Source organism: Lacinutrix salivirga, assembly GCF_053604675.1.
In genome coordinates, this window is the sequence record NZ_JBSHNP010000096.1 from 57,672 (window position 1) to 115,342 (window position 57,671).

General features: G+C 31.9%; 50 protein-coding genes (2 of these 50 cut by a window edge). 36 read left to right on the plus strand and 14 right to left on the minus strand.

Going from position 1 to position 57,671, the window contains the following annotated elements:
• Positions 1-232: the 5' portion of a lytic transglycosylase domain-containing protein gene (locus ACVC5O_RS05450; RefSeq protein ID WP_452220459.1), read on the minus strand. It extends 698 nt beyond the left edge of the window; 232 of the gene's 930 nt are visible here — the first part of the coding sequence; its start codon is at positions 230-232; the stop codon falls past the left edge of the window.
• Between the two features lie 47 nt (positions 233-279).
• Positions 280-945: an alpha/beta hydrolase gene (locus ACVC5O_RS05455; RefSeq protein ID WP_452220460.1), complete on the minus strand. Its 666-nt coding sequence runs from the start codon at positions 943-945 to the stop codon at positions 280-282.
• Between the two features lie 118 nt (positions 946-1,063).
• On the opposite strand from ACVC5O_RS05455, the gene ACVC5O_RS05460 reads away from it, so the two are divergent.
• Positions 1,064-1,360 (plus strand): N-acetyltransferase, encoded by a 297-nt coding sequence (locus ACVC5O_RS05460; RefSeq protein ID WP_452220461.1) that lies wholly within the window; start codon positions 1,064-1,066, stop codon positions 1,358-1,360.
• A gap of 82 nt (positions 1,361-1,442) precedes the next feature.
• Here the strand turns inward: ACVC5O_RS05460 and ACVC5O_RS05465 are convergent, their stop codons facing one another.
• Positions 1,443-1,919 carry a hypothetical protein gene (locus ACVC5O_RS05465; RefSeq protein ID WP_452220462.1) on the minus strand — a complete coding sequence of 159 codons (477 nt, stop codon included), beginning with the start codon at positions 1,917-1,919 and terminating at the stop codon, positions 1,443-1,445.
• Between the two features lie 53 nt (positions 1,920-1,972).
• Positions 1,973-3,298, minus strand: a complete 1,326-nt coding sequence (gene mtaB, locus ACVC5O_RS05470; RefSeq protein WP_452220463.1) for a tRNA (N(6)-L-threonylcarbamoyladenosine(37)-C(2))-methylthiotransferase MtaB — start codon at positions 3,296-3,298, stop codon at positions 1,973-1,975.
• A gap of 142 nt (positions 3,299-3,440) precedes the next feature.
• Between mtaB and ACVC5O_RS05475 the strand changes: the two genes are divergently transcribed.
• From ACVC5O_RS05475 to ACVC5O_RS05485, 3 genes are read left to right on the plus strand one after another with little or no spacing between them, the layout of a single operon-like run.
• Entirely contained in the window at positions 3,441-4,595 is a 1,155-nt protein-coding gene (locus tag ACVC5O_RS05475) for an ABC transporter ATP-binding protein (protein WP_452220464.1), read from the plus strand.
• Between the two features lie 14 nt (positions 4,596-4,609).
• Positions 4,610-6,385: a hypothetical protein gene (locus ACVC5O_RS05480; protein WP_452220465.1), complete on the plus strand. Its 1,776-nt coding sequence runs from the start codon at positions 4,610-4,612 to the stop codon at positions 6,383-6,385.
• Between the two features lie 8 nt (positions 6,386-6,393).
• Positions 6,394-8,007 carry an ABC transporter substrate-binding protein gene (locus ACVC5O_RS05485; RefSeq protein WP_452220466.1) on the plus strand — a complete coding sequence of 538 codons (1,614 nt, stop codon included), beginning with the start codon at positions 6,394-6,396 and terminating at the stop codon, positions 8,005-8,007.
• Here ACVC5O_RS05485 and ACVC5O_RS05490 read toward each other — a convergent pair whose 3' ends face one another.
• The 3 genes from ACVC5O_RS05490 to ACVC5O_RS05500 form a co-directional block, all read right to left on the minus strand.
• Positions 8,008-8,724: a lysoplasmalogenase family protein gene (locus tag ACVC5O_RS05490; protein ID WP_452220467.1), complete on the minus strand. Its 717-nt coding sequence runs from the start codon at positions 8,722-8,724 to the stop codon at positions 8,008-8,010.
• 126 nt (positions 8,725-8,850) lie between these two features.
• The gene (locus ACVC5O_RS05495) at positions 8,851-10,026 is read right to left on the minus strand and encodes a GlmU family protein (protein ID WP_452220468.1); all 1,176 of its coding nucleotides are present in this window, start codon (positions 10,024-10,026) and stop codon (positions 8,851-8,853) included.
• Between the two features lie 171 nt (positions 10,027-10,197).
• Entirely contained in the window at positions 10,198-10,449 is a 252-nt protein-coding gene (locus ACVC5O_RS05500) for a type B 50S ribosomal protein L31 (protein WP_452220469.1), read from the minus strand.
• A gap of 159 nt (positions 10,450-10,608) precedes the next feature.
• On the opposite strand from ACVC5O_RS05500, the gene ACVC5O_RS05505 reads away from it, so the two are divergent.
• The 7 genes from ACVC5O_RS05505 (at position 10,609) to ACVC5O_RS05535 (ending at position 17,644) form a co-directional block, all read left to right on the plus strand.
• On the plus strand, positions 10,609-11,142 hold the full coding sequence (locus ACVC5O_RS05505) for a DUF4199 domain-containing protein (protein WP_452220470.1): 534 nt from the start codon (positions 10,609-10,611) through the stop codon (positions 11,140-11,142).
• A gap of 36 nt (positions 11,143-11,178) precedes the next feature.
• Positions 11,179-12,126, plus strand: coding sequence for a glycosyltransferase family 2 protein (locus ACVC5O_RS05510; RefSeq protein WP_452220471.1), 948 nt, complete (start codon positions 11,179-11,181; stop codon positions 12,124-12,126).
• Between the two features lie 78 nt (positions 12,127-12,204).
• Entirely contained in the window at positions 12,205-13,935 is a 1,731-nt protein-coding gene (locus ACVC5O_RS05515; protein ID WP_452220472.1) for a phospho-sugar mutase, read from the plus strand.
• Positions 13,936-15,765 carry an ABC transporter ATP-binding protein gene (locus ACVC5O_RS05520; protein ID WP_452220473.1) on the plus strand — a complete coding sequence of 610 codons (1,830 nt, stop codon included), beginning with the start codon at positions 13,936-13,938 and terminating at the stop codon, positions 15,763-15,765.
• 300 nt (positions 15,766-16,065) lie between these two features.
• A complete protein-coding gene (locus ACVC5O_RS05525) occupies positions 16,066-16,605 on the plus strand; it encodes an RNA polymerase sigma factor (RefSeq protein WP_452220532.1) in 540 nt (179 codons plus the stop codon).
• A 66-nt stretch (positions 16,606-16,671) separates the two neighbouring features.
• The gene (locus tag ACVC5O_RS05530; RefSeq protein ID WP_452220474.1) at positions 16,672-17,169 is read left to right on the plus strand and encodes a hypothetical protein; all 498 of its coding nucleotides are present in this window, start codon (positions 16,672-16,674) and stop codon (positions 17,167-17,169) included.
• Positions 17,170-17,176: 7 nt separating this feature from the next.
• Positions 17,177-17,644: a sensor of ECF-type sigma factor gene (locus ACVC5O_RS05535; RefSeq protein ID WP_452220475.1), complete on the plus strand. Its 468-nt coding sequence runs from the start codon at positions 17,177-17,179 to the stop codon at positions 17,642-17,644.
• Positions 17,645-18,498: 854 nt separating this feature from the next.
• On the opposite strand, the gene ACVC5O_RS05540 is transcribed toward ACVC5O_RS05535, so the two are convergent.
• Positions 18,499-19,617 carry an oxidoreductase gene (locus ACVC5O_RS05540; protein ID WP_452220476.1) on the minus strand — a complete coding sequence of 373 codons (1,119 nt, stop codon included), beginning with the start codon at positions 19,615-19,617 and terminating at the stop codon, positions 18,499-18,501.
• A 182-nt stretch (positions 19,618-19,799) separates the two neighbouring features.
• Here ACVC5O_RS05540 and ACVC5O_RS05545 point away from each other — a divergent pair, with 182 nt between their 5' ends.
• The 12 genes from ACVC5O_RS05545 (at position 19,800) to ACVC5O_RS05600 (ending at position 39,445) form a co-directional block, all read left to right on the plus strand.
• The gene (locus ACVC5O_RS05545; RefSeq protein ID WP_452220477.1) at positions 19,800-21,020 is read left to right on the plus strand and encodes an RsmB/NOP family class I SAM-dependent RNA methyltransferase; all 1,221 of its coding nucleotides are present in this window, start codon (positions 19,800-19,802) and stop codon (positions 21,018-21,020) included.
• A 7-nt stretch (positions 21,021-21,027) separates the two neighbouring features.
• The gene (locus ACVC5O_RS05550; protein WP_452220478.1) at positions 21,028-22,848 is read left to right on the plus strand and encodes an endonuclease; all 1,821 of its coding nucleotides are present in this window, start codon (positions 21,028-21,030) and stop codon (positions 22,846-22,848) included.
• A gap of 145 nt (positions 22,849-22,993) precedes the next feature.
• On the plus strand, positions 22,994-26,656 hold the full coding sequence (purL, locus tag ACVC5O_RS05555; RefSeq protein WP_452220479.1) for a phosphoribosylformylglycinamidine synthase: 3,663 nt from the start codon (positions 22,994-22,996) through the stop codon (positions 26,654-26,656).
• A 99-nt stretch (positions 26,657-26,755) separates the two neighbouring features.
• Positions 26,756-28,528, plus strand: a complete 1,773-nt coding sequence (locus ACVC5O_RS05560; protein WP_452220480.1) for an AMP-dependent synthetase/ligase — start codon at positions 26,756-26,758, stop codon at positions 28,526-28,528.
• A 92-nt stretch (positions 28,529-28,620) separates the two neighbouring features.
• Entirely contained in the window at positions 28,621-29,076 is a 456-nt protein-coding gene (locus ACVC5O_RS05565) for a MarR family winged helix-turn-helix transcriptional regulator (RefSeq protein WP_452220481.1), read from the plus strand.
• 1 nt (position 29,077) lies between these two features.
• Entirely contained in the window at positions 29,078-31,486 is a 2,409-nt protein-coding gene (locus tag ACVC5O_RS05570) for a 3-hydroxyacyl-CoA dehydrogenase NAD-binding domain-containing protein (RefSeq protein ID WP_452220482.1), read from the plus strand.
• A 118-nt stretch (positions 31,487-31,604) separates the two neighbouring features.
• Positions 31,605-32,795: an acetyl-CoA C-acyltransferase gene (locus tag ACVC5O_RS05575; protein ID WP_452220483.1), complete on the plus strand. Its 1,191-nt coding sequence runs from the start codon at positions 31,605-31,607 to the stop codon at positions 32,793-32,795.
• A 120-nt stretch (positions 32,796-32,915) separates the two neighbouring features.
• Positions 32,916-34,724 (plus strand): acyl-CoA dehydrogenase family protein, encoded by a 1,809-nt coding sequence (locus ACVC5O_RS05580; RefSeq protein WP_452220484.1) that lies wholly within the window; start codon positions 32,916-32,918, stop codon positions 34,722-34,724.
• 134 nt (positions 34,725-34,858) lie between these two features.
• The gene (locus ACVC5O_RS05585; protein ID WP_452220485.1) at positions 34,859-35,803 is read left to right on the plus strand and encodes a mechanosensitive ion channel family protein; all 945 of its coding nucleotides are present in this window, start codon (positions 34,859-34,861) and stop codon (positions 35,801-35,803) included.
• A gap of 80 nt (positions 35,804-35,883) precedes the next feature.
• Positions 35,884-37,212: a M28 family peptidase gene (locus tag ACVC5O_RS05590; RefSeq protein ID WP_452220486.1), complete on the plus strand. Its 1,329-nt coding sequence runs from the start codon at positions 35,884-35,886 to the stop codon at positions 37,210-37,212.
• A gap of 9 nt (positions 37,213-37,221) precedes the next feature.
• Complete coding sequence (locus tag ACVC5O_RS05595) at positions 37,222-38,874, plus strand: M1 family metallopeptidase (protein WP_452220487.1); 1,653 nt, start codon at positions 37,222-37,224, stop codon at positions 38,872-38,874.
• 1 nt (position 38,875) lies between these two features.
• Positions 38,876-39,445, plus strand: a complete 570-nt coding sequence (locus ACVC5O_RS05600) for a YdeI/OmpD-associated family protein (RefSeq protein ID WP_452220488.1) — start codon at positions 38,876-38,878, stop codon at positions 39,443-39,445.
• Here the strand turns inward: ACVC5O_RS05600 and ACVC5O_RS05605 are convergent, their stop codons facing one another.
• The 3 genes from ACVC5O_RS05605 to ACVC5O_RS05615 form a co-directional block, all read right to left on the minus strand.
• Entirely contained in the window at positions 39,446-40,912 is a 1,467-nt protein-coding gene (locus ACVC5O_RS05605; RefSeq protein ID WP_452220489.1) for a sigma 54-interacting transcriptional regulator, read from the minus strand.
• A gap of 92 nt (positions 40,913-41,004) precedes the next feature.
• On the minus strand, positions 41,005-42,132 hold the full coding sequence (locus ACVC5O_RS05610; RefSeq protein WP_452220490.1) for a vWA domain-containing protein: 1,128 nt from the start codon (positions 42,130-42,132) through the stop codon (positions 41,005-41,007).
• A 54-nt stretch (positions 42,133-42,186) separates the two neighbouring features.
• Complete coding sequence (locus tag ACVC5O_RS05615) at positions 42,187-42,822, minus strand: Crp/Fnr family transcriptional regulator (RefSeq protein WP_452220491.1); 636 nt, start codon at positions 42,820-42,822, stop codon at positions 42,187-42,189.
• Between the two features lie 148 nt (positions 42,823-42,970).
• Here ACVC5O_RS05615 and ACVC5O_RS05620 point away from each other — a divergent pair, with 148 nt between their 5' ends.
• The 13 genes from ACVC5O_RS05620 (at position 42,971) to ACVC5O_RS05680 (ending at position 55,970) form a co-directional block, all read left to right on the plus strand.
• A complete protein-coding gene (locus ACVC5O_RS05620; protein WP_452220492.1) occupies positions 42,971-45,355 on the plus strand; it encodes a heavy metal translocating P-type ATPase in 2,385 nt (794 codons plus the stop codon).
• A gap of 204 nt (positions 45,356-45,559) precedes the next feature.
• Entirely contained in the window at positions 45,560-45,748 is a 189-nt protein-coding gene (ccoS, locus tag ACVC5O_RS05625; RefSeq protein ID WP_452220493.1) for a cbb3-type cytochrome oxidase assembly protein CcoS, read from the plus strand.
• A gap of 5 nt (positions 45,749-45,753) precedes the next feature.
• On the plus strand, positions 45,754-47,946 hold the full coding sequence (gene ccoN / locus ACVC5O_RS05630) for a cytochrome-c oxidase, cbb3-type subunit I (RefSeq protein WP_452220494.1): 2,193 nt from the start codon (positions 45,754-45,756) through the stop codon (positions 47,944-47,946).
• Between the two features lie 13 nt (positions 47,947-47,959).
• Positions 47,960-48,145, plus strand: coding sequence for a CcoQ/FixQ family Cbb3-type cytochrome c oxidase assembly chaperone (locus ACVC5O_RS05635; protein WP_452220495.1), 186 nt, complete (start codon positions 47,960-47,962; stop codon positions 48,143-48,145).
• A complete protein-coding gene (locus tag ACVC5O_RS05640) occupies positions 48,142-49,092 on the plus strand; it encodes a cbb3-type cytochrome c oxidase N-terminal domain-containing protein (protein WP_452220496.1) in 951 nt (316 codons plus the stop codon). Before ACVC5O_RS05635 ends, ACVC5O_RS05640 begins: the two co-directional genes overlap by 4 nt.
• A 2-nt stretch (positions 49,093-49,094) precedes the next feature.
• On the plus strand, positions 49,095-50,519 hold the full coding sequence (gene ccoG / locus ACVC5O_RS05645) for a cytochrome c oxidase accessory protein CcoG (protein WP_452220497.1): 1,425 nt from the start codon (positions 49,095-49,097) through the stop codon (positions 50,517-50,519).
• A gap of 51 nt (positions 50,520-50,570) precedes the next feature.
• Positions 50,571-51,017: a FixH family protein gene (locus ACVC5O_RS05650; RefSeq protein WP_452220498.1), complete on the plus strand. Its 447-nt coding sequence runs from the start codon at positions 50,571-50,573 to the stop codon at positions 51,015-51,017.
• Between the two features lie 147 nt (positions 51,018-51,164).
• Positions 51,165-51,866 carry a sulfite exporter TauE/SafE family protein gene (locus tag ACVC5O_RS05655; protein WP_452220499.1) on the plus strand — a complete coding sequence of 234 codons (702 nt, stop codon included), beginning with the start codon at positions 51,165-51,167 and terminating at the stop codon, positions 51,864-51,866.
• A gap of 66 nt (positions 51,867-51,932) precedes the next feature.
• Entirely contained in the window at positions 51,933-52,367 is a 435-nt protein-coding gene (locus ACVC5O_RS05660) for an RrF2 family transcriptional regulator (RefSeq protein ID WP_452220500.1), read from the plus strand.
• A gap of 213 nt (positions 52,368-52,580) precedes the next feature.
• Positions 52,581-53,312 carry an iron-sulfur cluster repair di-iron protein gene (ric, locus tag ACVC5O_RS05665; protein ID WP_452220501.1) on the plus strand — a complete coding sequence of 244 codons (732 nt, stop codon included), beginning with the start codon at positions 52,581-52,583 and terminating at the stop codon, positions 53,310-53,312.
• Positions 53,313-53,426: 114 nt separating this feature from the next.
• Positions 53,427-54,638: a hypothetical protein gene (locus ACVC5O_RS05670; RefSeq protein WP_452220502.1), complete on the plus strand. Its 1,212-nt coding sequence runs from the start codon at positions 53,427-53,429 to the stop codon at positions 54,636-54,638.
• Positions 54,610-55,071 carry a hemerythrin domain-containing protein gene (locus tag ACVC5O_RS05675; protein ID WP_452220503.1) on the plus strand — a complete coding sequence of 154 codons (462 nt, stop codon included), beginning with the start codon at positions 54,610-54,612 and terminating at the stop codon, positions 55,069-55,071. Before ACVC5O_RS05670 ends, ACVC5O_RS05675 begins: the two co-directional genes overlap by 29 nt.
• 77 nt (positions 55,072-55,148) lie before the next feature.
• Positions 55,149-55,970, plus strand: coding sequence for a universal stress protein (locus tag ACVC5O_RS05680; RefSeq protein ID WP_452220504.1), 822 nt, complete (start codon positions 55,149-55,151; stop codon positions 55,968-55,970).
• A 7-nt stretch (positions 55,971-55,977) separates the two neighbouring features.
• Here the strand turns inward: ACVC5O_RS05680 and ACVC5O_RS05685 are convergent, their stop codons facing one another.
• The 3 genes in view from ACVC5O_RS05685 to ACVC5O_RS05695 are tightly spaced (at most 1 nt apart) and all read right to left on the minus strand, a layout consistent with a single transcriptional unit that may run on beyond the window.
• Complete coding sequence (locus tag ACVC5O_RS05685) at positions 55,978-56,400, minus strand: hypothetical protein (RefSeq protein ID WP_452220505.1); 423 nt, start codon at positions 56,398-56,400, stop codon at positions 55,978-55,980.
• 1 nt (position 56,401) lies between these two features.
• Complete coding sequence (locus tag ACVC5O_RS05690) at positions 56,402-57,184, minus strand: ABC transporter permease (RefSeq protein ID WP_452220506.1); 783 nt, start codon at positions 57,182-57,184, stop codon at positions 56,402-56,404.
• A protein-coding gene (locus ACVC5O_RS05695; protein ID WP_452220507.1) for an ABC transporter ATP-binding protein crosses the window boundary here: on the minus strand, positions 57,177-57,671 show its 3' portion. Its footprint extends 213 nt past the window's final position; the window shows 495 of its 708 coding nt (coding positions 214-708); the start codon falls outside the window, past its right edge — the gene reads right to left on this strand; the stop codon is at positions 57,177-57,179. Before ACVC5O_RS05695 ends, ACVC5O_RS05690 begins: the two co-directional genes overlap by 8 nt.

Sequence of the window (57,671 nt, forward strand, 5' to 3'; positions counted from 1 at the left end):
TATTGACTAGCAATTCTTTATCCATGCGTTCTAAGATATCTGGATTACTTAAAGGGACTTGTTCTCCTGCAAAATCCAAATAACTAGGTACTTGCAAGGCATAGACGTTATAGTCGTTTATCATCTTTTTTTCTAAATTCTCATCACTTGGTGCATCTTGCAAAGCAAAGATAAATAGTGAGCATAGTGCAAATACTCCTATCATTACCAATCCATTTTTTATCATTTTCATCTTTATTTTATTTTACTTAAAAATACATAATTAATGCATACCTACAACTATTGCTCCAAAATAAGTTTTGGTAAGTTTGTATTAAACCATTTAAATTTATTGATTATCATAATATGTGTTCCGCCTTTGATTGTAATACAGTTTTTAATGTGCTGTAACGGAAACACCATATCATTATCACCATGAATATGTATAACATCTATAATAGGTTCTTCTTGCTCCCAGCATACCATTTCTTTAATGGCCCAATCTAAATAGTTTTTATCACTAATCGACAAGTATTTTTTGTACAATTCTACACGTTTTGTAATGGTTTTACCAAATGCATACTTAGCCAACAAATCTATATTCCCTAACAATTGAGTTGGTACTATTTTATAAGCTTTGGTTGTTCTTGCTAATTTTAAACGTTTTGGTAATTCGTGTTTTGTTTTTACACTAGAGACTATAATTACTTTACGCAAGGCAATATGTTTACTCATTTCTTGAACTAAAACACCACCAAAGGAAACGCCTATTAAAACGCTATTTTCGTATTTTATATTTTTAGTCATTCGGTTTGCATACTCTGATAACGATTCGTTTTTTAAAGGAATCATCCACTCTAACCAATGAATTTTAAATTGCTCTTCTGGTAATTTTATGTGCTCAAAAATAGTTGGATTTGCAGCCATTCCTGGCATTAAATAAACATGTATTATTTCCTGATTCATAAGCTTTTAACGTTTGGTATAATGGAATTAATCATATTTTTTTGTACTTTTGCATTTATAGCAAAAATAGTTAGTACTATTTTAAATTTCCTAAAAAAAACAATAAACTCTATTTATTATGATTGATGCTGCTGAACTAGTTGACAATGAATTCCTACGTCAATTTGAATTAAAAATCGACGACCATTTTGCGAAAATTGAATATTCTTTACAAGAACGTAAAATATTTTTAACAAAACTTATTATTCCTGAAGCTATTACAGATGAAAATTTTACAAGTGATTTTTTAAAACTTGTGTTTAGTAATGTACAAGAACGCAACTTAAGTGTGGTACCAACAAGCCCTGAAATTGCGAAATTTATTAGAAGAAATAGACAATATAAAAGCTTATTACCAGTAGGTGTTAGAATATAAGTTTTAATAATAATACAAAAAAAACCAAAAACATAAGTTTTTGGTTTTTTTTTAAATTATAATATTACTTTGTAACTACAACTTAGTAAGCTGCTGTTATAGATCCATTCTCTATTGTAATTGTAATTGTTTCTCCAGTATTATCGTCATATCCTGTTAAAGTTCCTGAAAACGTCATAGCGAAGTTAGAACCATCGTTAACACTAACTACTGAGTTAAAGTTTTGACTATTAAAACTACTATACTGTACACCATTATCTACATAATAAAGATAATCTAATGCATCTGCACCTAAATCTCCTACCTCTAAGTAAAAAGAAAATATTTTAGAAGTATCTGTACCAATAGTTGCAGTAACATCTAATTCTGTGTAAGTCTCTGTTCCTTCAGTATATGTCTCTTTATCTACAACTACAGTGTTAAAAGTTAATGCAGTTCCATTAATTGTTGCTTTTAATTCTGAAACCTGAGAAGAACCTCCACCATTATCATCGTCACTAGAACAAGATGTAAATACTAAGGCGAATACTGCCAATAAGCTAAATGCTAAATTTTTCATTTTTGTTTGTTTTTTTTAAATTATTAGATTGCAAATATAAAATAAGAAACCAACTACACAAGTGTTTCAACAAAATTAAAACGCACTATACCATCGTCGTCTATTTTTGTGAGTGTAACGTCGTGAAGCGTGTTTACTAACTCAGGATTCCAAGGCGCTTTTACTTTTACATAATTTTCTGTAAAACCGTGTATGTAACCTTGTTTGTTTTCGCTTTCAAACAGCACTGTTCGTGTTGTATTTATTTGGTTTTCGTAATACGCTCTTCGCTTTTTGACGGATAAGCCTCTAAGCATTTTACTTCGTTTAGTTCTTACATTTTTTGGCACAACACCATCCATAGTTGCTGCTACAGTATTATCACGCTCAGAATAAGTAAACACATGTAAATAGGAAATATCTAAAGCGTTTAAAAAGTTGTAAGTTTCTAAAAATTCGGCTTCGGTTTCGCCAGGAAAACCAACAATAACATCTACTCCAATACAAGCATGTGGCATTGTTTTTTTAATTTGGTTTACACGATCTACGTATAGCTCTTTTAAATAGCGACGACGCATTTTTTTTAATACTGAATTGCTTCCGCTTTGTAAAGGAATATGAAAGTGTGGCACAAACGTATTGCTCTTAGACACAAACTCTATCGTTTCATTTTTAAGCAAATTTGGTTCTATTGAAGAGATTCGTAAACGCTCTATACCTTCAACTTTATCTAATGCTTCTACAAGCTCATAAAAAGTATGTTCGTGTTTTTTATTGCCAAACTCGCCTTTGCCATAATCGCCAATATTTACACCTGTAAGTACTATTTCTTTTATACCTTTATTCGATATTTCCTCAGCATTTTTAAGTACATTTTCCATAGTATCACTACGCGAAATCCCTCTAGCTAAGGGTATTGTGCAATAGGTGCATTTATAGTCGCAACCGTCTTGTACTTTTAAAAACGCTCGTGTTCTGTCGCCTATAGAATAACTACCAACATAAAAATCGGCTTCTTCAATTTCGCAACTGTGTACTTCGCCAAAATCGTTTTTAGTTAAATCGTTAAGGTAGTCTGTGATTTTAAATTTTTCAGTAGCACCTAAAACCAAATCTACACCATGTACATCTGCTAATTCTTGTGGTTTTAATTGTGCATAGCAACCAACTGCTGCTACAAAAGCTTCAGGATTAGACTTTTGAGCTTGTTTTACAATTGTTTTAAAACGTTTGTCTGCATTTTCGGTTACAGAGCAGGTATTTATAACATAAATATCTGCTGGCTCAGAGAACTCTACTCTTTTAAAGCCTTCATCTTTAAAGTTTCTAGCAATGGTAGAGGTTTCAGAAAAATTTAATTTACATCCAAGAGTGTAAAATGCTACTTTTTTGTTTTCCACAGTTAAAATTAAAATTTACCCACTGGTAAATTATTATATTTACAGGATTAATAATTAGGCTCGCAAATTTAATAAATTGTTTGCAAGTATAATAACAATACTAAGGTTTAAGACGTTAGTATTGAAAACCGAAATATCATTTATGTCTAAAATAGAACAACGCTTAAAAGAAGTTTATACTTTTTTTGAAAACAAAGACACTGTACTTGGTTATAGAAAACTAATGGATTGTGCGATTGATACTCAAAATCTAGATATTTATAAAACCGTTATTGCGCTTACCGATTGGAAAGAAAGTACAAATTATAACAACGAGGAATTTATAACCAAATCGCTAACTATTTTAGAGTCTATTGCTAAGCTTCCAATAGAAGAATATAATGTAACCCAACCTATAATTGTAGCAAGAGATATTATTAAAAGCTATGGTATTAATCGTTTTGAACTTGGACCAATTTCGTTAGAAATTAGCAAAGGGAACGTTTATGGTTTGGTTGGCGAAAACGGAAATGGCAAAACAACATTATTACGTGTTTTGGCAAAAGAACTAAAACATACTAAAGGCGATTTACAGTTTAATTTCGATTCTAAAATTAGTAATGCTTTCGATTTGCGTTCTAAACTGGTTTACATTCCGCAACGCACGCAAAAATGGCATGGAAGCTTAAAGGACAACCTTAAATTTGTACTCACAAATTACGGAACACCTCCTGAAGAAAATGAAACTAGAGTATTAATGATGATTGCCAGATTAGGACTTTGGAACTACAAACACCTAAAATGGAGCGAACTCTCGTCTGGTTATAAAATGCGTTTTGAATTGGCAAGAACTTTACTTCGCCAACCAGAAGTTTTATTATTAGATGAGCCTTTAGCAAATTTAGATGTACTCGCACAACAGGTGATTTTAGAAGATTTAAAGTCTATTTGCAACTCAATTACCAATCCAATTGCACTAATTTTAAGTTCGCAACAATTATACGAAGTCGAAAAAGTATCTGACAAAGTTATATACCTAAAAAACGGAAAATATAAAGATAATCTGCAAACTAATACTACAGAAGACACAGACCAGCTTATTGTAGAAATAGATAGCACTTGCGAAAGACAACAATTATTAGACGTGTTTAAACCAATAGCACTAGAAAAACTAGTTTATAATGGTGGAATTTATGTTGCTTATTTTAAACCTACAACACCCTTTCATTCTGTTTTAGAAGTTTTAGGAACTCATAAAATAGAAGTCACCTACACTAGAGATATCTCGCGTTCTACACGAAGATTTTTTGTATCATAATCCATCACTTTTCAATGAAAAAATTTATATATAAAACCAATCAATATTTATTAGAGCGCTATCCAAATATTTGGAATACCAAAGTGGTGTGGATGCTTGCAGCTTCACTTATATTACATATTATATTCTTTTTAATAGGCTTTGTGTCGTTAACTAACAAAGCTATTCTGCAAGAAAGACGAGCAATAGATAACTTTTTCGAAAACGGAACTGTGTTTTTTGGTATTATGGTTTCCATAATACTGGTTGTTTTGTGGCTAATAAACATGTTTAAAAACAATAGTTTTAAAAACTTTTATCCAACCACTAAATTGGATGTGTTTAAACAGTTTCTGCTCTATTTTGTAATCCTTTTTAGTGCGACAACATTTTACTATTCCTATATTTTTGGACTCAAAGCTTATGTTGGCATTACGTATCCCGACGACGAGTTGTATAGTGATATTCAAATAGCAAACGATGCTTCTCTGTTTTTATCACACAAAATTTCGGATTATACTGTAGATAATCTTGCCTTTCCAAAACCTTTTGATACGCTATTTTGCGAAACCGAAAAAAGTGCAATTAATTTTAATCAGCCTCATCTTTCGTTTTTAGAATATAAGTATCAATTTTTTACTTTGAGGAAAGAACAGTTTTTTCAAAGTGAATCGATTCCAGAAGAATACACACAAAATGTCGTGTTTAGAAAAACAATTAACGACTCTGTAATACTGTTTTATAAAGATAGTTTGGTAGATATTGTTGCTAAATATGGTAAAAATGCAGAGCCTTCTTATTTTAATTATTCTGAAACGTTTTATACATCAAAACGTGATAAGAACGAAGACAACCAATTTGATTCTAATCAATATATAACAAAACTAGATTATGATTACAGAAATACTATAAGCACTATAGAAAACATAAACCGAAACAAAAAAAATTATGACTTATTAAAACGAAACAATCCTGAAGAAATTAAAGCGTTAGTTTCTAATTTTCATAACGTATTAAACAAACACAACATTGCTAATAACATTACCAAAGAAGCTTGGTTTAATAGTATTTACACTCCTGAAGCCTACACGATTAAACATTTAATTAGGACGCATCCAAAAGTACCATATAGTATTCAATATGATTATGAAGACAGTAACGCTACAGTTGAAGAAACTGCTCGTAGAAAATATTATAAAGAACACATTACAGACTACTACATAAAAAGTGATAATCTAGAGCACGTTTTTGGTAATCTTGAAACCATAAAAACTAAAAATGTATTTATAGACAGCATACACGTATTTATGTGGATTTCGTTTTGTTTATCAATAATTATTTTTGCGTTTAGAATTACAGGTTTAAAATCGTTACTATTTTCTATAATCGCTTTTATAGTACTACTAATTATCATGTCTTTATTTGCTGCATTTGTGAGTTATGCAGGACGCATGAGCAATAATAGTGAAGAATATTTTATAGCCTATTTTGCACTATGTATTGGAATTATAATTCTATCGGTTACCTTCTTTTATGGCGATAAAATTAAAAAAGCCGTTTCTGCAGTATTTTTAAACCTTACAATAACCATATTTGTACCTTTTGTTTTACTTATTTTAGGCATCATAACCATGCATCAAAACGATGCGTGTAAAGCAAAATATAACACTACTTATGTTTACGAAAAATGCTTTACAATTATGGACACTTTAGGAATATATTGGAGTTATGTGTTATTAATTATTGGTTTTGTATTTATTTATTTTTTCTCAAAACGCATTTTAAAATGGAAGTCACTTCCGGAAGGATAAAATAAAAAATGAACATAAAAAACTACAGTCGTTTTTTTATATCTATAGTTATAGTGTGCGTCTTTTGCTCCTGTAATAGCAAAAAAAATTCTATTGACGAAAACACAGTATTTAGATATAATGAACATAAAAATATTGGCTCTTTAGATCCAGCATTTGCAAAAGACAATGCAGATATTTGGGCTATAAACCAATTGTTTAACGGTTTAGTCCAAATGGACAAAAATCTAGAGGTTGAAGCTTCTATTGCTAAACATTGGACTGTGACTGATAGTGCGTTATTATATTCTTTTACGCTTAAAAATGATGTGTACTTTCATAAGCATAGCCTTTTTGGTAAAGACTCTACAAGACGCGTAACAGCTAAAGATTTTGAATACAGTTTTAACAGATTATTAGATAATAAAATTGCCTCTCCAGGACGTTGGGTTTTAAACAAAGTAGATACATTTAAAGCTATAAACGATACTGTTTTTAATATTAAATTAAAACAACCTTTTCCTGCTTTTTTAGGACTCTTAACTATGAAATATTGCTCTGTTGTGCCTAAAGAAATTGCTGAGCACTACGGAAGTGATTTTAGGTCAAACCCAATAGGCACAGGACCTTTTAAATTTAAACGTTGGGAAGAAAATATAAAATTAGTTCTTAGAAAAAACACTAATTATTTTGAAACTGATAGTAATGGTGAAACACTTCCGTATTTAGAAGCTGTAGCTATAACATTTTTGCCAGATAAACAAAGTGAGTTTTTGCAATTTGCGCAAGGTAATATTGATTTTGTGTCTGGCTTAGACGCCTCTTATAAAGACGAATTATTAACTGCTAATGGAACGTTACAAAAACAATATTCCAAAACAGTAAATATGATTAGAGGTCCTTATTTAAATACCGAATATTTAGCGTTTTATATGGATTCTGAAAAGCCAGAAATACAATCAGACTTAATACGACAAGCTGTAAACTATGGTTTTGATAGAAAAAAAATGATGTTGTATTTACGTAATGGCATTGGTATTCCTGCAAATGGAGGTTTTATTCCCAAAGGATTACCAGGTTATGATAGCAGTATTGGCTATACTTACAATCCTGAAAAAGCGAAACAATTAGTCCATAAATACAAAACAGAATCTAAAATTAGTAATCCAGAGATTACAATTACCACAACCAGTAATTATCTTAGCTTTTGTGAGTACATACAAAGAGAACTTCAAAAAACAGGCTTACAAGTTAATGTAGATGTGATACCTGCAGCAACACTTAAAGATGCTAAAGCCAATGGAAAATTAAGTTTATTTAGAGCAAGTTGGGTAGCAGATTATCCAGATGCGCAAAACTATTTATCGCTATACCAAAGTGATAATTTTGCACCAAACGGTCCAAATTATACGCACTTTAAAAGTAACCTGTTTGATGCACTATATACCCAAGCTTTTACTGAAACAGACTTAAAAAAGAGAACATTATTATACACAAAAATGGACTCTTTAGTGATGAGCAAAGCGCCTATGGTCCCATTGTTTTATGATGAGGTTGTTCGTTTTACCAGAAAAAACATTAACGGTTTAGGAATAAACCCAATTAACTTATTGGATTTAAAACGGGTTACAAAACAACCTTAATTATTTAATAAAAAAATAACTTCTAGAAATAATTTTTTCTTTAGCTAATCCCACCACAATTAAAAACTGTGATGTTCCATAAAAAAACATAGTCGAAAATTCATGCGAAAATATATTTTCGTCATAAAATGATTGAAGTACGCCAAAAGTATCGCTTACCATAGAACACAAAATTCCAACCATTACCATTGTATAACTAAAGCGATCTACAACTCCTTTTCTTAAAAAAGCGAATAGAGCCACTATCATACAAGAAAATAAATACAATAATGCTGGTATAAAAAAGGCTCCAATGGTATCGTAAACTAGTAACATAATTACAATCATATACAAAAAACAGGCGCCTAAAAAAGGTAATAATTTTGTTAGTTTAAAGTCGTTTTGGTTAGAAAAACGCGCAGCATAAAGCAGTTTACCAATTAAAAATAAAATTAATCCTGTTATATATAAGGGTTGTAACACATAATTTAGTAAAAACATGTCTCCAATTAAAAACACAAATAATGCGATATATACAAGTCTGTTTTTGTTTTTTGGTGTGTCTTTATTTTTATTATAATAATAAAAAATACCTAGTGACAATAGCAAGATTGCTTTTGTAAAATATCTATAAGTATAGGTATAAGGCTCAAAAGAAATTTTTATATAAATATCTATTGCCAATACTAAAAAATAAAAAATAGTAAATAGTAATACGTTTTTAAAAAGGTGCTTCATTTTTTAGTTTCAATATCAACACATTAGATATAGGAACACAATATATAAATTAATTTCTTAGTATAAGAAAATATATACAAGAACAAATAAAACACGATAAAACAAGAACGCATTATATTTATAAACTTATTCTCTTCGGTAAGTTTTGGTAATTTCGAAAACTGTTTCTAATATTTTTTTGTCTTGGTCAGAGAACTCTATGTTTCGTCTAGACATTACAACTTCTGCAACTTCAAAAGCCTTTTTGGTTAAGTACGTTGTAAATCCTGAGTGTCCGCCCCAAGAAAAACTAGGCACAAAATTTCTAGGAAAACCACTTCCAAAAATATTTGCACTAACACCAACAACAGTTCCTGTATTAAACATAGTATTAATACCACATTTACTGTGATCTCCCATCATAAGGCCACAAAATTGGAGTCCTGTTTTTGCAAAACCTTCGGTTTGGTAGTCCCAAAGCCTTACTTCTGCATAGTTGTTTTTTAAATTAGAATTGTTTGTATCTGCACCCAAATTACACCATTCGCCTAACACAGAATTTCCTAAAAAACCATCGTGTCCTTTATTAGAATAGCCAAATAAAACCGAATTATTTACCTCTCCTCCTACTTTACTATGTGGTCCAATGGTAGTTGCTCCGTATATTTTTGCTCCTAATTTTAGCGTTGCATTATCGCATAACGCTAATGGTCCTCGTACGATAGAACCTTCCATGATTTCCGCATTTTTTCCAATATAAATAGGTCCTGAAGATGCGTTAAGTGTTGCGAACTCTAATTTTGCACCTTCTTCCAAGAAAATGTTTTCTGGTGCAATTATATTATTGCTATTTGGTATAGGTTGAGATTTTCTATTGGATGTAAGCAATTCAAAATCGTCTTGAATAGCTTCCGCATTTTTAGAAAAAATATCCCAAGTATGTTCAATTTTTAAAACCGCTTCATTGTATTCTATGGCATCGTAAGCCTCTAAATTGACTTCTTCTTGAGTGTCTTCTGTATAAAAAGCAATCACATCTTCATCTTTAAAAATAGCTTGGTTAGTCTCTAATCCTTTTATTAATTCCACCAATTCATTATTTGGTAAATAAGAGGCATTAATCATTACATTTTGCTCTAACTCTACCATTGGATATTTTTCAGATAAATACTCTTCGGTTAAAGTAGTTGTGGTATTACCTAAATAAGTTTCCCATTTTTCTCTAATGGTTAAAATACCTACTCTAATATCTGCAACAGGACGTGTATAAGTAAATGGTAAAAGTGTGTTGCGTGATGGACCATCAAAGAGAATGTAATTCATAAACTAATAAAAAATTAAAAGTTAAAAGTTAAAAGTTTATGGCTCTTGTGCTTTGTAGAACTATCTAACCAAACTTTTACTTTACGGTTATATGCTGTAAAAATACTTTAAATACTGAAAACAAAAAAGCCTTTCATTGCTGAAAGGCTTTTAAATATATGATAAGCAAAATTATTTTTTAAATTTTGCGTATTTGTTTTTGAATTTATCAATACGACCAGCTGTATCTATTAATTTAGATTTACCAGTGTAAAATGGATGTGATGTTCTAGATATTTCCATTTTTATTAATGGATACTCAACACCATCAACCTCTAATGTTTCGTTTGTATTTGCAGTAGATTTTGTTAAAAAAACGTCTTCGTTAGACATGTCTTTAAACGCTACTAATCTATAATTTTCTGGATGTATATCTTTTTTCATCGCTAAATGCTTTAATTGTATTCTATTTTTAAGAGGTGCAAATTTAATTATTTTTTATTAATGAGCAATGTTTTTTCACAAAATATTTATCTCTTTTTTCTGTAACGTTTAGTTATATTTGCTTACTAACTATTAATTAACCACAAAAATATATTAAAAATGGAAAAAACTATCAAATCAATAGCAGTAAACTATGGTTTATATCTAGGAATATTACTTGCTGCAGTAACAGTTTTAGGCTATGCCGTAAATTTAGAGATTTTAACAAAATGGTGGCTAGGAATTTTATTATTTATAGCTATAATAATTTTTGGAATACTATCTATTGCTAAATCTAAAAGCGCACTTGGTGGCTTTATAGACCTCAAACAAGCTTTTACTTCTTTTTTTATTACTGTTTTAATTGGCATAGTTATAAGCACACTTGTTAGCGTAATTATATTTAATTTTATTGATCCTGAAGCAGCTGAAACTCTTAAAGAAAAAGTTATAGAAGCATCTGTAGATATGATGAGAGGTTTTAATGCTCCAGAAGATGCTATTGCAGAAGCGGTAGATAAAATGGAAGCCCAAGAGAATCAATTTGCTATTGGAAGTTTAGTACAAAGCTTATTAATACAACTTATTATTTATAGTGTTATTGGCTTAATAGTTTCGGCAATAATGAAAAAAAACAATCCTGACCAAGCATAATAATCTTATATTTGAAGCTACAATTTCGAATACTCTATGGATATATCAGTAGTCATACCACTACTTAACGAACAAGAATCAATTACAGAATTACAGGATTGGATTGCAAACGTTATGCAATCCAATCGTTTTTCTTACGAAATCATTTTTATAGACGATGGTTCTAATGATGGCTCATGGCAAACCATACAACAACTCTCTAATAAAAACCCAAATGTAAAAGGTATAAAATTCCTTAAAAATTTTGGTAAATCTCAAGCCTTACATGCTGGTTTCGAAAAAGCACAAGGCAACGTAGTGATTACTATGGATGCCGACTTACAGGACAATCCAGACGAAATCCCAGAATTATACAACCTTATTACTAAAGACAATTACGATTTAGTTTCTGGCTGGAAAAAGAAACGTTTTGATAATAAATTCACAAAAAACTTACCGTCTAAATTATTTAATTGGGCAGCACGTAAAACCTCTGGTGTACAATTAAACGATTTTAATTGTGGACTTAAAGCTTATAAAAACGATGTAGTTAAAAATATTGATGTAAATGGCGAAATGCATCGCTACATCCCAGTTTTAGCTAAAAATGCTGGCTTTACTAATATCACAGAGAAAGTAGTAAAACACCAAGCCAGAAAATATGGTGAAACCAAATTTGGTATGGATCGCTTTATAAACGGCTTTTTAGACTTAATTACAATCTGGTTTTTATCGCGTTTTGGTAAACGTCCAATGCATTTATTTGGCGCTTTAGGAGTAATTATGTTAGCCATTGGATTCGCTTTTGCGCTTTACCTTGGTATAGATAAAATTTTTATAAATCCTTACGGAAGACTTATCACAGAAAAACCTCAATTCTACATTGCATTAACCACAATGATTATGGGATCACAATTTTTTGTCGCTGGTTTTCTAGGCGAAATTATTCTACGTTCCAAAGGCAATAAAAAACGCTACTTGGTTAAAGACGAGCTTAACTTCTAACCTAACAACCTCTAAAATTCGCAATTTGTTTACTTTAAAGGTCTTCAATGCTTACTTTTGTAATTTATTATTTTGACTATGATATTTATTAAACCTGAAACTTTAAAGCGTGTTAATTCGTGGTTAACGCCTGCTTTTGATAACGACACCCAAGAGTATATTAAAAATCTAATTGCTACTAATCCTCAAGAATTAGAGGAAGCTTTTTATAAAGATTTAGAATTTGGAACTGGCGGAATGAGAGGTGTAATGGGAATTGGTACTAACCGAATTAATAAATTTACATTAGGAAAAAACACGCAAGGCATTAGTAATTATATGCATAAAGTGTTTAAAAATAAAACATTAAAAGTAGCCATAGCTTACGATTGCAGACATAATAGTAAAGAGTTCGCACAAGTCGTTGCCAATATTTTTTCTGCTAATACTATTGAAGTCTTTTTGTTTGAAGACTTACGCCCTACTCCAGAGTTATCCTTTGCTTTAAAACATTTAGGTTGCCAATGTGGTATTGTACTCACAGCATCACACAATCCTCCAGAATATAATGGCTATAAAGTCTATTGGGAAGATGGAGGACAGTTAGTACCTCCTCAAGATGCAGATATAATTTCAATTATAAATAGTTTAGAGTATTCAGAAATTAAATTCGAAGCCAACACCAAATTAATACATTCTATTGGTAAGGAAATAGATGATGTATTTATCAATGCTTCAATAGAAAACGGAAGCTTTAACACTTCCGCGAAAGCGAAAAAAGACCTAAAAGTGGTGTTCACTTCATTACATGGAACATCTATTACAATTATTCCAGAAACCTTAGAAAGAGCTGGTTATAGCAATACTTTTATAGTTGAAGAACAACGTGTACCAAACGGAAACTTTCCTACAGTAAAATCTCCAAATCCAGAAGAACCTGAAGCTTTAAAAATGGCCTTAGAGTTAGCTGAAAAAGTAGATGCAGATATTGTAATTGGTACAGATCCTGATAGTGACCGTTTAGGTGTTGCAGTGCGCGATTTAGATAATAAATTAGTCTTGCTCAATGGCAACCAAGCCATGATTATGATGACTGATTTTTTATTGAAACAATGGCAAAAAAATGATAAAATTAACGGCAATCAATTTATAGGAAGCACAATTGTTTCTACTCCAATGATGTCTGTCTTGGCAGACGCTTACGATGTAGATTGCAAAATTGGTTTAACTGGTTTTAAATGGATTGCCAAAATGATAAAAGACTTCCCAGAGCTTGATTTTATTGGTGGTGGAGAAGAAAGTTTTGGGTTTATGGTTGGCGACTTTGTACGCGATAAAGATGCTGTGACTGCTACATTATTAGCCTGCGAAATTGCTGCACAAGCTAAAGCTGAAGGCAGCTCGTTATACCAAAAATTAATAGAGTTATATGTAACTCACGATCTATATAAAGAACGTTTGGTCGCCATTACAAAAAAAGGAATAGAAGGTGCTCAAGAAATTAAACAAATGATGATTGATGCTAGAGAAAATCCATTAACCTCTGTAAATAGTTCTAAAGTTGTGCTAATTGAAGACTACTTATTAGCCGAAGCTAAAAACCTTCAAAATCACGAAACTTATAAATTAGACGTTCCAAAATCTAACGTCTTAATTTACTACACAGAAGATGGAAGTAAAATAGCATTGCGACCTAGTGGAACAGAACCCAAAATTAAATTCTATATTAGCGTAAATACTGCATTAGACAATGTGTCAGCATTTAAAGCAACGGAACAACAATTGGAAGCAAAAATAGATGCTATTATAAAAGATATGCAGATTCACTAAATGAAAAAAATAATAATCCAATTATTACCATTTATAAAAAAGTTTAAAAAGCATGTGTTTTTTAACATCTTTTTCAACTTATTATATGCGCTTTTTAGTTCTTTGGCGTTTATCTCACTAATTCCAATGCTCGATGTTTTATTTGGTAAAACAACAATTGTTAAAAACCCTCCTGTTTGGAATGGCATTTTAGATATTAAAGATTATGGCTTAAATTTTTTAAACTACCATTTAAGTAATTTTCTAGAAAACGGAAATGCACAAATGGCATTAGTAGTTGTAATTGCCATTGTAATAGCAACCTTTTTATTAAAAAATCTTTTTGGTTATCTCGCAATGCAACATGTAATGTATCTTAAAAATGGTGTGTTAACAGACCTAAGAAAAGACATGTACGATAAAATTATTAAACTCCCTTTAGGCTTTTATGCTAAACGACAAAAAGGAGATGTAATGGCGCGTATATTAGGCGATATTAACGAAATGCAAAACTCTTTTTTCATCATCTTAGAACTTATAGTTAGAGAACCTTTAACCATCATATTTTCTTTAATATTAATGTTTACAATTAGCTGGGAGCTCTCATTATTTGTATTGTTATTTATTCCTATTGCTGGATTTATGATTTCGAGAATCGGTAAAACGCTAAAAGGCAATTCGCTTAAAGCTCAACAAGAATCTGGAAGATTAATATCTATAGTCGAAGAATCTCTAACAGGTTTAAAAATTGTAAAAAGCTATAATGCAGAGCCACTTTTTAGAACTAATTTTAAAAATTCGGCAGATAACCTTTTAAAATTATCCAACAAAATAGGTGTAAAAAACAATTTAGCTGGTCCTGTTAGTGAGGTTTTAGGTATAGCAACTATTGCAGTATTATTATGGTATGGTGGGAAATTAGTGCTTATAGATGGCATCATAGAAGGGACTACTTTTATTGCGTTTATGGGACTTGCCTACGCTATTTTAACACCTGCAAAAGCAATTAGCAAAGCGAGCTATAAAGTAAAAAATGGTATGGCAGCAGCAGATCGTGTATTCGAAATTTTACACGAAAACGACAAACTACAAGATGCACCAAACGCTAAAGATATTGTTAATTTTAACGATTGCCTTTCTATAAAAAACATATCTTTTAAATATGAAGATGAATTGGTACTAAAAAACTTCTCTATAGATGTTAAAAAAGGAGAAACAGTAGCATTAGTAGGACAATCAGGTAGCGGAAAAAGTACAATCGCCAATTTAGTCACTCGGTTTTACGATGTAAACGAAGGCGATATTTTTATAGATGGTCACCATATTAAAAACCTTACTAAACGCTCATTGCGTAATCAAATGGGATTAGTAACGCAAGATTCCATTTTATTTAACGACAGTATAAAAAATAACATCTTAATTGGTAATCACAATGCCACAGATAATGACATTATAGAAGCCTTAAAAATTGCTAATGCTTGGGAATTTGTAAAAGACTTACCAGAAGGTATAAATACTAACGTTGGAGATGCAGGAAATAATTTTTCTGGAGGACAAAAACAACGTTTAAGCATTGCTAGAGCTGTATTAAAAAACCCTCCAATAATGATTTTGGATGAAGCAACCTCTGCTTTAGATACAGAAAGCGAACGCTTGGTACAAGTCGCTTTAGAAAACATGATGAAAAACAGAACATCCATTGTCATAGCACATAGATTATCCACCATACAAAATGCCAATAAAATAGTAGTAATGAGTAAAGGAGAAATTGCCGAACAAGGTACTCACAAAGAGCTTATGGACAAAAATGGCATTTATAAAAAATTGGTAGAAATGCAAAGCTTCGAGTAGCAACTATAAACGCTATAAAACTAAAAAAGGATAGCTTAATAGCTATCCTTTTTTTTCATTGAATAGATTTGGGGCTAAACAATAATAAGTAGGTTACTTGCTGTAAACATATAATAAATAAACAGATAAAACAAATAAAATACGTATTTCATCGTTCAATATTTGCACTTAATCGATGTTTTTGAGTTTAACTAATTCATTTTCAATATTTTAATTATTTTAAAAAATTTCAAAAATTTTCTCCCTTTAATTTAAACTTTTAATACATTACGCAGTCTAAGGCCTAAACACTAGTAAGTGATTAACGATAATCAACTTTTAGAACAACTAAAATCTACTACACAAAGAGATCACGCATTCAAAGTACTAATAAAACAGTACAAAGAGCGCTTATATTGGCATATTAGACATATTGTGAAATCACACGACGATACAGACGATGTATTGCAGAATACCTTTATAAAAGTGTATAAAAACATTAATAATTTTAAAGGCGACAGTAAGTTATACTCGTGGATGTACAGAATTGCAACTAACGAAGCCATAACATTTATAAATAAAAACGCAAAACGACTACACATTACTAATGAAGAAGCTCAGAACCTTGCTATTAAAAATTTAGAATCTGATGTCTATTTTGAAGGCAGTGAAATTCAATTAAAATTACAAGAAGCTATAGCCACATTACCAGAAAAACAACAGTTAGTATTTAATATGAAATATTTTCAAGACCTAAAATATAAAGATTTAGCCGAAATTTTAGACACTAGCGAAGGCGCTTTAAAAGCCTCCTATCACATTGCAGTTAAAAAAATTGAAGCATATTTAACTAAAGATTAAACCATTACATAAAAAAAGAGTCTTAATAATAGATAAAATAAGTTTCCGTTAATTCGGAAAGAAAACATGAAAAACAACACATTACATAATAATCAAGATGCTGGTTTTAAAGTTCCAGAAAATTACTTTTCTAATATAGAAGAGCAGATAATGGGTTCTATAAATTTAAAATCTAAAATCACAGAAAGTGGTTTTAAAACACCAGAATCGTATTTTGAAAATTTAGAACAAGAAATTACCCAGAAGCTTTCCTCTAAAAATCAAGAACCAAAAGTAGTTACTTTGTTCTCAAAACGTACTCTTTTAGCTGTTTCTGGCATTGCAGCAAGCCTCTTGTTAATAATTACCTTAACATTTAAAACAAGCGACGCAATATCGTTTAGCGAAATAAACGACGACCTGTTGAGTGATTATATTATAAATCAAACTTCAGAAAACGAACTCACAGCAATGTTTAGCACAGACGAGCTATCGCAAATACAATTTACAGACTATTCTTTTAGCGATGAAACATTAGATAGTATGCTAGAAACTATAGATTTAGAAGACTTAATTACAGAATAATATACAAATGAAAACACTATACCTCATAACGCTTACTTTACTTATCTCCTTTACAGGTTATAGTCAAGATAGAAACGATAAAGAAAAAAAAGAAAAAATAGAAGCCTTAAAAGTTGCTTTTATTACCGAAAGATTAGATTTAACACCTACTGAAGCAGAAAAATTTTGGCCTATTTACAACACCTTTCAGGCAGAAAACAATACACTAAGACAAAAAAGTGGTGTTTATAGAAAAAACGTGTCTCCAAATCAAAACGAAAATATTAGTAACGAAGATGCTAAAAAAATCTTGTTTGAAATCATTGAAATTGAAGAGACTAAAAATAAACTTACAAAAACATACATTACCGATTTATTAAAAGTATTACCAGCAAAAAAAGTGATATTAGCCATTTCTGGAGAAAAGGAATTTAGACGCAAAATGATAGAAGAGTTTAAAGAAAGACATCGTAAAGAAAAGTCTAAGCGCAATTAATAATTTAAAGTTTTAAAATCTTCGCAGAAACAAAAACAGTTAGTGCAAACAGCATTTACAAATATAAACTTGATTTATTTCTCATAAAAATTAGTGTAATTAGTGTCATTAGTGTCATTAGTGTCATTAGTGTCATTAGAGTCATTAGTGTCATTAGTGTCAAAAAAAAGATTTGAGTAAATAAAAACAACTATAATAATTAGTATTTTCAAATATAAACTTGATTTATTTCTCGCAAAGATTAGTGAGAATTAGTGTAATTCGTGTCAAAAAAAGATGTGAGTAAATAAAAACAACTATAATAATTAGTATTTTCAAATATAAACTTGATTTATTTCTCACAAAGATTAGTGAAAATTAGTGTAATTCGTGTCAAAAAAAGATTTGAGTAAATAAAAACAACTTTATAATTAGTATTTTCAAATATAAACTTGATTTATTTCTCGCAAAGATTAGTGAAAATTAGTGTAATTCGTGTCAAAAAAAGATGTGAGTAAATAAAAACAACTATAATAATTAGTATTTTCAAATATAACTTGATTTATTTCTCACAAAGATTAGTGAAAATTAGTGTAATTCGTGTCAAAAAAAAGATTTGAGTAAATAAAAACAACTATAATAATTAGTATTTTCAAATATAAACTTGATTTATTTCTCACAAAGATTAGTGAGAATTAGTGTAATTCGTGTCAAAAAAAGATTTGAGTAAATAAAAACAACTATAATAATTAGTATTTACAAATATAAACTTGATTTATTTCTCACAAAGATTAGTGAAAATTAGTGTAATTCGTGTCAAAAAAAGATTTGAGTAAATAAAAGCATAAAAAATTAACTTAACAAAAAACAGTAATCTACTTAAACGTTAACTTACTAATTCTCCCATTACCAGCAGCATAAGCAGTACTGTCGTTTATAAATCGTAAGGTATAAAAGCCTTCGTCACTTAAGTGTTTCCAAGTTGTTCCTGCATCATTACTTACATCAATACCTTTAAAACCAATAGCCACTAAGCCTTTAGCATTACTATTAGGAATATACTGCACACAACTTCGGTAACCTGGATTTTGATTTTGAGCTACCAATTCCCAAGTTTTCCCACCATCTAAAGTTCTTATTTTGTTTGCAACATTATCATCTGCTTTTGTATAATCGCCACCAATAGCAAATCCATTATTTTCATCATAAAAATCTATAGAATACATTCCTGTAGTTTCTAAACCTTGTACAATTGGAGTATCGTAAACTTTCCAAGTTTTTCCTTTATCTGGCGAGAATAGAATTCTACTTGCCTTTCCTCCTGTGGCTACCCAAGTCTTATCGCCAACTATGGCAATATTGGTATCACTTGCTGCAAAAGCAGCTTCTCCTTCTTTTGCTTTTGGTAAGACGTCGCAAGATAATTTGTCCCACGTATTTCCACCATCTCTAGTTATAATAACACTCATACAGTCATCTGTTGGATCTCCTATTGCAATCCCTTCTTTAGCGTTCCAAAATTCCATAGAATCGTAGAAAGCCTTTGGATGGTTTTCTTGGTAAACTATTTCGTTTTTTTCTAGGTCTGCATTAAGCTTATAAATAATTGCAGGCGAACCTATAGTAATGCCAAACCCTCCATTAGAGGTATTGCCTAAAGCTCTAAAATTTAGTTTTAATGAGTCTGTTGACAAAGAAATTTTATGATTGTAAAATGATTTGTTTTTTAATGAATCTACTTGTTTAATCATAGAATTAGGAAGTAGAATACCTAATTCTCCTAAAGAAGTCAAATATATTGGCGCAATAAATTCGTCCCTAGCTATTTCCAAAGCTCTCACATTTAAGGTAGAGTCTTGGATTAACGTTTCAATCTCCACTTCAGAAACATTAATTTTTATAGGCTTAGGTTCTGCTTTATATTTACCTATACCGCAACCTCCTATTCCTACAAGTACTAAACACCCTAAAAATATACCTGCTAATTTTTTCATAGTATTCTAATTTCTATAAATGTAAAAAAGCTTCAGGAAAAAACGTGACTGTTTCTAAACTAATTCTACTTAAAACAATTATTCTATAAATTTTCTTAATTAAAATGTGAGACATCTAAATATTAAAAAGTAAAACAAATTTGTGTTATTTAACGTAACTTTGCACGCTTATAAAATTGAAAATGAGATTACACAGAAATTTATGCTTTGCAACCGTTGATGGATTATTACTAATCTTTAACGAAGGACAATATGCAGATAAAGTAGTACAACAACTCCTAAAACGCGACAAACGTTGGGGAAGTAGAGATCGTGGGTTTGTTGCCGAAACTACTTATGATATAGTGAGATGGAAAAGATTATATGCAGAAATTGCAGAAATAAAAGAACCGTTTTCTAGAGATGATATCTGGAGAATGTTTGCGGTTTGGGCCACGTTAAAAGGTATAAAATTACCTGATTGGAAATATTTTGAAAACACGCCTCAACGTAAAATTAAAGGACGTTTTGATGAGCTGTCTAAAATTAGAAAAATAAAAGAATCCATACCAGATTGGATGGATGAACTTGCTGTAAAAGAATTAGGAGAAGCAACGTGGAGCAAAGAAATTGTTGCTTTAAACGAGCAAGCAGATGTAGTATTACGTACAAACACGCTAAAAACTACAAAAGAAAACTTAAAAAGTGAACTTTTTGATGCAGATATAGAAACCGATAGTTTAGATAACTATCCACAGGCTCTAAAGTTAAGAGAACGTGCGAATGTATTTACTACAGAGGCGTTTCAAAATGGGTTTTTCGAAGTGCAAGATGCCTCATCACAATTAGTTGCAGACTATTTAGAGGTAAAACCTGGTATGAGAGTTGTTGATACTTGTGCAGGAGCAGGCGGAAAAACACTACACTTGGCTTCCTTAATGGAAAATAAAGGTCAAATTATTGCAATGGATATTTATGGCAATAAGCTTAAAGAATTAAAACGTAGAGCAAAACGTGCTGGTGCTCATAATATCGAAACACGAGCTATTGAATCTACAAAAGACATTAAAAAATTATACGACAAAGCAGATCGTGTACTTATAGATGCTCCGTGTTCTGGTTTAGGTGTATTACGAAGAAATCCTGATGCAAAATGGAAATTGCAACCTGAATTTATTGATAAAATTAAAAAAACGCAAGCCGAAATTTTAAGTACCTATTCCAGAATGGTAAAACCTGGCGGAAAACTAGTTTACGCAACGTGTTCTGTATTACCATCAGAAAATCAGGAACAAGTTAAAAATTTCTTAGACTCAAATAAAGAGTTTACTTTAGTAAAAGATAACAAAATATTAGCTCATAAATCTGGTTTTGATGGATTTTACATGGCTTTATTAGAGAGAAATAACACCCAAAACAAATAAGAAAATTATGAAACATATTTACCTTCTTTTTCTTTTAATAACAACTATTAGTTTTGCTCAAATACCAGCCAACTATTATGATAGTGCTAACGGATTATCTGGTTATGCATTAAAAACACAATTAAGAAACATTACAGCAAATGGTCATACTGCTAGAACTTATGACCAATTATATGATGGTGCAGGAATAAGTAATTCGCAAGGTTATGTTGATACGCATTCAGATGTTAATGTGTCTTCAGGAAATATTTATGAAAATGACGGAACTGTTCTCGACTTTTATTCAGAAAACCCAACAGGTACAGATCCATACAACTTCACTCATAATGTAGATCAAGGTGGTAATCAAAATGCTGAAGGCGATTGTTACAATAGAGAACATATTGTACCACAATCTTCTTTTGGTAGTGCTTTCCCAATGCAAAGCGATATACACCATGTTATTCCAACAGATTGTAGAGTAAATAATTACAGAGGTAGTTTCCCTTTTGGAAACGTAGGCTCTGTAAATTTAACTTCTCTTAATGGCTCAAAAAGAGGATCAAGTGGTGTTACTGGTTATTCAGGTACTATGTTTGAACCTATTGATGAATTTAAAGGCGACATCGCTAGAGCATTACTGTATTTTGCTACACGTTACGAAAACACAGTAAATGGTTACACTAGTTTTGATATGTTTAATGGAACCAACGACCAAGTGTTTTTCCCTTGGGCAATAGACTTACTTTTGGATTGGCATAATAATGTAGATCCTGTAGATCAAAGAGAAAGAGACAGAAACAATGCTGCTTATAATTTTCAAGGTAACGCAAACCCATTTGTAGATCATCCAGAATACGCAAATATGATTTGGGATCCTAATCCAGATACCCAAGCACCAACTATACCTACAAATTTAGTAGCTTCAAATCCTACTGCAAACTCTGTAGATTTAACATGGGCAGCCTCTACAGACGATACAGCTGTAACCACATACGATATATACACAGATGGCACATTTTACGTCACTACAAACTCTAATGCAACAAGCTTTACAGTTACAGGTTTAACACCAGAAACAACTTATGCCTTTACAATTTTAGCTAAAGATGCTGCAGGAAATATGTCTGCCTTAAGTAATTCAGACTCTGAAACTACTTTAGCAGGTCCTCCAACTGGTACAGAATGTGCTAATGAAGATTTTGAAACCATTCCTGCAAATAGTGGACAATATTTAACAAGAACCTGGACAACTTCTGCTGGAGAATGGACTGCTACTGCTGCCAGAACAGATCAAACTCTAAATGGAAGAGCTATAACAGTTAGAGCTGGTACCTTAACCTCTCCAAGTATTTCTGGAGGTATTGGTAATTTAACAGTTACTGCACAAGCTACTTTTGGGTCTGATACTGCTGGTACTATTAATGTTTTAGTTAATGGAACAAATGTTGGCACCATTCCTTATAATGATAATAATGGTTCACCAACTACTACAACAATTACTGGAATTAATATAGAAGCAGATATAGTGGTCGTATTAGATAAACAATCAGACAATAACAGAGTAAGAATAGACGATTTATCTTGGACATGTTACACTAATTTAAGTGTAAACGACTTTAGTCTAAATTCCATTAAAATCTATCCAAACCCAATATCTGGTAATAATTTAACTGTAACTAGCCAACAATCTGTAAAATATACTGTTTTCGATATTTTAGGCAAGCAAGTCGCTACTGGTAATGTTACTAATAATTTAATAAATGTGGCTAATTTAAAACAAGGGTTATATCTTATTAAATTAGAAACCGATTCTGGAAGCATTACAAAAAAACTAATTAAACAATAAGTTAAAAGCGACTACTCCAAGTCGCTTTTTTTTTTGTTCAAAACATAGTGAATAACTCTAATTTTTCAATGCTATTTTTTAATGAAAATCTATTGAAAAAAAGTAAATTTGTTTTTTAATATTTACAACTTCAAACTAAGACATAATGATTCATTTCTTCGGAAACCAAAACAGTAAACTATTTGCTGTTCAAGCAACAAAAGAATTATCAACCCAAACCATCTCAAAACTGACGTGGTTATTTGGCAACCAGCCAAAAATAGAACAGGCATCAATCGATGCTTTTTTTGTTGGTCCTCGTGCTGCAATGATAACACCTTGGAGTACAAATGCTGTAGAAATTACCCAAAATATGGGAATTGATGGCATTATTAGAATCGAAGAGTTTGAAAGCTGTACAGAAAATTTCAAGGATTTTGATCCTATGATTTCTGAAAAATACAACACTTTACATCAAAAGTCTTTTACTATAGATATAAAACCAGAAGCTATTCTTAATATCGAAGATATTTCGGCTTACAACCAACAAGAAGGATTAGCGCTAAATGATGAAGAAATTGAGTATCTAGAAGGCGTTTCTAAAAAAATAGGACGACCACTAACAGATTCTGAAGTTTTTGGTTTCTCGCAAGTAAACTCTGAGCATTGCAGACATAAAATATTTAATGGCACTTTTATTATTGATGGTGAGGAAAAACCATCATCACTATTCAAATTAATAAAAGAAACGTCTAAACAAAATCCAAATGATATTGTTTCGGCTTATAAAGATAACGTAGCTTTTATAAAAGGTCCAACAGTAGAGCAGTTTGCTCCAAAAACACCAGATAAGCCAGACTTTTACGAAACTAAAGCTTTCGATTCTGTAATATCCTTAAAAGCCGAAACGCATAACTTCCCTACAACTGTAGAGCCTTTTAATGGTGCCGCTACAGGAACTGGTGGAGAAATTAGAGACCGATTAGCTGGTGGAAAAGGCTCTTTGCCTTTAGCAGGAACTGCTGTGTATATGACATCCTATTCGAGATTAAACGATCAACGTCCTTGGGAAAAAGCATTTCCAGAACGCAAATGGTTATACCAAACTCCAATGGACATTCTAATCAAAGCCAGTAATGGAGCTTCCGACTTTGGAAACAAATTTGGTCAGCCTTTAATTTGTGGCTCTGTTTTAACCTTTGAGCACAAACAAAACGACATAAAATTAGGCTACGACAAAGTAATTATGCAAGCTGGCGGAATTGGTTATGGCAAAGCAGACCAAGCACTAAAGGACACTCCAGAAGCAGGTGATAAAATTGTAGTTTTAGGTGGCGAAAATTATCGTATTGGAATGGGAGGAGCTGCAGTTTCTAGTGCAGATACTGGTGCTTTTTCTTCAGGTATAGAATTAAACGCAGTACAACGCTCAAATCCAGAAATGCAAAAACGTGCTGCAAATGTTGTGCGTGGTATGGTAGAAAGCGAAAAAAACGATATCATCTCAATACACGATCATGGTGCTGGTGGACATTTAAACTGTTTAAGCGAATTGATTGAAGATACAGGAGGATGTATTGATTTAGACCAACTTCCTGTTGGTGATCCTACTCTATCTGATAAAGAAATTATAGGTAATGAATCTCAAGAAAGAATGGGATTACTAATTGCAGAAAAACACTTAGATAATATTAGTAAAATCGCAGAGCGCGAACGTTCGCCATTATATACAGTTGGAGAAGTTACAGACGATAAGCATTTTTGTTTTGAATCTAAAACCACTGGCAACAAACCAATGGATTTAGATTTAGAAGACATGTTTGGGAGCTCTCCAAAAACTATAATAACAGATCACACTGTAGAACGAAACTATGGAGGCATCTCTTACAATTCCAATAAGTTTTACGACTATTTAGACGCCTTATTGCAATTAGAAGCTGTTGCTTGTAAAGATTGGTTAACTAACAAAGTAGATCGTTGCGTAGGAGGACGTGTTGCAAAACAACAATGTGTTGGACCATTACAATTACCACTAAATAATGTTGGTGTAATGGCTTTAGATTTTAAAGGTAAAGAAGGTGTTGCCACAAGTATTGGCCACTCACCTATTTCTGGTTTAATAGATCCTGTTGCAGGTAGTAGAAATAGTATTACAGAAGCATTAACCAACATTATTTGGGCGCCTTTAAATAATGGTTTACAATCGGTGTCATTATCCGCAAATTGGATGTGGCCATGTAAAAACGAAGGCGAAGATGCACGTTTATACGAAGCTGTTAAAGCTATTTCAGAATTTGCAATAGATTTAGGAATTAATGTTCCAACAGGAAAGGATTCCTTATCGATGAAACAAAAATATCCTGATGGCGACGTTATTTCTCCAGGTACAGTTATAATTTCGGCTGCAGCAAATTGTAACGCCATTACAAAAGTAGTAGAGCCTGTTTTAAATAAAAACGGAGGCGATATATATTATATCAATCTTTCGCAAGACAACTATAAATTAGGAGGTAGCAGTTTTGCGCAAATAAATAATAAAATAGGAAGTGATACGCCAACTGTTAAAAGCGCACACTATGTAAAAACAGTTTTTAATACCATCCAAAACTTAATTAAAAACAATAAAATTACTGCAGGACACGATGTTGCTTCTGGTGGCTTAATAACTACATTATTAGAATTGTGCTTTGCAGATAAAAATTTAGGAGCAGAATTAGATCTTTCTGATTTAGCTGAAAAAGATTCATTTAAAATATTATTTGCTGAAAATTCAGGAATAGTGTTTCAAGCAAAAAACGCTTCAATTGAAGCGGAATTAAAAGAAGCAAATATAGACTTTTTTAATATAGGAAAAGTTACAGAAAGCGACACGCTAAGCATCATTAATCAAAAAGATGTTTTTACCATGAGCGTATCGCGCTTAAGAGATATGTGGTTTAATACTTCGTTTCTGTTAGATCAAAAACAAACAGCTAATAATCTAGCCGAAGAACGTTTCAACAACTACAAAAATCAGCCATTACAATTCAATTTTCCTAAACATTTTACAGGAAAACTTCCAAATGCAAACACAAACCAATCACGACCAAAAGCAGCTATCCTAAGAGAAAAAGGAAGCAACTCAGAGCGTGAAATGGCAAATGCTATGTACTTAGCTGGTTTTGATGTAAAAGATGTACACATGACCGATTTAATTTCTGGTCGCGAAACATTAGAAGATATTCAGTTTTTAGGTGCAGTAGGTGGATTTTCAAATTCAGATGTTTTAGGTTCTGCAAAAGGTTGGGCAGGAGCTATTAAATATAACGACAAGGCTAATAAAGTAGTTAAAAAATTCTTTGAGCGAGACGATACGCTTTCAGTAGGTATTTGTAATGGCGCACAACTTTGGATGGAATTAGATTTAGTAAATCCTGAGCACGAAAAGCATGGAAAACTTACTTATAACGACTCTAAAAAACACGAAAGTAATTTCACATCTGTTACAATTGAAGATAATAATTCTGTGATGTTATCAACTTTAGCCGGAAGTACATTAGGCGTTTGGATTTCTCATGGAGAAGGAAAATTTACATTACCATACAGTGAGGATAAATATAATATTGTAGCCAAATATGGTTACGAAGCTTATCCTGCAAATCCAAATGGCTCTGATTTTAATACTGCAATGCTATGCGATAAAACAGGTCGTCATTTAGTAACTATGCCACATATAGAACGTTCAACATTTCAATGGAATTGGGCTAATTATCCTCAAAACAGAATTGATGAAGTGTCTCCATGGCTTGAAGCGTTTGTAAACGCAAGACTATGGCTAGAAAACCGCTAAATTAAAGTTAATAAACACTGTGTTTTTTACTTATTTGCAGTTTATAGACTTAATTTTCATATTTTCGTATTACGACTTTAAAAACAAGTGACGAATAATATGAATGAAGTAACGCGCCTTTTTGATTTTCCTTATTACCAATTAAAACACAAACCAAACCCTAAAGCTTTGGTTACCAAATACAACGGTAAATGGGAAGCTATTTCTACTCAAGAATATTTAGACAAATCCAATGCTATGAGCAGAGCATTATTGCGATTAGGCATTCAAAAAGACGATAAAATTGCTGTTATTTCTTCAACAAATAGAACCGAATGGAATATAATGGATATTGGAATCCTTCAGCTAGGTGCTCAAAATATTCCAATTTACCCAACTATCTGTGCCGAAGATTACGAATATGTTTTAAACCACAGTGAATCTATTTATTGTTTTGTTTCAGATGTTGAAGTTTTAGAAAAAGTTAGAAAAGTCCAAGCAAATACAAAAATCAAAGAAGTTTATTCTTTTGATCATATAGAAGGTTGTAAACATTATTCAGAATTATTAGAGTTAGGAGAAGACCAAAGCAATCAACCAGAAGTTGAAGCAAGAAAAGAAGCTGTAAAACCTGAAGATTTAGCGACAATAATTTACACCTCTGGCACCACAGGAAAACCAAAAGGTGTAATGTTATCTCATAATAATATTACAAGTAACGCATTGGACAGCTCGCCAAGAGTACCCTTAGTAGAAGGCGAAAATCGCGTATTAAGCTTCTTGCCTATTTGTCATATTTTTGAACGTGTACTAATTTATGTGTACCAATACGCAGGCACTTCAATCTATTTTGCAGAAGCTATAGATAAAATTGGAGACAATGCTAAAGAAATAAAACCAAATTTAATGAGCGTTGTGCCTCGCTTACTCGAAAAAGTGTTCGATAAAATAATGCTAAAAGGCGAAGATTTATCTGGCATAAAAAAAGCGCTATTCTTTTGGGCTGTAAGATTAGGTGAGCGTTGGGAACCTTATGGAGCCAATGGTTGGTGGTATGAATTTCAGCTTAAAATTGCCAATAAACTTATATTTAGTAAATGGCGCGAAGCCTTAGGTGGCGAACTAGGAACAATGGTTTCTGGAAGCGCAGCATTACAACCTCGATTAGCACGCATTTTTGGAGCTGCAAATATGAAAGTGATGGAAGGCTATGGTTTAACAGAAACATCACCTGTTGTTTCGGTTGGTTTATATAGAAACAACATGTATAAAGTTGGTACTGTTGGAAAACCTATTGATAATGTAGAAGTAAAAATTGCAGACGATGGCGAGTTATTAATTAAAGGTCCAAATGTTATGATGGGATATTTTAAAGACCCTGAAAAAACAGCAGAAGTAATGACAGGAGAGTATTTCCATACTGGAGATAAAGGCGAAATTGATGAAGATGGATTTTTAAAAATAACAGGTCGTAAAAAAGAAATGTTTAAAACCTCTGGTGGAAAATATGTTATTCCTCCATTATTAGAAAACGACATGAAGCAATCTCTTTTTATTGAACAAATTATGGTTGTTGGTGAAGGCGAAAAAATGCCTGCAGCATTAATTCAGCCTAATTTTGATTTTATTCGCGACTGGATTGCATTAAAAAAACACGATGTTGGTACTTCAGATGCTGAAATTGCGAACTCCGAAATTGTAATTAATCGTATTCAACAAGAAATCGATAAATACAACGAGCATTTTGGTAAATGGGAACGCATTAAACGTTTTGAATTAACTCCAGATATATGGTCTATAGATGGTGGACACCTCACTCCTACTATGAAAATGAAACGTAAAGTTATTAAAGAAACCTACCAAGATCTTTACGATAAAATATATCGTACTTAAAATATAACACCAAAATATTCTCCATTACTTTTTTTAAATTTGTTATGCGTGCATAATAAAATTTTGTATATTTGGATTGTAAAATTCAAATTATGAAAGACAAAACCATCGATTATGTTCTGCGAACTACTTGGTTAGCAGTAAATAAGATGTATAATGAAGAAGCTTCTCAATTTGGTACTACCATGGCAACAGGCTTTGCTTTACTAAGTATTGACCCAGAACATGGCACACCATCAACTTCATTAGGTCCAAAAATGGGAATGGAAGCGACAAGCTTGTCTAGAACCTTAAAAACTATGGAAGACAAAGGCTTAATCGAACGTAAGCCAAATCCTGAAGATGGTCGTGGAGTACTTATTTTTTTAACCGAGTTTGGTCGTGAAAAACGAGCATATTCTAAAGAAAAAGTACTCACCTTTAACGAAACGATTAAGTCTAATGTTTCAGATGAAGAATTAAAACACTTTTATAAAGTGTCCGAAGTTATTAATAATATGATTTCAAATAAGCAGATATATAATCAAAAAGAACACATTTTAAAATAAGATGAGCAAACGTAGAATTAAAAAAATAGCCATTATTGGATCAGGAATTATGGGAAGCGGTATCGCTTGTCACTTCGCCAATATTGGTGTAGATGTATTGTTATTAGACATTGTTCCTAGAGAACTAAACGAAAAAGAAAAAGCTAAAGGCTTAACACTTGAAGACAAAGTAGTAAGAAACAGATTAGTAAATGATGCATTAACTGCATCTTTAAAATCTAAACCCTCTCCTATTTACCATCAATCTTTTGCAAATCGTATTACAACTGGTAATCTTGAAGATGATATTGCAAAAGTTGCAGATGTAGATTGGATTATGGAAGTTGTAGTTGAACGTTTAGACATCAAACAACAAGTATTTGAAAAACTTGAAAAACACAGAACTCCAGGAACCTTAATCACTTCAAACACTTCTGGTATTCCTATTAAATTTATGAGTGAAGGTCGTAGTGAAGATTTTCAGAAACATTTCTGTGGCACGCACTTTTTTAATCCAGCACGTTACTTAAAATTATTCGAAATTATTCCAGGCCCAAAAACAGATCAAGCTGTTTTAGAGTTTTTAAATGAATATGGCGAAAAGTTTTTAGGAAAAACTTCAGTTGTTGCTAAAGACACTCCTGCTTTTATAGGAAACAGAATCGGGATTTTTAGCATTCAAAGTTTATTTCATACAGTAAAAGATTTAGATTTAACAATCGAGGAAGTCGATAAACTTTCTGGCCCAGTTATTGGTCGTCCAAAATCTGCAACTTTCCGTACTGTAGATGTTGTTGGTTTAGACACTTTAGTTCACGTAGCAAACGGAATTAGAGAAAACTGCCCAAAAGATGAACGTAATGAATTGTTTGTATTACCAGATTTCATCAACAAAATGATGGAAAACAAATGGTTAGGAAGCAAAACTGGACAAGGTTTTTACAAAAAAACAGTTTCTGCTGAAGGCAAAAAAGAAATATTGAGTTTAGACTTAAATACATTAGAATATCGTGCTGCTAAAAAAGCAAAATTTGCCACTTTAGAATTAACTAAAACAGTAGATAAAGTTGTAGATCGATTTAAAATATTAGTAAAAGGGAAAGATAAAGCTGGTGACTTTTATAGAAAAAGCTTTACTGCATTATTTGCGTACGTTTCAAACCGTATTCCTGAAATTACAGATGAGCTTTACAAAATTGATGATGCTATGAAAGCTGGTTTTGGTTGGGAACATGGTCCTTTCCAAATTTGGGATGCAATTGGTGTAGAAAAAGGAATCGAGCTAATGAAAGCCGAAGGTTTAGAGCCTGCAGCTTGGGTTAATGATATGATTGCTTTAGGAAACACTTCTTTTTACACTGTTAAAGAAGGCGCTTCATTCTTTTATGATATTCCTTCTAAAAAACAAACCAAAATTCCAGGTCAAGATAGTTTTATCATTCTAGATAATATCAGAAAAACAAACGAAGTGTTTAAAAACTCTGGAGTTGTTATTGAAGATTTAGGCGACGGAATTTTAAACTGTGAGTTCCAATCTAAAATGAATACCATTGGTGGTGACGTTTTAGCAGGATTAAATAAAGCTATTGATTTAGCCGAAAAAGATTTTGAAGGTTTAGTCGTTGGTAATCAAGCTGCAAACTTCTCTGTTGGCGCAAACATAGGCATGATTTTCATGATGGCTGCAGAGCAAGAATATGATGAGCTTAATATGGCTATCAAATACTTCCAAGACACCATGATGCGTATGCGTTATTCTGCAATACCAACTATTTCTGCTCCTCACGGAATGGCATTAGGTGGTGGTTGTGAATTATCATTACACGCAGATAAAGTTGTTGCAGCAGCAGAAACATATATGGGACTTGTAGAGTTTGGTGTTGGTGTTATTCCTGGTGGTGGAGGTTCTAAAGAAATGGCTTTAAGAGCACAAGATCTCTTTGAAAAAGGTGATGTGCAATTAAACATTTTACAAGAACATTTCTTAACTATTGGTATGGCAAAAGTATCAACTTCTGCATATGAAGCTTTCGATTTAAATCTTCTTCAAAAAGGAAAAGATGTCGTGGTAGTTAATAAAGACCGTCAAATAGCTGTTGCAAAACAACACGCTATGCTAATGGCTAATTCTGGTTACACACAACCTGTAAAGCGTAGTGATGTTTTAGTACTAGGTAAACAAGCATTAGGAATGTTTTTAGTAGGTACAGATGCTATGCAAGACTCTAACTACATTTCAGAGCATGATATGAAAATTGCTAACAAATTAGCTTACGTTATGGCAGGTGGAGATTTATCTGAACCAACACGAGTAACAGAACAATATTTATTAGATCTAGAGCGTGAAGCTTTCTTAAGTTTATGTACAGAACGTAAAACTTTAGAACGTATTCAACACATGTTAACAAAAGGAAAACCATTACGTAATTAAAATCCCATCCTAACCTTCCCAAAGGGAAGGAAAAGTTTGAGAATATAACAAATATAAGTTTAATTAAAAATTACCCACAACAGTTCCCTTTCCTTTGGAAAGGGTTAGGGATAGGAAAATGAAACAAGCATATATAGTAAAAGCATACAGAACAGCAGTTGGTAAAGCACCAAAAGGCGTGTTCCGTTTTAAAAGAACAGATGAGTTGGCAGCAGAAACCATCAAACACATGATGAAAGAATTGCCTAATTTAGACAAAAAACGTATTGACGATGTTATTGTTGGTAACGCCATGCCAGAAGGCGCACAAGGTCTAAACATGGCACGATTTATTTCATTAATTGGTTTAGATAGTGTAGATGTTCCTGGTGTAACCGTAAATCGTTTTTGTGCGTCTGGAATTGAAACTATTGGAATTGCAACTGCAAAAATTCAAGCAGGAATGGCAGATTGTATTATTGCTGGTGGAGCAGAAAGCATGAGTGCTGTACCAATGACAGGTTTTAAACCAGAACTAAATTATGATACTGTTAAAGCTGGTCACGAAGACTATTATTGGGGAATGGGAAATACTGCAGAAGCAGTTGCTAACCAATTTAAAGTATCTCGTGAAGATCAAGATGAATTTGCTTACCATTCACATATGAAAGCATTAAGAGCGCAAGCTGAAAATCGTTTTCAAGATCAAATTGTACCTATTGAAGTAGAACAAACTTATATTGATGAAAACGGAAAAAAAGCAACAAAATCCTATACAGTAACTAAAGATGAAGGACCTCGTAAAGGAACAAATCTTGAAGCATTAGCAAAATTACGTCCTGTTTTTGCAGCTGGAGGAAGCGTAACAGCTGGTAACTCCTCACAAATGAGTGATGGAGCTGCATTTGTAATGATAATGAGTGAAGACATGGTTAAAGAGTTAAACCTAGAGCCTATTGCTCGTTTAGTAAACTATGCTGCTGCAGGTGTTGAGCCACGCATCATGGGAATTGGTCCAGTAAAAGCAATCCCAAAAGCATTAAAACAAGCAGGTTTAAAACAAGACGATTTAGCTTTAATTGAATTAAACGAAGCTTTTGCTTCGCAATCACTAGCTGTAATTAGAGAATTAAACCTTAATCCAGATATTATTAACGTAAATGGAGGTGCAATTGCACTAGGTCATCCTTTAGGATGTACTGGAGCAAAACTATCTGTACAACTTTTTGATGAAATGCGTAAGCAAAATATGAAAGGTAAATATGGTGCAGTAACCATGTGTGTTGGTACAGGTCAAGGTGCTTGCGGAATTTTTGAATTTTTAAACTAATAACAAATGCTGTCTGGTCGAGCGCAGTCGAGACCTATAAAACTAGATAGTTAAATAATAGTTCTCGACTGCGCTCGAACAGACAAACAAAAATAAAAGAACTTAATACAATACTATAAAATGGCAACAACAGAAAAAGAATTATTAAGAGGCGGTCAATTCCTAGTAAAGGAAACGAACTGCGAAGATGTGTTTACTCCTGAAGATTTTAGTGAAGAACAACAAATGATGAAAGAATCAGTAATGGAGTTTAATGATCGTGAGATTATTCCACATAAAGCACGTTTTGAAGCCAAAGATTATGCCTTAACCGAAGATGTGATGCGTAAAGCTGGTGAAATGGGTTTCTTAAGTGTTTCTGTACCTGAAGCTTATGGTGGAATGGGAATGGGATTTGTATCTACTTGTTTAACATGTGATTATATTTCTTCTGGAACAGGTTCTTTCAGTACTGCTTTTGGTGCGCATACAGGTATTGGTACAATGCCAATAACATTATATGGTACAGAAGAACAAAAACAAAAATATGTACCAAAATTAGCAACTGGTGAATGGTTTGGTGCTTATTGTTTAACAGAACCTGGAGCAGGATCTGATGCAAACTCTGGTAAAACAACTGCAGAACTTTCAGCAGATGGAAAATCTTATAAAATTAACGGACAAAAAATGTGGATCTCAAACGCAGGTTTCTGTAGTTTGATGATTGTTTTTGCTCGTATTGAAGACGATAAAAACATTACAGGTTTCATTGTAGAATATGATGGAGATAACCCAAACGGAATTACTTTAGGTGAAGAAGAACACAAACTAGGTATTCGTGCATCTTCTACACGTCAAGTATTTTTTAATGACACAGTTGTGCCTGTAGAAAATATGTTAGCAGGTCGTGGCGAAGGTTTTAAAATCGCCATGAATGCACTTAACGTTGGTCGTATTAAATTAGCTGCAGCTTGTTTAGATTCACAACGTCGTATTTTAACTACTGCTGTTAATTATGCGAACGAGCGTAAACAATTTAATACACCTATTGCAGATTTTGGAGCTATTAAAACCAAATTAGCAGAAATGGCTGCTAGTGCTTATGCTGGCGAATCTGCAACTTACAGAGCTGCAAAAAACATCGAAGATCGTATTGCTTTAAGAGAAGCTGCTGGTAACACACACCAAGAAGCAGAACTTAAAGGTGTTGAAGAATATGCAATTGAATGTTCTATCCTAAAAGTTGCCGTTTCTGAAGATGTTCAAAACAGTGCTGATGAAGGAATCCAAATATTTGGAGGAATGGGATTCTCTGAAGAAACTCCTATGGAAGCAGCTTGGAGAGATGCTAGAATTGCTAGAATCTACGAAGGAACCAATGAAATTAATAGGATGTTAGCAGTTGGTATGCTAGTTAAAAAAGCAATGAAAGGTCATGTAGATTTACTAGGTCCAGCACAAGCAGTACAGGAGGAATTAATGGGAATACCTTCTTTTGAAACACCAGATTATTCTGAATTATTTTCTGAAGAAAAAGAAATGATTAAGAAACTTAAAAAAACCTTCTTAATGGTTGCTGGTGGAGCAGTTCAAAAATATGGACAAGATTTAGAAAAACACCAACAATTATTAATTGCAGCTGCAGATATTTTAATCGAAATCTATATGGCAGAATCAGCAATTTTAAGAACCGAGAAAAATGTAAAACGTACTAGCGAAAAAGAGCAGTCTGCTCAAATTGCCATGGCTAAATTATATTTATATCACGCAGTAGATATTGTTGAAGAAAAAGGAAAAGAAAGCATTATTTCTTTTGCTGAGGGAGACGAACAACGTATGATGTTAATGGGTCTTAAGCGCTTTACAAAATATGCTAACTATCCAGATATCGTAGATTTACGTATTGAGATTGCAGAAAAAGTAAAAGCAGAAAATAAATACTGCTTCTAAAATTAAATGCATCAATCTAAACAAAACCAACTCAAAGTAATGAGTTGGTTTTTTTTATGGATTACTATTTACTTTTTTTGAGTTAAACAAACTCTTCTTCTATTTGTAAATTGTATCATACAAATACGAGAACTATGATTACATTTTTACAAGACACCGTTAAAGATAAAAAAGGTGAAATTGACATTAACACTACTTCAATAATAGAAAAATTAGACACTTGGCTGGATGGATTTATAAAAAATCTTCCAAATATAGTAATGGGAATAATAGTTTTTATTGCCATGATATATATTTCTAAATGGGTTGGTAGAGGTATTAAAAAATTATTAGTAAAAAGAGGTAGAGAAAATTTTGGAGAAATTCTTGGAGGATTCCTTAGGTGGACATTAACTTTAGTTGGAGTTATGTTAGGCTTAACCATTATGAGTCCTAATTTAAATCCAGCAGATTTAATTGCTGGTTTAGGTGTAAGTTCTGTAGCCATTGGTTTCGCCTTTAAAGATATTTTACAAAATTGGTTGGCTGGTATTTTAATTTTAATGCGACAGCCTTTTGAAATTGGAGACCAAATAGTAGTTAATGGTTTTGAAGGTACTGTTGAGCGAATAGAAACCAGAGCTACAATAATTAGACAATATGATGGACAAAGAATTGTGGTGCCAAACAGCGAAATTTACACTAATTCAGTTAAAGTTATTACAGCTCACGAATTAATTCGTTCTCAATACGATATAGGTTTAGGTTATGATCAACCAAGAGAAAAAGCTTTTAAAATTTTAAGAAAAACAATTAAAGAAACAACTGGTGTAAGTAGTGAAAAACCTATTGATATTTTACCTTGGGACCAAGCAGACAGCTGGCTAACAGTGAGAGTACGATGGTGGACAGACAGCGAACGTGCCAATGTAGTTAAAGTGTTTTCAGATGTTATATTAAACACTCAAAACGCTATGGACGAAGCAGGAATTGACCTTCCTTTCCCAACAAATATTGAAATTCAAAATGCACACGACCATAAAGAAGTAAAAGAAATGATAGAGAAAAACAATAAACAACGTAATTTAGAAAACGAGTAATATAATCACCAGCAGTTAACTTATGCCAAATCACTTAATGATTTGGCATTTTTTATTTATTTTTAAAAGAAATTAAAAAGATGAAAAATATAGTTCTTGTTTTTTCGCTGTTATCATCAATAGCTTTTGCACAAACCAATCAAAAAATATACGATATCATTGAAGCGGTTTCTGCTGAACGTATTGAAAAAGACATTCAAACACTAGTCGATTTTGGCACCAGAAATACCTTTAGTGATACCATTTCTGAAACTAGAGGAATAGGTGCTGCACGACGTTGGATAAAATCGGAATTTGAAACTATTTCTAAAAATTGTAATAATTGCATAAACACTTTTTATCAAAAAGATTTTGTAACAAAAGAAGGTAATCGTCGAGTACCTCACGATGCTTGGATCGTTAATGTAGTTGCAATACAAAAAGGAACAAAGTATCCAAATCGCTACATTATTATGAGTGGTGACATCGACTCTAGAGGTAGTGATACTATGGAATTTACTAAAGATGCACCTGGAGCAAACGATAATGCTTCAGGAATGGCAGGAACTATTGAAGCTGCAAGAGTTCTTTCAAAATATAAATTTGAAAACAGCATCATTTATGTAGGCTTATCTGGTGAAGAACAAGGTCTTTTTGGTGGAGCTGGATTAGCAAAATACGCACAAGAACAAGGTTGGGACATTATCGGGATTTTAAATAACGATATGATTGGCAACATTAAAGGTGTAGATGGAGTGATTGATAACAGAACGTTTAGAATATTCTCTGAGCCTGTTCCACCTACCGAAACCGAACGCGAACGTACTTTAAGACGTTTTTATGGTGGAGAAGTCGATGGAATCTCGCGTCAACTAGCGCGTTATATTCATAAAAATGTAAAAATTTATATGCCAGAAATGAATCCAATGATGGTCTATCGTTTAGACCGTTTTGGACGTGGAGGACACCATAGACCATTTAACGACTTAGGCTTTGCAGGAATTAGAATAATGGAAGCACATGAAAATTACACACAACAACATCAAGACATTCGTGAAGAAAATGGAATTAAATATGGAGATGTTATTGAGCATGTAAATTTTGATTATGCTAAAAAGTTAACAGCAGTAAATGTATTAAACTTAGCAAGTTTGGCTTGGGCACCTCCAGCGCCAAAAAACGTTGCTATTGGAGGTATTGTTGAACCTTCTGTTAAACTAAAATGGGATAAAGTAAACGATGCATTTGGTTATAAAATTTATTGGAGAGATACTACCTCTCCTACTTGGGATTACAGTCGTTATGTTGGTAATGTATCAGAATTTATGCTAGATGGTATCGTTATTGATAACTATTTCTTCGGAATTGCTTCTGTAGGAAAAGACGGTTTTGAAAGTCCTGTAGTATTTCCAAATAAAATAATGAGATAATTTTTTAAAATGAAAAACAACCTATTTTCAATCTTAGTTCTAACTTTTACAGTTTGCTTTAATAGTTATGCTCAAAGTTTACTTGAAGAAAAAAATAACTTTACAGAACAAGATACGCTTAGAGGAAGCATAACAACAGAACGCGAATGGTGGGATTTAACGTATTATCATTTAGATATTGAAGTTAATCCAGACAAGAAAACTATTTCTGGGACAAATACCATACAGTATAAAGTATTAAAACCTCACCAAGTGATGCAAATTGATTTGCAACCACCTTTAGTGTTAACAAAAGTCACCCAAAACGGAAAAGAATTAGATATAAAACACAATGTGAATGCACATGTTGTTACCCTTAAAGACCAACAGAACATTGGTGAAACAAATAGTGTTATTGCTCATTACGAAGGCAAACCACGAGAAGCAATTAGAGCACCTTGGGATGGAGGGATTTCTTGGAAAAAAGACAGCAATGGGAATCATTTTGTAGCTTCCTCTTGCCAAGGTTTAGGCGCAAGTGTTTGGTGGCCAAATAAAGATCACATGTACGATGAGGTAGATAGTATGGATATTAGCGTAACAATCCCTAAAGGTTTAATGAATGTATCTAACGGAAGGCTAAAAGGTGTTATTGATAATAACGACCAAACAATTACTACACATTGGTTTGTAAGCAACCCAATTAACAATTATGGCGTAAATATTAATATTGGCGACTATGTTAGTTTTTCTGAAGTTTTTAAAGGTGAGAAAGGTGATTTAGATATGGGTTATTATGTTCTAAAAGACAATTTTGAGAAAGCAAAAGAACATTTTAAAGATGCACCAAAAATGATGAAAGCTTTTGAACATTGGTTTGGACCTTATCCGTTTTACGAAGACAGTTTTAAGTTAGTTGAAGTGCCCTATTTAGGTATGGAACACCAGAGTTCGGTAACCTATGGAAATAAATACATGAAGGGGTGTTTAGGTAACGATTTATCTAGAACAGGATGGGGCTTAAAATTCGATTTTATTATTATTCATGAAGCAGGACACGAGTGGTTTGCAAACAATATTACTTATGTAGATATTGCAGATATGTGGATTCATGAAGGTTTTACAGCTTATTCTGAAAATTTATTTTTAGATTATTATTATGGTAAAGAAGCCTCTGCAGATTATGTGATTGGTACACGTGCAAATATTCAAAACGATAGGCCTTTAATTGGAAAATACAATGTTAATAATGAAGGTTCTGGCGATATGTATTATAAAGGAGCCAATATGTTACATACGTTGCGCCAAATTGTTGACGATGATGAAAAATGGAGACAAATGTTACGGACTCTAAATAGTAAATTTTATCATCAAACAGTAACAACACAACAAATTGAAGCCTGTTTGGCTGAAGAATCTGGTTTGGAACTAGAAGGTTTTTTTAATCAATATTTACGAACAACAAAAATTCCAGTTCTAGAATTCTCACATAAGAATAGAGAGCTTAATTACAGATGGACAAATGTAGTTGAAGACTTTATTATGCCAATAAAAGTAATTATTGGAGATGATGAGCATTTGATTACTCCTAATACTGAATGGCAAACCTATAAAACACAATCTAGTAAAATGCCAGTAAAAGTCAAGCGTGATTTTTATATAGAAAGTAAAGTTATACATTAAAATGCGTCAAGAACTCTACTTTAAATCTGACTTAGAGTGGCGAAAATGGCTGCATATAAATCATGACATTAACGATGGTATTTATCTTATTTTTTATAAAGTAGAAAATACAGAACCCTCTATGCGTTGGGAAGAAGCTGTAAAAGTGGCCTTGTGTTATGGATGGATTGACTCTACAGTTAAAAGTTTAGGCAACGGAAAACGCAGGCAATATTTTTGTAAACGCAATCCTAAAAGTGTTTGGAGCGCTCTTAATAAAAGGTACATAAAAGAATTAGAAGCTGAAAATTTAATGCATGAAAGTGGTTTAGCAATTATTGAAATCGGCAAACAAAATGGAAGTTGGACTGCTTTAGATAATGTTGAAAAAGGTATTATCCCAAAAGCATTACAAATTGCTTTTAATACCAACCCTCAAGCATTTAAAAACTACAACAATTTTGCACCTTCTTACAGAAAAAGCTATTTATACTGGTTAAATCAAGCCAAACGAGAAGCAACAAGACAAAAAAGAATCGCAGAGATTATAAAACTCTGCGATGCTAATATTAAATCGAGAGGGAATTGGTAATTAAATCCCATTTATAAAACTACCATAAGGATCTTTAAACTGAATCCCTTCGGTAAAACGATATTTACTTAACTGTTTAAACTCTACTAATGCCCAAAGTACAAACTCCTTTACAAAATAACTGTCTTCTTTTTTAAGATTAGGTTGGTATTGTGCTAACAAATCGTCTAAAGGAGAAATTGCGTCTAATAAGCTTTTGTATTCTTTATCTCTTAGTTCGTCTAAAATTTCAAACCCATCTTGTTGATTAAAAAACCAAGATACAATATCGTCATACGGACTTTCGTCTTCTTGTTTTTTCAATTTTTCAATTTTAGGAAAAAATTCAGGAAAGAGACTTTTTACTGCTTCGCCAATTAAATTGTAAGCCACCATTGCAGCACCTTCTTGCTCGCCTTCGTAAACTAACTCTACCTTTCCTGTAATTGCTGGAATAATCCCTGTAAAGTCGCTTAATCGCAAAATAGTTTTATCATCTCCAGCTCTTAAAGCACGACGCTCTGCAGTACTTAATAAATTCTCTAAAGCCGTTATACTTAAGCGTGCACTTACTCCACTTTTAGCGTCTATATATTCGCTTTCGCGAGCTTCAAAAACTATTTGCTCCAATAAGTCTCTTGCTAAATCTGGAACTAAAATAGCGTCTTTTTGCTCTAAAACCACTTTAGCTTCCTGCTCTGTGATTAATCGCGCTGTTTCAATATCTGTTGGATAATGCGTTAAAATCTGACTACCAATTCTATCTTTTAATGGTGTAACAATGCTTCCTCTATTGGTATAATCTTCAGGGTTTGCAGTAAATATAAATTGTACATCTAATGGTAATCTTAATTTGAATCCTCTTATTTGAATATCGCCTTCTTGTAAGATATTAAATAAAGCTACTTGAATTCTTGCTTGTAAATCTGGTAATTCATTAATTACAAAAATACATCTGTTAGCTCTTGGAATCATTCCGTAGTGAATAACCCGATCGTCTGCATAACTTAATTTTAAATTAGCAGCTTTTATAGGATCTACATCTCCAATAATATCTGCTACTGTTACATCTGGAGTCGCTAATTTTTCTGCAAAACGCTCGCTTCTATGCAGCCACGAAATTGGTGTATCATCTCCTTTTTCTAAAATTAGCTCTCTTGCAAATCGCGAAATAGGTTGTAATGGATCGTCATTAATTTCTGAGCCTTCAACATAAGGGATATACTCGTCTAACAAATTGAGCATTAAACGTGCTAAACGCGTTTTTGCTTGACCTCGCAATCCTAATAAATTTATGTTATGTCTTGATAAAATAGCACGTTCTAGCTCTGGTATTACTGTGTTTTCATAACCATGTACGCCCTTAAAAGCAGTTTCTTTATTTTTTATTTTTTCAATTAAATTATCTCTTAATTCGTCTTTTATAGATTTGCTTTCATATCCAGCTTTTTTTAAATCTCCTAAAGTTAGTATATTCTTTCTTTTCATTTTATAGCTTTTGCTTTTGGCTTTTAGCTTTTGGCTTTTAGCACACTCATCTTGAGCTAATGGCTAATAGCTTAAGTCTAACAGCTAATTAATTATCCTCTAATTCGTTTTTTTCTATTGGTTTCGTAATCTTCAAAAATCATTTCACCTAAACCTTTTAAACCTGTATAAAAGGCTTTACCTTGGTTTGCTCTGGTAAACTCTTCTACAAATTGCATTAAATAGTTGTCTTGCGCAATCATAAAAGTTGTAATTGGTATGTGTAATTTTCTGGCTTGTGCAGCCATTGCGTAGCATTTGTTGGTAATGTATGGATTTAAGCCATTACTATCTTTATAATATTGGCCGTCTGGTAATTTTAAACAACTAGGTTTACCATCTGTAATCATAAAAATTTGCTTGTTTGTATTTCGTTTTCGTCTTAACAAATCCATTGCTAATTGTAAACCAGAAACAGTATTTGTGTGATAAGGACCTACTTTAAGGTATGGTAAATCTTTAATTTCTATTTGCCAAGCATCGTTTCCAAACACTAAAATATCTAAAGTATCTTTTGGGTAACGTGTTGTAATTAATTCTGCTAAAGCCATTGCAACTTTTTTTGCTGGTGTGATTCGATCTTCGCCATAAAGAATCATGCTGTGGCTTATATCAATCATTAAAATAGTGCTCATTTGAGATTTGTGTAGTGTTTCTTCCACCACTAAATCATCTTCAGTTAAAATAAAATCGCCTATTCCATGATTTATTTGAGCGTTTCTTAAACTTTCTGTCATGGAAACTTTATCTAAAGCATCTCCAAATTGATAGTTTCTAAAATCTCCTGTGTGCTCATCTCCTATTCCTGGACTTTTACTTTTGTGGTTACCTTGTCCGCTTCGTTTTATATTGCCAAAAATATGGTCTAATGCTTGTTGCCTAATAGCGCGTTCTGTTTTTGCTGTGATACCTATAGAGCCTTTTCCGTCTGTATCAATCTCTTCTTTTATATAACCTTTCTTTTTAAGGTCTTCAATAAAATCGTCGATAGTGTACTCTGCTGTAGTTAATTCGTACTCCTTATCTAGTTCTTTTAACCAATTTATTGCTTCATCAAAATCTCCAGAAGTGTGTGTTATGAGCTCTTTAAATATCTCAAAAAGTTTTTCAAAAGGAGACTGATTTGGCGCTTCGTAAGGTTTAAATACAAATCCTTTTTTTAAATTATTGTTCTGTTTCATAGCTGTATAAAAATACAACTATTTACATTCAATTTTCGTAAAGTTATTATAAAACTACTCTATACGTTTTAAGCCTTCTAAATCTTCAATTTTAATACGCTTGCCTTTTGTAGAAATTAAGCCTTCTTTTTTTAATTGAGAGAGAATACGTATTGCAGACTCTGTAGCAGTACCAACTATACTTGCATAATCTTCTCTAGATAATTCAACATCTAAAAACCCATTATTGTCTAAACCAAAAGTTTTTTCTACATAAATTATAGCTTCTGCCAAACGTTGTTTTACGGGTTTTTGAGCCATGTTAATCAAATCGTCTTCGGCTCCTTTTAGGTCTTTTGCGAAGTGTTGTAAAACATCAAACGAAAACTCTTGGTTTTTATGTAAACTTGTTATTATTTGGTCTTTAGGCACATAACATAGCTCAATATCATTTAAGGCTACAGCACTTAAATTTGTTTGTTCTTTACTTATAATAGAACGTTGACCTATTAACTCGCCTTTACCGATTAACTTTACTGTATGGTCTTTACCATTAGCGTTCAATTTTGTTAACTTACAAACACCATCTCTAACACAATAAACACCATGTAAAGTTTCGCCTTCGTCAAAAATGACTTCTCCTTTTTTATAAAATCGCGTTGTTTTACAGGCAGAAACGTTTTTTAATTCTTCTTTAGTTAAAGATTTCATAGAATTTAACTGCCTTGCTATACAACTTTCACATTTACTCATACCCGAATTTTAATGTTTTACCAAATTTAACTAAAACATGACAAATATCATATTTTAAATCCACTTGTTTTGTGACATTTGTTACAGGTATAAATGAGCAAAAATTATGGGACAAACTCCTTGTTTCCACTGTGGTGATAATTGTGATAATACAAGTATTACATTAAACGAAAAACTATTTTGTTGTAATGGCTGTAAAATGGTTTATGAAATTTTTTCTGAAAACGATTTAACCTGCTATTACGATTTACAAGCTTCTCCTGGAGCTGTACCTAAAGAGATTGAAGGTAAATACGATTTTCTAACTCAAGAAACTATTATTGAAAAATTAACTGAGTTTAATGATGGCAATACACAAATTGCCACGCTTTATATTCCGCATATTCACTGTAGTTCTTGCATTTGGATTTTAGAAAATTTAAATAAATTAAATCCAAACATCTCCTCATCTCAAGTAAATTTTGGCAAGAAAAATGTTCGAGTAACTTATAATTGTAAAAAAACGTCACTAAAAGAAATTGTATTGCTTTTAAGTACAATTGGTTATGAGCCTTATATCTCGTTAGACGATTTTAAAACTGGTAAAGAACATATTAATAGAACCCTTATTTACAAACTTGGTATTGCAGGTTTTGCATTTGGTAACGTAATGTTTTTATCCTTCCCAGAATATTTTGAGGTTGGCGAATTTTGGTTAGAAAAATACAAGCCTCTATTTCGCTGGTTAATGTTTGCTTTTTCACTTCCTGTTGTATTTTATGCTGGACTAGACTATTTTGTTTCAGCTTACAAAGGTTTACGCTCTAAAATACTAAATATCGATGTTCCAATAGCACTTGGTATTGCTGTACTCTTTATACGTAGTACTGTTGAGATTATGTTCGATTTAGGTTCTGGATTTTTCGATAGTTTAACGGGTTTAGTATTCTTTTTGTTATTAGGTAAATTTTTTCAGCAAAAAACGTATTCATTTTTATCTTTTGAACGGGATTATAAATCCTACTTTCCTATTGCAGTGACTAAAATATCTTTGGAAGAAGTGGAAACTCCAATCCAAGTTTACGATATTAAAAAAGGTGATCGACTATTAATTAGAAACGAAGAATTAATACCTGTAGATGGCATACTAATTAACGGAAAAGCTAAAATTGACTACAGTTTTGTTACTGGAGAATCTGAAACAGTTAGTAAACACTCTGGCGACAAACTGTTTGCAGGAGGTAAGCAAACTTCTGGAGTTTTAGAAATGGAAGCCTTAAAATCTGTAGAACAAAGTTATCTCACACAATTGTGGAGTAACGATATATTTAGTAAAAATAAAGAAGATGGTTTTACAACATTAACCAATACTATTAGTAAACGCTTTACTATTGCTGTTTTAAGTATTGCAATAGTTGCAACTTTATTTTGGCTATTTGTAGATGCAAGTAAAGCTATGAATGTGTTTACTGCAGTTTTAATAATAGCCTGTCCTTGTGCCATTGCGCTCTCTGCTCCTTTTACTTTAGGAAATATGCTTCGTATTTTTGGGAAGTTAAAATTTTATGTCAAAAACGCTTCGGTTATAGAGCAATTAGCAGCAATAAATACTATAATTTTTGATAAAACAGGAACTATCACTTCTAATAAAAAAAGTACAGCGAGTTATGATGGTGTTAGGCTTAATACTTCTGAAGAAATACTACTTAAAAACACTGTTAGAGGTTCTAATCATCCTTTAAGCAGGTCACTTTATGACATTTTAGACCAAAACAACATCATTACTTTAAATCATTTTGAAGAGCATTTAGGTAAAGGGATTGAAGCGTCTCACAACAGCAATACTATTAAAATTGGATCAGCAAAATTTGTTGGTTCAACTGAAAAATCGGTATTAAATACGACAGTACATATAAGTACCAATAATATTTATAAAGGAAAATTTACGTTTTACAACAGTTACAGAAAAGGATTGTCCAAACTTTTTAATGTGTTAAAAAAACAGTACGATTTAGTTATACTATCTGGAGATAATGAAGGTGAATTAGAAAATCTAAAAAAGTTATTACCATCTAAAACAAAATTAATTTTTAATCAGAAACCAGACGATAAGTTAGAGTATATAAAATACCATCAATCCGAAGGTGCAAAAGTTTTAATGATTGGAGATGGATTAAATGATGCAGGAGCATTAGCACAAAGTAATGTTGGTATTGCAATCTCAGAAAATGTAAATGTATTTTCTCCTGCTTGTGATGCTATTTTAGATGCTAGTAAATTCAATCAGCTTTATAAGTTTATAAAAGCCTCTAAAAGTGCTATAAAAATTATAAAATGGAGTTTTGTGTTTTCGTTTTTCTATAACACAATTGGTTTGTATTTTGCAGTAACAGGACAATTAGCACCTGTAATTGCTGCTATTTTAATGCCATTAAGTTCTATTAGTATAGTGGTGTTTACAACTATTGCTACTAATGTATTAGGTAGAAAAATCCAATCCAAGTCTTCTTAAATGGAAGGAAGTACAATGAAAAAAATCCCACTTAAAGCTTTTAAAAAATATAGGCCTTTAATAAAACATAAATATGAGTAAATACACAACAGTTCTCTTTACTTAGAAAAGGGTTAAGGAAAGGAAAATATTTAACAAACATGATAAAAATCATATTTTAAAAAATTAATCAAACGTATTTTTGAACCATAACTTCTAATAGGTATGAGTGTTATATATATTTTACTGAGTATTAGCATTATTGTTGCTATTTTCTTTTTTGTTGCATTTATTTATGCAGTAAGAAAAGGGCAGTTTGATGATAGTTATACGCCTTCCGTTAGAATGCTATTTGATGATGAACTTGTTAAAGAGCGAACAAAACCAACAATAAAAATAAAAAAGACTAATTAATTATTATGGAAGTACAACAATTCTATTACGATAACAAAATCGTTAAAAATTTCCTTTATGCAACTATGCTTTGGGGAGTTGTAGGTATGCTGGTAGGACTACTACTCGCATTCATGTTTTTATTCCCAAACTTAACCGATGGAATTTCCTGGTTAAGCTTTGGTCGTTTAAGACCATTACATACCAATGCTGTAATATTTGCTTTTGTAGGTAATGCTATTTTTGCTGGTGTTTATTACTCTTCGCAACGCTTACTTAAAGCCAGAATGTTTAGTGACGCGCTAAGTAAAATTAATTTTTGGGGTTGGCAACTTATTATTGTTGGTGCTGCAATTACTTTACCTTTAGGTTACACTACTTCTAAGGAATATGCAGAATTAGAGTGGCCTTTTGATATAGCTATAGCTTTAATTTGGGTTGTTTTTGGTTGGAATTTAATTGGGACCATTTTAAAAAGAAGACAGCGTCACTTATATGTTGCTATCTGGTTTTACTTAGCCACATTTGTAACTGTTGCTGTACTACATATCTTTAATAGTTTGGCACTGCCAGTTAACGGTTTAAAAAGTTACTCGGCTTACGCAGGCGTTCAAGATGCCTTAGTACAATGGTGGTATGGACACAATGCTGTAGCCTTCTTTTTAACAACTCCGTTTTTAGGCTTAATGTATTATTTTGTACCAAAAGCTGCAAACAGACCTGTATATTCTTATAGATTATCTATTATTCATTTCTGGTCGTTAATCTTTATTTACATTTGGGCAGGACCACACCATTTATTATATACTGCTTTACCAGAATGGGCTCAAAATCTTGGTGTAGCATTTTCTGTGATGTTATTAATGCCTTCTTGGGGAGGAATGATAAACGGATTATTAACATTACGTGGTGCTTGGGATAAAGTACGTACAGATCCTGTTTTAAAATTTATGGTCGTTGCCATTACTGGTTATGGTATGGCTACTTTTGAAGGACCAATGCTATCTCTTAAAAATGTAAATGCAATTGCACACTATACAGATTGGATTATTGCTCACGTTCATGTTGGAGCATTAGCGTGGAATGGATTTTTAACTTTTGGTATGATTTACTTTTTAGTACCAAAACTATTTAAGACTAAATTATATTCTACTGGATTAGCAAATTTACACTTCTGGATAGGAACATTAGGTATAATTATGTATGCATTACCAATGTACGTAGCTGGTTTTATCCAAGCTAGTATGTGGAAACAATTTAATCCTGATGGAACTTTAGTTTATGGTAACTTTTTAGAAACAGTAACCGAAATTATGCCATTATACGCAATGCGTGCTATTGGTGGAACTTTATTCTTGGCAGGAATGTTAGTTATGATTTACAATGTTATTGTAACTATAGCTAGAGGAAGTAAAGTTAACGACGAGTTAGCAGAAGCTGCAGCCTTACAAAACGTATCTAAACGTCGTGTGGCTGGAGAAGGATGGCACACATGGTTAGAGCGCAAACCTGTAAAATTAACCATATTTGCAACGATAGCAATTTTAATTGGTGGTATTGTACAGATTGTACCTACCATAATGGTAAAGTCTAATATTCCAACTATAGCTAGTGTTAAACCTTATACACCTTTAGAGCTAGAAGGAAGAGATATTTATATACGAGAAGGTTGTGTGAGTTGCCACTCTCAAATGATTAGACCTTTTAGAAGTGAAGTAGAGCGCTATGGAGAATACTCTAAAGCTGGTGAGTATGTTTACGATCGTCCTTTCCTTTGGGGAAGTAAACGTACAGGACCTGATTTACATCGTGTTGGCGGAAAATATTCAGACAATTGGCACTTTAACCACATGTACGATCCACAAAGTACCTCTTCGGGATCTATAATGCCAGCTTACCAATGGTTAATTGTTGGAGAAGGCAGTAAACTGGATAAGTCTCAAACCGAAGCAAAAATGAAAACTATGGTTAAGCTTGGAGTTCCTTATTCGGAAAACGATATTGCAAATGCGCAACAAGCTATGTTAGAACAAGGCACTCAAATAGAGAAAAACCTATATACAGATCCTGATTTTGCAACCAGCTACGAAGCAGATAAAAAAGCAGCAGGAGAAGCCTTTGTAGAGATGCGTAATAGAGAAATAGTAGCAGTAATTGCATATTTACAGCGTCTTGGAACAGATATAAAAGTAAAAGACCAAGAAGTGTCATCAAACTAAAAACTAATTTATTATGCTAAAATTTGTAAAAAACCACATGGAGAGTATTACAGGAATAGAAATCTATCCAATTATCTCCTTACTAATATTTTTCATCTTTTTTGTAGTGTTATTTTGGTGGGTTTTCACGGCAAAAAAAGACTATATAAACAAGGTAAGCAGCTTACCATTAGATAACCAAAACACAACCGAACTATGAGAAATTTCATACCATCCTGGGCAAGAGTTCTAATTGTATTCTTTATAATCTTTGGACTTATAGAGTTTGTAGTGGACTCCGGAAAACAGCCAGCATTTATAGAGCAGCCAATAATATTACTTTTTTTAGTTTTAATATTACTAGTTCTTGTTGCTATCGAAGCTATTGTAGGCTCCATAGATAATATACTATATCAAAGTTTAGATGAAGAAGCTAAAGCACGTTACGATGCTAAAAAAGTTAAATCACCTAAAATTGTAAATTGGGTTAACACTACCTATACCAAACTATTGGGTTCTAAACCTAAAGAGGAAGAACATGAAATAATATTAGACCACAACTACGATGGTATAAAAGAGTTAGATAATGATCTTCCGCCTTGGTGGTTGTATGGGTTTTATGCATCTATAGTTTTTGCTGCAGTTTATCTTGTAAAATATCATGTATTTAATGCAGATAATCAATATATAGAGCTAGAAACTGAATATGCCGAAGCTAAAATTGCTATTGAAAAATACAAAGAAACAGCAAAAGATTTAGTAGATTTTAATACAGTTACTGTAATGGTAGATGCTTCAGATTTAAAAGCAGGAGAGGTTATTTATAACCAAAACTGTGTAGCTTGTCACAAACCTGATGGAGGAGGTGGAATTGGACCTAATTTAGCAGATAAGCATTGGATTTTAGGTGGAGGAATAAAAAATGTATTTAAAACTATTTCTGAAGGTGGCCGAGCAGGAAAAGGGATGATTGCTTGGAAACAAAGTTTAAAACCTCGAGAAATGGCGCAAGTTGCAAGTTATGTTTTACAATTTGAAGGCACCACTCCTGCAGAACCTAAGGCGCCAGAAGGCGACATTTGGGTAGATGAGAATGCTCCAAAAACAGACATTCCAACTGAAGCTATAGAAGTTAAAACAGATTCTATAATTACAATAGAAAATTAAACATGGAATCACCCAAAAACGAAACCTTTAGAGACTCCATTGGTACATTAACCGAAGATGGAAAACGCGCTTGGGTGTATCCAAAAAAACCAAGTGGTTGGTACTACGAAAAAAGAAAATTAGTTAGTTACCTCCTACTTGCTTTTTTATTTGCTGCTCCATTTATTAAAATTAATGGAAACCAGTTTTTAATGTTTAACATATTAGAACGCCGATTTAATATTTTTGGTTTTCCTTTTTGGCCTCAAGATTTTCATTTGGTAGTAATCTCTATGATTATTGGAGTCGTATTTATTGCTCTATTTACTGTAAGTTTTGGACGTATTTTTTGTGGGTGGATTTGTCCGCAAACAATTTTTATGGAAATGGTTTTTCGTAGAATAGAATATTGGATTGATGGAGACAGAAACAAACAACGAAAATTAGACCGACAAGAATGGAATGGAGAAAAAATTAGAAAACGCCTTTTAAAATGGTTTATCTTTTTAATTATCTCTTTTTTAATAGCCAATGTATTTTTAGCTTATTTAATAGGCAGTGACAAACTTATAATGTACGTTACAGAAGGCCCTTTTAAACACTTAGGAACCTTTTTGCCTCTTTTAATTTTTACTGCTGTTTTTTACTTTGTATTCGCTTGGTTTAGAGAGCAAGTTTGTATAATCGCGTGCCCTTATGGCAGGTTACAAGGTGTACTATTAGATAACAAATCTATAATTGTAGCCTATGATCATAAACGTGGTGAAGCAGAAAATGGACGTAAAAAATTTAGAAAAAACGAAGATAGAGCAGCTCTTGGACATGGAGATTGTATAGATTGTTTACAGTGCGTAAACGTTTGTCCAACAGGAATTGATATTAGAAACGGAACACAATTAGAATGTGTTAATTGTACTGCTTGTATAGATGAGTGTGATCACATAATGGAAAGCATAAATTTACCAAAAGGCTTAATTAGATATGCTAGTGAAGATGAAATAGAGAAAAAAGAAAAATTTAAATTAACAGCGAGAATGAAAGGGTACATAGCTGTACTCATTATATTAATTGGTGTGTTAATAGGTATGCTATTAGTAAGAAATAATGTAGAAGCAAGAATATTAAGACTCCCTGGACAACTCTACGAACACAAAGGCGAAACCATAATTAGTAATGTGTTCACTTATAAACTAGTAAATAAAACTACTAAAACTATTGAAAATGTAGATTTTAGACTTCGAAAATATGAAGGAGAAATTAAAGTAGTCTCAAACAGCGATAATTTTTCGGTCCCAGAACAAGGTTTAGCTGAAGGTACACTGTTTATAGAAATTGATCAAAGTGAACTAACAAGCGATAAAAATAAATTAACAATTGATGTGTATAGTGGTGATGAGCTGATAGAAACAACAACGGTTAACTTTTTAGGACCTCGTAGTTTTAATTAAAAAAAAGAAGTTTAACTAAAAAAAAGATTTCCGATTTCGGAAAAAATAAATATGAAAATTAATTGGGGAACTGGTATAGTATTAGCATTTATAGGCTTTATAAGCTTTATAATGTATTTTGTAATTAATATGAATATTAATGCTAAATACGATCATGATTTAGTGACTGAAGATTATTACAAACAAGAATTACAAGTACAAAATGACATCAATAAAGAAACAAATGCCCAAGGTTTAACTCAAAACGTTAGTGTCGAAAAAACAACCAAAGGCTTAGTTATTACATTTCCTGAATCCTTCAAGATTAATAGCATAACAGGAAAAGTGTTCCTATATAGACCATCTAATAAACAATTTGATTTTGAAACACCAATTTCTCTATCAAACCACAATTTGCTCATACCTGACAAACGTTTATTAGGTGGTCGTTGGAACATTAAAGTAGATTGGCAATATAACGAAACCTCATATCTCTACAAAAAAGAAATAGTATATTAAATAATAATGCAACTTCGAGAATTACTGAAATAAAAATATATTTTAAGTAAAATAACAAACGTAATTTCTTGAGTACGCATTAATAAATTACAAAACATTAATAGGTCTTGACTGCTCTTGACCAAACACACTACTAATTATTAAAACATGCTTTGGTCTGCACTCATATTTGGATTATTAGGAAGCTTCCATTGTATAGGAATGTGTGGTCCAATAGCCTTTATGCTACCAGTTGACAGAACAAATTCCACTAAAAAAGTATTTCAAATTTTTGCTTATCATTTAGGAAGACTACTAGCGTATAGTATAATTGGTTTATTTTTTGGACTCGTTGGAAAAAGCCTCTACATATTTGGTTTGCAGCAACAACTATCTATAATTATTGGCGTAATTATGATTATAGTTGTATTAATTCCTGTAAAAACGTTTAATAAATACAACTTTTCTAAACCTATTTACAAACTCATTTCAAAAGTAAAATCGGCATTAGGTAAAGCATTAAAAAAGAAAACTGCAGATACGTTTTTAACCATTGGTTTTTTAAACGGTTTTTTACCTTGTGGTTTGGTTTATATGGCAGTTTTTGCTTCTTTAGCAATGCAAAGCGCTGTTAAAGGAAGCTTATATATGGCATTATTTGGTTTAGGGACTATACCTTTAATGACTACTGCTATATATTTAGGTAAATTTTTAAACACTTCAATTAAACAACGCATCCAAAAAGCAATACCTATTTTCGTTGTAGTTATTGGTGCCTTATTTATTATACGTGGTTTAGGTTTAGGAATTCCTTACCTTTCTCCTGCTCCAGTAATAGATAGCGTTTCCAATGCTATTGATTGTCATTAAAATTTAATTAAGATAAATTTATCCTAATTAAAATAAAATTTATATCTTTGTATTAAATACAGTTATATGTTTTCAAAAGCTTGCGAATATGGTATTAGAGCCTCGATTTTTATTGCGAAAAACTCGCGAGAAGATAAGAGAGTGTCTCCTAAAGAAATTTCGGAAGAAATAGATTCTCCACAAGCCTTTACCGCAAAAATTTTACAAGCACTTGTAAGGCATAATATTATTAATTCTGTAAGAGGTGCTTATGGTGGATTTGAGATTAAAAAAGACGACATTAAAACTATAAAACTCTCTCAAATAGTCCAAGCTATAGATGGAGATACTGTTTATAGCAGTTGTGGTTTAGGCCTTAAATCCTGTGATGAAAACCATCCTTGCCCTGTTCATGATAAATTTAAAGTAATTAGAAAAGAATTAAAATTCATGCTGGAAAACACAAATTTAGAAGAGCTAGCTTTAAACATAAAATCTGGAGCATCTTTTTTAAAAACATAAAAAATGTAATAGTTATTGTTACTAGTTTAACTGAAAACTTTGGAAGTTTAATGTTATGCAAACTAAAACATTTGGATTATGCTTAATGAAACATTTAGACTAAAATTAACTTATAAAATAAATTAGTGAGGCACTTAAATCTATAATGAAAAAAGAATTTTATTAAAAAAAATTTGAATATAAATAGGATAAATTTATCCGAAATAAAAAAATATGGAAACATTACAAAAAGACACCCAAAAACAAATTGGACAATATGTTGCAGAAGATTTTAGGACTGCTGCAATTTTTTCAAAATACAAAATAGATTTTTGTTGTAACGGAAACAGATCTGTAGCAGAAGCTTGCAATAAAAAAGGGATTGATAGTAATAAACTAGTACAAGAACTAGATGCTGTTTTAAGCACAACGACAAACCAATCTATAGATTATAAATCTTGGCCTTTAGATTTATTGGCAGAGTATATAGAAAAGAAGCATCATAGATATGTAGAAGAAAAAATACCTGTATTGCGTCAATTTTTAGATAAACTTTGTCGTGTACATGGTGAGCGTCATCCAGAATTATTCAAAATTAATGAGTTATTTACAGCGTCTGCAGGAGAGTTAGCTGCTCACATGAAAAAAGAAGAGCTTATTCTTTTCCCTTTTGTAAAAAGAATGGTTAATGCAAAAATAAAAAATGAAACAATACAATCGCCTCAATTTGGGACTGTAGAACACCCAATTGCAATGATGATGGAAGAACACGATAATGAAGGTGAACGTTTTAGAGATATTGCAGAATTAACTAATGATTACACTCCACCAGCAGATGCTTGTAACACCTATAAAGTAACCTATGCAATGCTAGAAGAGTTTGAAAAAGACTTGCATTTACACATCCATTTAGAAAACAATATTTTATTTCCTGAAGCTATAAAATTAGAACAGCAATTTGATTAATAGCAACACTAAATAGCTGCTTTAGCTAAAAAACCCTAGAATATTTTAATAAAAATATTCTGGGTTTTTTGTTAAAAAGCTGCACTTTTATATAAAATTTTAGAAAATTATTAAATGCCTAAAAGACTAGTAGTTGTATGCTTTATAAACTTTTTTATTGCTGCCTTAATGGGTTTAGCACTACGCTTTTCGTTTGTTGATTCTATTGGTTTAAACTATCGTTATTTAACGCATGCGCATTCGCATGTTGCGATGTTAGGTTGGGTGTATTTAATGTTATTTACGCATTTTGTTTATTATTTTATTCCAGATAAAAAACCTATTTACAATCGTTTATTTTGGATAACCGAAATTTCTGTAATTGGTATGATGCTTAGTTTTCCGTTTCAAGGTTATGCAGCAGTTTCTATAACGTTTTCAACACTTCATATTTTTTGTAGTTATTTCTTTGTGTATTTAATTTGGAAACACCATAAAACTACCTCTATAGCTACTAGTAAATTACTTAAAGCTTCTCTCCTATTTATGTTACTATCTACGCTTGGTGTTTGGTGTTTAGGTCCTGCAGTTGGTTTACTTGGACAAGCTTCAGCGTTCTATCAAATTGCTATACAATTCTTTTTACACTTTCAGTTTAATGGTTGGTTTTTAATAGGAGTATTTGTAGTATTTTTTCATCTTCTTAAAATTGAAAACTCTAAATTGTTTCAACAATTTTATAGATTATTAATAGCTTCTACTATATTAACCTTTGCTCTCCCAATTCAGTGGTTTGCACCTCACAAAGCATTATTGTTTATAAATGCACTTGGTATTATATTACAATTTATAACACTCATTTTCTTTTTAAAACTTATAAAAACAAAGTTGCAACAACATTTAAAAACACAACCAAAACTTACAGTTTACCTATATTATTTTAGTGTGTTTTGTTTTGTGCTAAAAATAATTTTTCAAACACTTAGTATTATCCCAGAGTTTTCACAAGTAGTTTTTGAGCATCGTAATTTTGTAATTGGGTTTATTCATTTAATGATGCTTGGTGTTATTACAGGTTTTCTATTTTCGTTTATTTTAAATTCCAAATTGGTTCGTTTTACTAATTCCTTAACCATAGGTATTTATAGCTTCCTTTTAGGTTTTGTGTTTACTGAAATTGTATTACTTATACAAGGTTATAAATTTTATTTTGGAACAGGAATTCTTCAAAATTATTATATCATATTATTCCTTTTTAGCATATTACTTCCTTTAGGAATATTTTTTATTTTATTAAATATAATTAAAACAAAACCACATGGATTTAAAACCACAAAAACGACATAAAGCATTACAACCACTAAGTAGAGAACATCATCATGGTTTATTATTGTCCTGGAAAATAAGAGCTGGGTTTAGTAAAAATATAGCACCAGAACGCATACGAGTCTATGCTGATTGGTTTTTTAAAACCCATTTAATTCCGCACTTTGAAATGGAAGAAGCTCATATTTTTACCATTTTAGAACAAGATAATGAACTTGTAAAGAAAGCATTAACAGACCATAGACGTTTAAAACGTTTGTTTGCAGAAACGGGAGATGATGCCAAAACATTACGTAAAATTGAAGGGGAATTAGAACAACATATTAGGTTTGAAGAACGCGTTTTGTTTCCTGAAATACAAAAGATTGCAACTGAAACGCAAATGCTTGAAATAGAAAAAATACACCAACCAGAAGATTTTAAAGATAATCTGGATGATGAATTTTGGAGGTAATAATCTGATACCAACTGATATTCATCATATTATTTGAGTAAAACATTGATTATTTTTATAGTAAAATATAAAACGCTATGAAAAACATACTTTTACTTACAGACTTTTCAAATAATGCACAAAATGCAATACAGTATGCTATGCATTTTTTTAAGAATGAAAAATGTACTTTTCATGTAATGAATGTACATAAAATTGGTAGTTTTAGTTCTAGTGATTTAATGTATTCTAACAAAGAAAGCCTTTATGAAACAATTACTAAAGAGCCAAAAGAAAAACTACAAGTATTTGTTGATGATTTAAAAAACAAGTTTAATAATTCTAATTATACATTTGAAACTCATATAGATTTTGATGTTTTTATTGATGCTATCAAGCAAATAATAAAAGCTAAAAATATAGATTTTATTGTCATGGGAACAAATGGAGCTACTGGAGCAAAAGAGGTACTGCTTGGTAGTAATACTATTAATGTAATTAGAAAAGTAAATTGTAAAACTTTAATTATTCCGGAAGACTATAATTTTGAGCCAGTTAAAGAACTTTTATTACCACTAGAACCTAAAGATGCCATTGCAGGCAATGCTTTTACACAGTTATTAAAGTTTATTAAAAATCACCAATTATACCTTCATGTTTTGAGGGTTAATCCAAATAAAGAAAATACAACACAAGAGCAAGACGATATATCTAATTTAGCATTATTAGATTGTAAATATCATGTTGTGAACGAAGTTCCTATAGATTTTGCTTTATCTAGCTACTTACAAACTAATACTATAGATTTTATAGCATTATTAGTACAAAAAGAAGGGTTTTTCGAACATTTTTTCTCTAACCCAAAGACTAAAGTTACCATTTCTAAAATAAGTAAACCAATACTTATTTTACGTGTTTAACAAACACCTATAATTTAAAATACTCAAAATAAGTAGCAGTTAAACGTTGTAATTTTTTAGTCTTCTGTTTTACTACTGAAGCATTTTGTTCATCTTTTAAATCTGTGATTTCTACTAAAATTGGTACAAGTACAACGTGAAGCTGATCGTGTGCTTCACCTTTCATGTCACAACTTTTAATAATATAACTGGTTTGTTTTGATAATTTATCTCCTAAAATTTTTCCGTTTGAGGATGGATTATTCTTTAAAATAGAATCTATTCGTTTCATCCCAATATGAGTTTCTTCATTTACAATCCATTTCTCATTAGTGTTTAAAATTAACCCTTCCAATTTAATTGATGGGATTAATTCTTGAGTTGACGTTTCATTTTTACAACTAACAGCAAACACTAAAAGCAATACGATTATTATATATTTTGTTTTCATTTTAAAAATCTTTTTTCTTTGATTTAAATACTATTCTTAAAACTGGTAATACAACCCAAACAGTTAACATAACAAAAGATACAATTAATCCGAAACTTGTACCAAAAAATTGTTTAAAAACTGCTCCTGTATAGCCTAATAAAGCAGAAATATCTAGTTTTAATAATATAAGTGTTCTGGATAAATCTATTGGGTTTAACATGGTTCCTATAAGGGAAAGTTTATCTAAAGGATAATCTTCAAATAGAATAAGTGTCATTAAAAACAAACCATCATAAATAACAGCTAAAAACAGCCAAAGTAGTATTGCATAGCCAAAACCTTTAATTTTGTTTTCGTTAGATAAGGCAATATTAAACGCTAAAGCTGTAAAGATTAAGGTTAAAAATGTGCCTGTAATTAGTAATAATGAAAAATCCCAAATGGCACTACTTTCAAACAAACCATAAAACACAAACGGAATACCTAAACCTAAAATCAAGCTCATAGATAGTGATATGGCTACACCTAAATATTGACCTAAAAATATGGAAGATCGTTTTAAGGGTTGTGCTAATAAGAGTTCTGTAAATTCTTTGGAATTATAATAATACATCACGCCAAAAATGGTACCAATTAAAGGTACTAAAACAATAATGACATTCATTAAAGTAATAACTGCTTTTGACAAGTCGTTATTTAAAAATAACAACACAATACCTAGCAGTAAATAAAACGCAAAATAGACGTAACTCCAACGACTACGCATTAAATCGTAAAAACTATATTTTAATATTTTAAGCATGGTTATTTGATAATATTGACGCAATTGCATGCTCAAAATCTGGCTGCTGTGTCTTGGTTTTTAATTCTTGAATAGAGCCTTTAAAGTATATTTTTCCTTCTAAAATAAATACAATTTCATCAGAAACTTCTTCAACAAAACTCATAATATGTGATGTAATAAGTATTGTTTTGCCTTTGGCTTTTTCGGCTTTAATTAAATCTTTTAATCGTATTAACGAAATAGGATCTAAACCTGTTGTTGGTTCGTCTAAAATTACTAAAGGACTATCAAACATAAAGGTCAAAACAAGGTTTACTTTTTGTTTAGTTCCTCCAGAAAGCTGACCTAATTTTTTATCTAAAAAAGGCTCTAGCCTAAAGAGTTTTATTAACCTTTCATCTTCATTGGTAGGTTTGCGTAAATCTTTAATCATTTTAATTAATTCTTTTACACGAAGATTACTAGGAAAATTAGCTATTTGTGGTAAATAATCAATTTTATGTCT

Bases quoted from the DNA above. Each gene is read 5' to 3' on its own strand.
- ACVC5O_RS05660 (WP_452220500.1), top strand. From the start codon at position 51,933: ATGTTTTCAAAAGCTTGCGAATATGGTATTAGAGCCTCGATTTTTATT.
- ACVC5O_RS05460 (WP_452220461.1), top strand. From the start codon at position 1,064: ATGATTGATGCTGCTGAACTAGTTGACAATGAATTCCTACGTCAATTT.
- ACVC5O_RS05520 (WP_452220473.1), top strand. From the start codon at position 13,936: ATGAAAAAAATAATAATCCAATTATTACCATTTATAAAAAAGTTTAAA.
- ACVC5O_RS05595 (WP_452220487.1), top strand. From the start codon at position 37,222: ATGAAAAACAACCTATTTTCAATCTTAGTTCTAACTTTTACAGTTTGC.
- ric (WP_452220501.1), top strand. From the start codon at position 52,581: ATGGAAACATTACAAAAAGACACCCAAAAACAAATTGGACAATATGTT.
- ACVC5O_RS05615 (WP_452220491.1), bottom strand. From the start codon at position 42,822: ATGAAATCTTTAACTAAAGAAGAATTAAAAAACGTTTCTGCCTGTAAA.
- ACVC5O_RS05485 (WP_452220466.1), top strand. From the start codon at position 6,394: ATGAACATAAAAAACTACAGTCGTTTTTTTATATCTATAGTTATAGTG.
- ACVC5O_RS05590 (WP_452220486.1), top strand. From the start codon at position 35,884: ATGAAAAATATAGTTCTTGTTTTTTCGCTGTTATCATCAATAGCTTTT.
- ACVC5O_RS05490 (WP_452220467.1), bottom strand. From the start codon at position 8,724: ATGAAGCACCTTTTTAAAAACGTATTACTATTTACTATTTTTTATTTT.
- ACVC5O_RS05685 (WP_452220505.1), bottom strand. From the start codon at position 56,400: ATGAAAACAAAATATATAATAATCGTATTGCTTTTAGTGTTTGCTGTT.
- ACVC5O_RS05580 (WP_452220484.1), top strand. From the start codon at position 32,916: ATGGCAACAACAGAAAAAGAATTATTAAGAGGCGGTCAATTCCTAGTA.
- ACVC5O_RS05515 (WP_452220472.1), top strand. From the start codon at position 12,205: ATGATATTTATTAAACCTGAAACTTTAAAGCGTGTTAATTCGTGGTTA.
- ccoN (WP_452220494.1), top strand. From the start codon at position 45,754: ATGGAAGTACAACAATTCTATTACGATAACAAAATCGTTAAAAATTTC.
- ACVC5O_RS05475 (WP_452220464.1), top strand. From the start codon at position 3,441: ATGTCTAAAATAGAACAACGCTTAAAAGAAGTTTATACTTTTTTTGAA.
- ACVC5O_RS05575 (WP_452220483.1), top strand. From the start codon at position 31,605: ATGAAACAAGCATATATAGTAAAAGCATACAGAACAGCAGTTGGTAAA.
- ACVC5O_RS05505 (WP_452220470.1), top strand. From the start codon at position 10,609: ATGGAAAAAACTATCAAATCAATAGCAGTAAACTATGGTTTATATCTA.
- ACVC5O_RS05545 (WP_452220477.1), top strand. From the start codon at position 19,800: ATGAGATTACACAGAAATTTATGCTTTGCAACCGTTGATGGATTATTA.
- ACVC5O_RS05610 (WP_452220490.1), bottom strand. From the start codon at position 42,132: ATGAAACAGAACAATAATTTAAAAAAAGGATTTGTATTTAAACCTTAC.
- ACVC5O_RS05510 (WP_452220471.1), top strand. From the start codon at position 11,179: ATGGATATATCAGTAGTCATACCACTACTTAACGAACAAGAATCAATT.
- ACVC5O_RS05650 (WP_452220498.1), top strand. From the start codon at position 50,571: ATGAAAATTAATTGGGGAACTGGTATAGTATTAGCATTTATAGGCTTT.
- ACVC5O_RS05600 (WP_452220488.1), top strand. From the start codon at position 38,876: ATGCGTCAAGAACTCTACTTTAAATCTGACTTAGAGTGGCGAAAATGG.
- ACVC5O_RS05620 (WP_452220492.1), top strand. From the start codon at position 42,971: ATGGGACAAACTCCTTGTTTCCACTGTGGTGATAATTGTGATAATACA.
- ACVC5O_RS05565 (WP_452220481.1), top strand. From the start codon at position 28,621: ATGAAAGACAAAACCATCGATTATGTTCTGCGAACTACTTGGTTAGCA.
- ACVC5O_RS05500 (WP_452220469.1), bottom strand. From the start codon at position 10,449: ATGAAAAAAGATATACATCCAGAAAATTATAGATTAGTAGCGTTTAAA.
- purL (WP_452220479.1), top strand. From the start codon at position 22,994: ATGATTCATTTCTTCGGAAACCAAAACAGTAAACTATTTGCTGTTCAA.
- ACVC5O_RS05560 (WP_452220480.1), top strand. From the start codon at position 26,756: ATGAATGAAGTAACGCGCCTTTTTGATTTTCCTTATTACCAATTAAAA.
- ACVC5O_RS05550 (WP_452220478.1), top strand. From the start codon at position 21,028: ATGAAACATATTTACCTTCTTTTTCTTTTAATAACAACTATTAGTTTT.
- ACVC5O_RS05455 (WP_452220460.1), bottom strand. From the start codon at position 945: ATGAATCAGGAAATAATACATGTTTATTTAATGCCAGGAATGGCTGCA.
- ACVC5O_RS05675 (WP_452220503.1), top strand. From the start codon at position 54,610: ATGGATTTAAAACCACAAAAACGACATAAAGCATTACAACCACTAAGT.
- ACVC5O_RS05585 (WP_452220485.1), top strand. From the start codon at position 34,859: ATGATTACATTTTTACAAGACACCGTTAAAGATAAAAAAGGTGAAATT.
- ccoG (WP_452220497.1), top strand. From the start codon at position 49,095: ATGGAATCACCCAAAAACGAAACCTTTAGAGACTCCATTGGTACATTA.
- ACVC5O_RS05480 (WP_452220465.1), top strand. From the start codon at position 4,610: ATGAAAAAATTTATATATAAAACCAATCAATATTTATTAGAGCGCTAT.
- ACVC5O_RS05530 (WP_452220474.1), top strand. From the start codon at position 16,672: ATGAAAAACAACACATTACATAATAATCAAGATGCTGGTTTTAAAGTT.
- ACVC5O_RS05690 (WP_452220506.1), bottom strand. From the start codon at position 57,184: ATGCTTAAAATATTAAAATATAGTTTTTACGATTTAATGCGTAGTCGT.
- ACVC5O_RS05670 (WP_452220502.1), top strand. From the start codon at position 53,427: ATGCCTAAAAGACTAGTAGTTGTATGCTTTATAAACTTTTTTATTGCT.
- ACVC5O_RS05680 (WP_452220504.1), top strand. From the start codon at position 55,149: ATGAAAAACATACTTTTACTTACAGACTTTTCAAATAATGCACAAAAT.
- ACVC5O_RS05465 (WP_452220462.1), bottom strand. From the start codon at position 1,919: ATGAAAAATTTAGCATTTAGCTTATTGGCAGTATTCGCCTTAGTATTT.
- ACVC5O_RS05635 (WP_452220495.1), top strand. From the start codon at position 47,960: ATGCTAAAATTTGTAAAAAACCACATGGAGAGTATTACAGGAATAGAA.
- ACVC5O_RS05640 (WP_452220496.1), top strand. From the start codon at position 48,142: ATGAGAAATTTCATACCATCCTGGGCAAGAGTTCTAATTGTATTCTTT.
- ACVC5O_RS05540 (WP_452220476.1), bottom strand. From the start codon at position 19,617: ATGAAAAAATTAGCAGGTATATTTTTAGGGTGTTTAGTACTTGTAGGA.
- ACVC5O_RS05605 (WP_452220489.1), bottom strand. From the start codon at position 40,912: ATGAAAAGAAAGAATATACTAACTTTAGGAGATTTAAAAAAAGCTGGA.
- ACVC5O_RS05535 (WP_452220475.1), top strand. From the start codon at position 17,177: ATGAAAACACTATACCTCATAACGCTTACTTTACTTATCTCCTTTACA.
- ACVC5O_RS05495 (WP_452220468.1), bottom strand. From the start codon at position 10,026: ATGAATTACATTCTCTTTGATGGTCCATCACGCAACACACTTTTACCA.
- ACVC5O_RS05655 (WP_452220499.1), top strand. From the start codon at position 51,165: ATGCTTTGGTCTGCACTCATATTTGGATTATTAGGAAGCTTCCATTGT.
- ccoS (WP_452220493.1), top strand. From the start codon at position 45,560: ATGAGTGTTATATATATTTTACTGAGTATTAGCATTATTGTTGCTATT.
- ACVC5O_RS05570 (WP_452220482.1), top strand. From the start codon at position 29,078: ATGAGCAAACGTAGAATTAAAAAAATAGCCATTATTGGATCAGGAATT.